43 protein-coding genes and 1 pseudogene (1 of these 44 running past the window's edge) are annotated in these 57,671 nt (G+C 59.7%); 8 read left to right on the top strand and 36 right to left on the bottom strand.

Annotation, left to right across the window (positions count from 1 at the left end):
* From RIN49_RS09120 to RIN49_RS09110, 3 genes are all read right to left on the bottom strand, one after another.
* A protein-coding gene (locus RIN49_RS09120; protein WP_309119861.1) for a phospholipase D-like domain-containing protein crosses the window boundary here: on the bottom strand, positions 1 to 608 show its 5' portion. The gene continues 403 nt to the left of window position 1, outside the view; the window shows 608 of its 1,011 coding nt (coding positions 1–608); the start codon lies at positions 606 to 608; the stop codon falls past the left edge of the window.
* A 175-nt stretch (positions 609 to 783) separates the two neighbouring features.
* The gene (locus RIN49_RS09115) at positions 784 to 1,581 is read right to left on the bottom strand and encodes a restriction endonuclease (protein WP_309119860.1); all 798 of its coding nucleotides are present in this window, start codon (positions 1,579 to 1,581) and stop codon (positions 784 to 786) included.
* 381 nt (positions 1,582 to 1,962) lie between these two features.
* Positions 1,963 to 3,204, bottom strand: a complete 1,242-nt coding sequence (locus tag RIN49_RS09110; protein ID WP_309119859.1) for an MFS transporter — start codon at positions 3,202 to 3,204, stop codon at positions 1,963 to 1,965.
* A 522-nt stretch (positions 3,205 to 3,726) separates the two neighbouring features.
* Between RIN49_RS09110 and RIN49_RS09105 the strand changes: the two genes are divergently transcribed.
* Together RIN49_RS09105 and RIN49_RS09100 are read left to right on the top strand one after the other, a co-directional pair.
* On the top strand, positions 3,727 to 3,852 hold the full coding sequence (locus tag RIN49_RS09105) for a hypothetical protein (protein ID WP_309119858.1): 126 nt from the start codon (positions 3,727 to 3,729) through the stop codon (positions 3,850 to 3,852).
* A 541-nt stretch (positions 3,853 to 4,393) separates the two neighbouring features.
* Positions 4,394 to 5,191 (top strand): Ig-like domain repeat protein, encoded by a 798-nt coding sequence (locus RIN49_RS09100; RefSeq protein ID WP_309119857.1) that lies wholly within the window; start codon positions 4,394 to 4,396, stop codon positions 5,189 to 5,191.
* 213 nt (positions 5,192 to 5,404) lie between these two features.
* Here RIN49_RS09100 and RIN49_RS09095 read toward each other — a convergent pair.
* Both RIN49_RS09095 and RIN49_RS09090 read right to left on the bottom strand, forming a co-directional pair.
* Positions 5,405 to 6,203: pseudogene (locus tag RIN49_RS09095) on the bottom strand (SDR family oxidoreductase).
* 348 nt (positions 6,204 to 6,551) lie between these two features.
* A complete protein-coding gene (locus RIN49_RS09090; protein WP_309119856.1) occupies positions 6,552 to 6,875 on the bottom strand; it encodes an ArsR/SmtB family transcription factor in 324 nt (107 codons plus the stop codon).
* A 100-nt stretch (positions 6,876 to 6,975) separates the two neighbouring features.
* On the opposite strand from RIN49_RS09090, the gene RIN49_RS09085 reads away from it, so the two are divergent.
* Positions 6,976 to 8,418: an MFS transporter gene (locus RIN49_RS09085; protein WP_309119855.1), complete on the top strand. Its 1,443-nt coding sequence runs from the start codon at positions 6,976 to 6,978 to the stop codon at positions 8,416 to 8,418.
* A gap of 190 nt (positions 8,419 to 8,608) precedes the next feature.
* Positions 8,609 to 9,850: an S-layer homology domain-containing protein gene (locus tag RIN49_RS09075; RefSeq protein ID WP_375295225.1), complete on the top strand. Its 1,242-nt coding sequence runs from the start codon at positions 8,609 to 8,611 to the stop codon at positions 9,848 to 9,850.
* A gap of 38 nt (positions 9,851 to 9,888) precedes the next feature.
* On the opposite strand, the gene RIN49_RS09070 is transcribed toward RIN49_RS09075, so the two are convergent.
* Positions 9,889 to 10,968 carry an Rpn family recombination-promoting nuclease/putative transposase gene (locus RIN49_RS09070; protein ID WP_309119853.1) on the bottom strand — a complete coding sequence of 360 codons (1,080 nt, stop codon included), beginning with the start codon at positions 10,966 to 10,968 and terminating at the stop codon, positions 9,889 to 9,891.
* 87 nt (positions 10,969 to 11,055) lie between these two features.
* Between RIN49_RS09070 and RIN49_RS09065 the strand changes: the two genes are divergently transcribed.
* On the top strand, positions 11,056 to 11,814 hold the full coding sequence (locus RIN49_RS09065) for an FG-GAP-like repeat-containing protein (protein WP_309119852.1): 759 nt from the start codon (positions 11,056 to 11,058) through the stop codon (positions 11,812 to 11,814).
* A 171-nt stretch (positions 11,815 to 11,985) separates the two neighbouring features.
* Positions 11,986 to 12,309 carry a hypothetical protein gene (locus RIN49_RS09060; RefSeq protein WP_309119851.1) on the top strand — a complete coding sequence of 108 codons (324 nt, stop codon included), beginning with the start codon at positions 11,986 to 11,988 and terminating at the stop codon, positions 12,307 to 12,309.
* 119 nt (positions 12,310 to 12,428) lie between these two features.
* On the opposite strand, the gene RIN49_RS09055 is transcribed toward RIN49_RS09060, so the two are convergent.
* From RIN49_RS09055 to RIN49_RS09015, 9 genes are all read right to left on the bottom strand, one after another.
* Positions 12,429 to 12,596 (bottom strand): hypothetical protein, encoded by a 168-nt coding sequence (locus tag RIN49_RS09055; protein ID WP_309119850.1) that lies wholly within the window; start codon positions 12,594 to 12,596, stop codon positions 12,429 to 12,431.
* Between the two features lie 241 nt (positions 12,597 to 12,837).
* Positions 12,838 to 12,996, bottom strand: coding sequence for a hypothetical protein (locus RIN49_RS09050; protein WP_309119849.1), 159 nt, complete (start codon positions 12,994 to 12,996; stop codon positions 12,838 to 12,840).
* Positions 12,997 to 13,160: 164 nt separating this feature from the next.
* Positions 13,161 to 15,407, bottom strand: a complete 2,247-nt coding sequence (locus RIN49_RS09045; protein ID WP_309119848.1) for a dynamin family protein — start codon at positions 15,405 to 15,407, stop codon at positions 13,161 to 13,163.
* On the bottom strand, positions 15,400 to 17,337 hold the full coding sequence (locus RIN49_RS09040; protein ID WP_309119847.1) for a dynamin family protein: 1,938 nt from the start codon (positions 17,335 to 17,337) through the stop codon (positions 15,400 to 15,402). Before RIN49_RS09040 ends, RIN49_RS09045 begins: the two co-directional genes overlap by 8 nt.
* A complete protein-coding gene (locus RIN49_RS09035; protein WP_309119846.1) occupies positions 17,321 to 18,979 on the bottom strand; it encodes a dynamin family protein in 1,659 nt (552 codons plus the stop codon). Before RIN49_RS09035 ends, RIN49_RS09040 begins: the two co-directional genes overlap by 17 nt.
* 12 nt (positions 18,980 to 18,991) lie before the next feature.
* Positions 18,992 to 20,221 carry a hypothetical protein gene (locus RIN49_RS09030; RefSeq protein WP_309119845.1) on the bottom strand — a complete coding sequence of 410 codons (1,230 nt, stop codon included), beginning with the start codon at positions 20,219 to 20,221 and terminating at the stop codon, positions 18,992 to 18,994.
* The gene (locus RIN49_RS09025; RefSeq protein WP_309119844.1) at positions 20,218 to 21,111 is read right to left on the bottom strand and encodes a hypothetical protein; all 894 of its coding nucleotides are present in this window, start codon (positions 21,109 to 21,111) and stop codon (positions 20,218 to 20,220) included. Before RIN49_RS09025 ends, RIN49_RS09030 begins: the two co-directional genes overlap by 4 nt.
* Before the next feature lie 31 nt (positions 21,112 to 21,142).
* Entirely contained in the window at positions 21,143 to 23,200 is a 2,058-nt protein-coding gene (locus tag RIN49_RS09020) for a BREX system ATP-binding domain-containing protein (protein ID WP_309119843.1), read from the bottom strand.
* Between the two features lie 304 nt (positions 23,201 to 23,504).
* Entirely contained in the window at positions 23,505 to 23,942 is a 438-nt protein-coding gene (locus tag RIN49_RS09015) for a YhfM domain-containing protein (RefSeq protein WP_309119842.1), read from the bottom strand.
* A 149-nt stretch (positions 23,943 to 24,091) separates the two neighbouring features.
* Between RIN49_RS09015 and RIN49_RS09010 the strand changes: the two genes are divergently transcribed.
* Positions 24,092 to 25,093: a right-handed parallel beta-helix repeat-containing protein gene (locus tag RIN49_RS09010; protein WP_309119841.1), complete on the top strand. Its 1,002-nt coding sequence runs from the start codon at positions 24,092 to 24,094 to the stop codon at positions 25,091 to 25,093.
* A gap of 68 nt (positions 25,094 to 25,161) precedes the next feature.
* Here the strand turns inward: RIN49_RS09010 and RIN49_RS09005 are convergent, their stop codons facing one another.
* The 17 genes from RIN49_RS09005 to RIN49_RS08925 form a co-directional block, all read right to left on the bottom strand.
* Positions 25,162 to 26,049 (bottom strand): ROK family protein, encoded by an 888-nt coding sequence (locus tag RIN49_RS09005; RefSeq protein ID WP_309120059.1) that lies wholly within the window; start codon positions 26,047 to 26,049, stop codon positions 25,162 to 25,164.
* A gap of 11 nt (positions 26,050 to 26,060) precedes the next feature.
* Positions 26,061 to 27,539 (bottom strand): glycoside hydrolase family 32 protein, encoded by a 1,479-nt coding sequence (locus tag RIN49_RS09000; RefSeq protein WP_309119840.1) that lies wholly within the window; start codon positions 27,537 to 27,539, stop codon positions 26,061 to 26,063.
* On the bottom strand, positions 27,536 to 28,987 hold the full coding sequence (locus RIN49_RS08995; protein WP_309119839.1) for a glycoside hydrolase family 32 protein: 1,452 nt from the start codon (positions 28,985 to 28,987) through the stop codon (positions 27,536 to 27,538). The genes RIN49_RS09000 and RIN49_RS08995 overlap by 4 nt, the downstream gene beginning before the upstream one ends.
* A 28-nt stretch (positions 28,988 to 29,015) precedes the next feature.
* Complete coding sequence (locus RIN49_RS08990) at positions 29,016 to 30,371, bottom strand: ABC transporter substrate-binding protein (protein WP_309119838.1); 1,356 nt, start codon at positions 30,369 to 30,371, stop codon at positions 29,016 to 29,018.
* A 128-nt stretch (positions 30,372 to 30,499) separates the two neighbouring features.
* A complete protein-coding gene (locus RIN49_RS08985; RefSeq protein ID WP_309120058.1) occupies positions 30,500 to 31,450 on the bottom strand; it encodes a carbohydrate ABC transporter permease in 951 nt (316 codons plus the stop codon).
* 27 nt (positions 31,451 to 31,477) lie between these two features.
* On the bottom strand, positions 31,478 to 32,473 hold the full coding sequence (locus RIN49_RS08980; RefSeq protein WP_309119837.1) for a carbohydrate ABC transporter permease: 996 nt from the start codon (positions 32,471 to 32,473) through the stop codon (positions 31,478 to 31,480).
* Positions 32,433 to 34,688, bottom strand: a complete 2,256-nt coding sequence (locus tag RIN49_RS08975) for a DUF5696 domain-containing protein (RefSeq protein WP_309119836.1) — start codon at positions 34,686 to 34,688, stop codon at positions 32,433 to 32,435. The genes RIN49_RS08980 and RIN49_RS08975 overlap by 41 nt, the downstream gene beginning before the upstream one ends.
* 42 nt (positions 34,689 to 34,730) lie before the next feature.
* Positions 34,731 to 35,405, bottom strand: coding sequence for a Yip1 family protein (locus tag RIN49_RS08970; RefSeq protein ID WP_309119835.1), 675 nt, complete (start codon positions 35,403 to 35,405; stop codon positions 34,731 to 34,733).
* Complete coding sequence (locus RIN49_RS08965) at positions 35,341 to 36,873, bottom strand: hypothetical protein (protein WP_309119834.1); 1,533 nt, start codon at positions 36,871 to 36,873, stop codon at positions 35,341 to 35,343. The genes RIN49_RS08970 and RIN49_RS08965 overlap by 65 nt, the downstream gene beginning before the upstream one ends.
* A 17-nt stretch (positions 36,874 to 36,890) precedes the next feature.
* Positions 36,891 to 37,760, bottom strand: coding sequence for a carbohydrate ABC transporter permease (locus tag RIN49_RS08960; RefSeq protein WP_309119833.1), 870 nt, complete (start codon positions 37,758 to 37,760; stop codon positions 36,891 to 36,893).
* Positions 37,761 to 37,786: 26 nt separating this feature from the next.
* The gene (locus RIN49_RS08955; RefSeq protein ID WP_309119832.1) at positions 37,787 to 38,683 is read right to left on the bottom strand and encodes a carbohydrate ABC transporter permease; all 897 of its coding nucleotides are present in this window, start codon (positions 38,681 to 38,683) and stop codon (positions 37,787 to 37,789) included.
* Positions 38,684 to 41,593 (bottom strand): extracellular solute-binding protein, encoded by a 2,910-nt coding sequence (locus RIN49_RS08950; protein WP_309119831.1) that lies wholly within the window; start codon positions 41,591 to 41,593, stop codon positions 38,684 to 38,686.
* Between the two features lie 99 nt (positions 41,594 to 41,692).
* Positions 41,693 to 43,567, bottom strand: coding sequence for a GH32 C-terminal domain-containing protein (locus tag RIN49_RS08945; RefSeq protein WP_309119830.1), 1,875 nt, complete (start codon positions 43,565 to 43,567; stop codon positions 41,693 to 41,695).
* Positions 43,568 to 43,732: 165 nt separating this feature from the next.
* Entirely contained in the window at positions 43,733 to 45,349 is a 1,617-nt protein-coding gene (locus tag RIN49_RS08940) for a response regulator transcription factor (protein ID WP_309119829.1), read from the bottom strand.
* Between the two features lie 4 nt (positions 45,350 to 45,353).
* On the bottom strand, positions 45,354 to 47,135 hold the full coding sequence (locus RIN49_RS08935) for a cache domain-containing sensor histidine kinase (protein ID WP_309119828.1): 1,782 nt from the start codon (positions 47,133 to 47,135) through the stop codon (positions 45,354 to 45,356).
* 18 nt (positions 47,136 to 47,153) lie between these two features.
* Positions 47,154 to 48,506, bottom strand: a complete 1,353-nt coding sequence (locus tag RIN49_RS08930) for an ABC transporter substrate-binding protein (protein WP_309119827.1) — start codon at positions 48,504 to 48,506, stop codon at positions 47,154 to 47,156.
* Between the two features lie 84 nt (positions 48,507 to 48,590).
* Positions 48,591 to 52,838 carry an RICIN domain-containing protein gene (locus RIN49_RS08925; protein ID WP_309119826.1) on the bottom strand — a complete coding sequence of 1,416 codons (4,248 nt, stop codon included), beginning with the start codon at positions 52,836 to 52,838 and terminating at the stop codon, positions 48,591 to 48,593.
* 162 nt (positions 52,839 to 53,000) lie between these two features.
* On the opposite strand from RIN49_RS08925, the gene RIN49_RS08920 reads away from it, so the two are divergent.
* Positions 53,001 to 53,258, top strand: coding sequence for a hypothetical protein (locus RIN49_RS08920; RefSeq protein WP_309119825.1), 258 nt, complete (start codon positions 53,001 to 53,003; stop codon positions 53,256 to 53,258).
* 243 nt (positions 53,259 to 53,501) lie between these two features.
* Here RIN49_RS08920 and RIN49_RS08915 read toward each other — a convergent pair whose 3' ends face one another.
* From RIN49_RS08915 to RIN49_RS08900, 4 genes are all read right to left on the bottom strand, one after another.
* On the bottom strand, positions 53,502 to 54,611 hold the full coding sequence (locus RIN49_RS08915) for a glycoside hydrolase family 76 protein (RefSeq protein ID WP_309120057.1): 1,110 nt from the start codon (positions 54,609 to 54,611) through the stop codon (positions 53,502 to 53,504).
* 31 nt (positions 54,612 to 54,642) lie between these two features.
* Entirely contained in the window at positions 54,643 to 55,647 is a 1,005-nt protein-coding gene (locus tag RIN49_RS08910) for a carbohydrate ABC transporter permease (RefSeq protein ID WP_309119824.1), read from the bottom strand.
* A 5-nt stretch (positions 55,648 to 55,652) separates the two neighbouring features.
* Positions 55,653 to 56,609: a carbohydrate ABC transporter permease gene (locus tag RIN49_RS08905; RefSeq protein ID WP_309119823.1), complete on the bottom strand. Its 957-nt coding sequence runs from the start codon at positions 56,607 to 56,609 to the stop codon at positions 55,653 to 55,655.
* 22 nt (positions 56,610 to 56,631) lie between these two features.
* A partial coding sequence (locus RIN49_RS08900) for a DUF5696 domain-containing protein (protein WP_309119822.1) occupies positions 56,632 to 57,671 on the bottom strand: 1,040 nt, incomplete at its 5' end.

Raw genomic sequence — 57,671 nt, 5'->3', positions numbered from 1 at the left:
TCTGTCGCGCCCATGTAGCTCGTCGTGATGACCCGTAGCACGCCGCCGCGCGCCGCGAACGCCCGCAGCTCCTCGAGCAGCAGGTGGAGCCCGCTGAACTTCACGAACGACACGAGGAAGTCGATCCGGTCGCTCGTGGCGATCTCCTTGCGCAGCTCGGCGATCATGTTCGGCTCATGCGCATCGCCGGTAAACAGCGTGCTCGCCGCAAGCGACGTCGCGGGACGCACTGCCGGCCGCTTCCGCGCGCGCTCCGCCACCCCGAGCAGCTGCTGCGCCTCCGCGCCGATCAGCGCCCCGCGCACCTGCGCCGTCAGCGCCGGATCGAGCCTCCCGCCGAACGCTTCGCCGTCCTCGAGCAACCTAGCGATATGGCGAATGACTTCATTACAAAACGCCACCCGATCCGCCACTCGCCGCTCTTCCTTACTATCTATGTATTCCAGCACCTGCGTCAGCAGGCGTCCCATGTACGCGCCGAGCACTTTCGCCGACTCCGCCCCGTTGAGCGGACGCAGCTGTGGCTCCCACGCCTCACTCAGCCCGCGCAGCTCCGCCGCGACCAGCTCGTTGACGACTTGCTCATAGATGCCTAGCGTTAGCGACATGCGGGGAGCCTCCTTTTTGCAACCTGATCTTTCCCTTACATGAACCCTTCTAGAGCATTACGAAACACATTTCCCATTACAAAGTAAATATAAGCCGCCCCGCCTATTAGCACGAACATGAGCAGCAACAATAAGTAGACAACCGCTTTCGCCGACTTCATTCGGTCTCACCCCATCATAACGTCTTCGTATGCCGGCACGCCGGGAAGGTCGAGCAGCCCCAGAACAGCGTGCCGTCCTTGCCTTTCCGCTTCACCATCGGCGCGCCGCACCGGCAAGCGACCGCCGAGCCGGCGGCGACTTCCCGCTTCGCCTGAGCCGCCGAACGAACGGGAGCCGGAGCCGCCGAGCGAGGTTTGGCGTTGCGCGGCGAACCGGGGGACCATTTTCCCCAGGCTCTTAGTTTCTGTTCGACGATGCCGCCGTGCCAGTACTCTACCTTGCGGTCGTCCGCTTCCTTCTTGGCCGGTCCCGTCAGATCGGACGTGGTGATCAGCAACGCCAGAATGCAGTCGTGATTCCGCTTCGCCCCGACGAGCTCGCGTACGGTCTGGACGGGCACCATGTTGCCGTCGGCGTAACATTTGGCTTGGACGGCCGTCTTCTCTCCGCGTCGATCGACGATGACCAAGTCGACGCCGCCGTCGTTGCCGCCGACGCCCACTTCATGCACGGTATACCCCTGATCGCGAAAATAGAGTGCGAGCAGCCGCTCGAACTCCGGGCCGGATAACCGATCGAGGCCGCTGCCGAGAATTTCTTCGTCCGACCGAACCGCAATCGATGCGCGCTTCGCCGCGGAGGCCGCCTTCCGAGGCGCCGCCGACTTGCTTCGCGGCTTCTTCTCCGCCCGGCACTTCCGGGTCCAGGCAGCGCCCGCGATCTCCCCGACGATCACGCCGCCGATCAACAAGCCTAAGAACACGCCGAAATGCATCTTAGGAAAAAAATAATACAACCCGAGCGCCGCCATAACTATGATCCCTCGCAAGAAATACGCCAATTGCCGCCCTTCGGCGCGATATGTGCGTGCCGTTGCTCTCTCTCCCCGCCATCTATCGTAACCGTATACGACTGTTAATCTAGTAAATTATTCCCACCCCTAGTGTACCCCCTAAAGCACTAGAATTCTAGTAGAAATTTGGCTCTACCGTAACATGTCGACGTGACAACCGTTCGTCAGCGAACCTGTGTTTCTCCCCCCGAATAAAGCAATCACCTCGGAAAAGGATCCCGGAGAGGCTCCTCCCCGCCAACCGCCGCAGCGTCAAAAAAGGAGGACCCGCCGAACCCCGGCAGATCCTCCATACAATTGTTCCATTCGTCCTTGGCGAACGATCTGAATCCGCAGCCCCTATCCCCGCAATTGATCATCCTTCGGAAGCCAAGCCGTCAGCACGCCGAATAGAGGAAGGAATCCGGAAATGACCATGACCAGCGTTATGCTTGTCATGTCGGCCAACCATCCGAGCGTCGCCGCGCCGAGCGCGCCCATCCCGAAGGCAAGGCCGAAGAACAGTCCGGCGACGAAGCCGACCTTGCCCGGCACGAGCTCCTGCGCATAGACGACGATAATGGAGAAGGCCGACGACAAAATAAACCCGGCGAAGACGGCAAGCACCCCCGTCCAAAATAAATTGGCGAAGGGCAGCAGGATCGAAAACGGAGCCGTCCCGAGCACGGACGCCCAAATAATGTTGCGTCGGCCGAAACGATCCGCCATCGGCCCGCCGACGAACGTCCCGACCGCCGAGGCGGCAAGGAAGGCGAATAGGAACCATTGCGCATTAGCGATGGACAAGCCGAATCCGTCGATCAAGTGGAACGTGAAGTAGCTCGACATGCTTGCAATGTACACGTTCTTGGACATGACGAGGAGGATCAGGATCGTCATCGCCCACGCGATGCGCCCCCGGGTGAGCGGGCGCGCCGCAAGCCGGCTCGGGCTCGCCGCCGCCTTGCGCTTCTTCTCCTCCTCGAGCTGCGTGACCTTCTTGCCGTACCACCGAGCCACATAGGTTTGGATCGCGATGCCGGCAACCGCAGCGAAGGCGAACCAGATGACGCCCAATTGCCCGACATGGACGAAGAGCACCGCCGTCATGATCGGCCCGAGCGAACTTCCGAAATTGCCCCCGACCTGGAAGATCGATTGGGCAAGCCCTCGTCGTTTCCCCGCTGCTAGATAGGCGACTCTTGACGATTCCGGGTGAAAGATGGCCGATCCGATGCCCATCATCGTCACCGCCAGCAAGATCAGGGCATACGTCGGCGCCAAGGCGAGCGTAATAATCCCTGCAAGGGTGAAGCATACGCCCACAGGCAAGATGATCGGCAGCGGACGCTTGTCGGCGAAGAGGCCGATCAACGGCTGCAGGAGCGAGGCGGTCAAGTTCATCGCCAGGGTGATCATGCCGATCTGCGCATAACTCAGGTTGAGCTCATCCCGTAGGATCGGGAAAATAGAAGACACCGTCGATTGCATCGTGTCGTTCAACAGATGTACGACACTGACGGCAAAAAGGATCGGAAACACCGTCGCTTTCGCGGCGTCTCCAAGGTTCGCAGTATGTTGTTGTTTCGGTTTGTCACTCATTCGTCTGGTTCTTCCTCTCCACGGTCATCTTGTTTCTCTACATGACACCTATTGCTTGATATGTATGAAATTCCCGCAACGAGGCATTCCACCGTAACGGGCCGATCTATCGCCATGGACTTGTTCCACTGCCTACATCCCACCGAACCGCCATGAAACCAATCCCCTCCCTCTCGAAAATGTTCCATTCCCCCAAGTCTACCGTTCCTTCATCATTCCTGCCACATCCAAGTTCGAAAGAGGATACCCGATGAACTCCGTTGACGATCGCCCGCGGGTTTGAGACAATTTTCCATATCCTGTATCGCCCTGGAGCTCTTGCCATGACGTTGCTGCCGATTGCGCTTCTACTGGTTGTGGTCTATCTGCTCGTCGCCAGAAAATCCCGCGTAAGCTTGTTCCGCCGCCTGCTCGTCCCGATGCTGTTCTCGCTGTTCGTCACGCTGCATCTCAAGCATCAATTATGTCGTCAGCCTCATCCCTCACCCGGAGGGCATCAGCCTCCCGAGCTCCTACTTACACTTGAACTTCGGCGACACGAACTGGTCGGCGGAGCGATTCCGCGGCGCGTCCCAGATCTCCAGCTGGGTCTCCTTCGCATGGCTGTGCGCGACGGCCGTCGCCGCCTTCGAACGGAAGCGAAGCTAGTATCATTGTTGTTAATCTAGTAATTAAGAAGATAGTTAGCATACTTAAATTTATATAGCTCCGCGAGCGCCGATGTAGTATTCTATCAACCTAGGTACTTGTTACCACCTCATACCGAACCTCAGGGGGAAGACATCACGATGTTTCGAACACACACGAAACGATTGACCGCGCTGCTCGCGGCGGCACCTTTTCCACACTAGTATCGGGAACCCCGGCAAGCGCAGACGCAAGCCCGAACCCGCTGGAGGGCATCGTCCTCACGAAGCATGATTACCTCGGCTCCGTAGGGTTTGCCAACATTAATTACGAGGACGGGATCTTCTACCTGACCGGAAGGTCCAACCGGGTATACTCCGACGATGGCGGATCGAGCTGGAAGCGACTGTACGGTAACAATACCCAGAGGGACACGGCCGGCGACGGCAACGGGAACTTCCTCTCCATGACAGGTTCGGGAGGTTATCTTCTTTGGGATACGACCACGCGGGCATTGGAATCGTATGATAAAGAGATCGATTACCCGGGATATGGGCCGTCCATGGCAAGCGTGACTTACTTCAACGGGTCTTATTATGCGGCAGGCTACGAGATGGCCACGATGCCGCAGCTCGGTAGAATCTTCAAACTGAACGACGACGGCGAATCCTGGCAACACATTGCGGTTCAAGGTCCTGCGCTGGAGAACAAGCGTTTCAATAAAATCAGAACGAACGGGACCACGATGGTCGCCGTCGGGGAGTACGGTCTGATCGCGACCTCGACGGACGGCGTTACGTGGACCCAAAGAGATTCCGGGTCGAGTCAGCACTTGGAGGACGTAACGGTCCCGGCCGACGGCAGCCCGATGATGGCTGTCGGGATGAACAATACGTTCACGATCTCCGACGACGGCGGGGAAACCTGGGAAGCTTATGGCTTCAGTTATGATATGGCCGATATTATCAGCGTTACCTATGCTCGCGGGTATTACGTCGTCTCCACCGAGTACGGACAGATTCTCTATTCGACCGATGCTCGGAATTGGACGGAATTCGATCATGGCTTCGGAAGAATCTCGATCCACGCCATTAATATCGACCTGCCAGGGCAGATGGTGCTTGCCGGGGGAGGCGGCTTGGTCTATTCCGTAAGTAAAGCTACGACCTCCACGGCATTAGCGAGCAGTGCGAATCCGGCCTCGGCAGGGCAAGAAGTTGTCTTTACCGCGACCGTGTCGAAACCGTCGAATTCCCCGGTTACGGCCTCGCCGACGGGGACGGTCACGTTTAAGAACGGCGAGTCGGTATTGGGCAGCGCTCCGCTCACGGTAGGACAAGCGACTGGTGAGAGAAAATAACGTTCTTTAACGCACTTATTGATCTAGTGCGTTTTTTTGTTGCGTTCAAACTGCCGGCATAAAATTAAAGTTGTTTAATGATTCAATAATCGCGATGTATCCACCGCTTTATCTTGAAAATAAAGTTGTTTACCGATGCCACTTGCTAACTACTCCCGCCGATCTCTCCACAAAGTCGTTACTTTTCCAATGGCCTCCGCAAAGTTGCCTTACTTAGAATCCGCCCCTAGAATGGATGATTTGTCCGGTAATCCATTGGGAATCATCGCTCGCCAAGAAAACAATTAAACGAGCTACATCTTCAGGTAGACCGATCCTGCCCATGGGAACTGTGGCAGCAGTGAACGTTTCACCTCTTCCGGCATCCAACCGGAATCAGTGGCTCCTGGATCAACCGCATTCACTGTAATGTGCAGTGGTGCCAGTTCTACCGCCAGACATTCTGTGAAAGTAGAGACGGCTCCTTTCGTAGCGGCATAAGCGAGATTCCCCGGCATCGGCCCTTTTCCTTGACCCGATGTGAGGTTGATGATTCGACCGTATTGTTCGGCTTCAAGATAGGGGTAGAACTTTACGGTCTGCTCAGCTTCCAGCATACGAGCAATTGATAACATAAACGTACCTTAATGTTCACGGCACAGTGCGCATCGATCAGCGAAGCGTTTATTTGTCGAAAATCTGCAGAGACGCTGTAAGCGGCGTTGTTGACGAGAATGGTCGGCAGTCCGACAGCCAGTCGGGCAGCTTCTAGCAGTCGGGAAGGGGACGCCGGATCTGTTAAATCCAGTTCCATATGTGCTGCCCGTATACCATAGGCGCGAAGCTCCCCGACAAAGAGGTCCGGCCAATTCTTATCCGCATCTCCCGGATTCTCGGTTTTATCGTAATCGTACAAATGCGTAAAAAATACGTTTGCGCCTTCTTGGGCTAACGCGCGGCACACGGCAGCCCCAATGCCGCCGGGGCGGCTTGCGCCTGTAACAATCACAGTTTTTCCATGTAATTTGTTCATTCGATTCCTCCGTTTTATGAGGGAGCGAGTTAACTGTATGAGTACTGGAGATGGTATTTTCTCCGGTCAACAACAAAAAAACGGATACATCAAGTATCCGCGACCGGTTTTTTCAAACAGTCTCTCGCGTCCCTTGAATGGTTGCAGATCGACACAGCAAACGAGGCATGTGACCAATTGTCACAATACCAAGACGGACGATCCGATATAGGTAACCATTACAAGGAAGTCCACATTGTTCCGCGAGGCCCCTTTCAAACATCTCCCGTATGGACTCTAATGAATACATCCAGCTTTGTCAAGGTACTCCGACTCCTCAGAACGCCTCAAAAGCCGACCAACAACAAACTAGAACAACCCGTATAACGATTCGACTAAACTTTTAATCCGTTCGGGATTCAAGAGATAATAAATCCGCTTTCCCTCCCTACATTCTTGAATGAATCCTTCTTCCTTTAGCTCCTTTAAATGATACGAAAGTTTTGACGACGAAATATCACCCAAACCGAGCTTAAGATCTTCCGGGCAGATGGCATTGGCAAAATTCGAACAGATTGGCGCCTGATAGATCTCACGCCTGCCCTCTTTGAGAAGCATCATTATTTTTAGCCGAATCGGATCGCTAAGCACTTTAGCTGCGTTGGCTAACGCCATTTCATCATTTGGTCTCATGTAAAAATTATATCACCACACCCTTGACATTTCAAATTTATTTGAAATATAATCGCCTCATAATATTTCAAAATATCTTGAAATGTGGGAGTGGTTCAGAATGTCTTCCGATCCGCAAGTCCGGATTCAAGCCGCAACACCGGAAGTACCAGGTGTCAAACAGCGAGCCCTAGGATGGATCCTGGCTCTGCTCGCCTTGGCCCAACTCATCTACTCGCTGGACATCAATATCGTTTTCGTCGCACTCCCGGAAATCGGCCATGCGCTCGGGTTTTCAAAGCAATCGTTGCAGTGGGTGGTAAGCGCGTATACGATTTTTTGCGGAGGCTTCCTGCTACTTGGGGGACGTGCAGCCGATTTGCTCGGACATAAGCGCATGTTTGTTTTCGCTCTGCTCCTCTACGCGCTTTCGTCTTTACTCGGCGGACTCGCTTGGAACTCGCTCGTCATTATCATCGCCCGCGCCATTCAAGGCGTTGGTGCCGCGTTTCTGTTCCCTGCTACATTGTCGCTCATCAACCGATTGTTTGAGGAGGGGCCGCGCAGGAATCGCGCGCTTGCCGTATGGGGGGGCGCCGGTGCCAGCGGACTGACAATCGGATCGCTGCTAGGCGGATTGCTGACTGATGCATTCGGCTGGGAAGCCGTCTTCTATGTCAATGTGCCGCTTGCGGGAATTGTTGCGCTGGCTGCCGTGTTTCTTATCCCTCGCGATGCGGCAAGGGAACGCAAGCGCCGCTTTGATGTACCTGGTGCCGTTACGGTGACCGCAGGCGCGACCCTCCTGGTTTATGTTCTTGTGCAGGGACCCGAATTCGGATGGACATCTTTGAGTATCATGGTTTGCGGCATCCTTTCCCTAATACTCCTAGCAGTCTTTGCCGTTATTCAGGCACGAAGCGCCGATCCTTTAATGCCGCTGCATCTCTTTCACAATCGCAGTCTGGTTGCAGGCGTCATCATCACGTTCATTTTTATGGGAACTTTCGGTGCTCTGCCGTATTTTCTCACGATCCTCTTTCAGAACGTGCACGGATACAGCGCTCTGATAACCGGACTCGCCTTTCTCATCCCTTCTTTGGCTATTGCCGCGGGTACTCAGATCGGCGAACGTCTAGCTACCCGTTTAGAAACACGAAGTACTCTGCTTATCGGCATGCTCATCGGCGCCACCGGTACGTTGCTGATTCCGATTGGCGCGCATGTCGACAGCAGTTACCTCAGCATCGTTCCGGGGCTCATTATTTCCGGCATTGGGCAAGGGATAACGTGGACCGGTATGTGGGTCGCCGCATCCAGCGGCGTACCCGAAGAGAATCAAGGCGTGGCATCCGGAATTGCTTCGACCACGCTAAACATCGGCAACGCCGTGGGCCTTGCCATTCTCATCGCTGTGGCTTATTCGGGCATTCAAGGACAGAAGGGTGACGTACTACTTGAAGCCATCGCCGCAGGTGAACGGACAGCGATTTATCTGACGGCCATTGGAATCCTTCTCGGCGCGGTAGTTGCCTTATTTTTACCGCGAAAACGAAACGTTTAAGGACCGCCGGATCGTAACAAACGTCAAGTGAGCCGTGAAGAAGCCGGAGTCGCTCCCGAGCACTTCGGCCATCTTCGGTCATGCCGTGGCTAGCTAACATTGATGCCCTCCACATTATTTCAATTAAAGAACTCTATTTTCAGTTAAAGAACTTTATTTTCTCTCGTCAGCGACTTATGCCGTCTCGGATTTGAGCATCGGCACGCATCCAATTACGGCGGTATACAGCGGCGATGGGGCGTTAGGTACAAGTACATCTGCGCCGGTATCCCAAGTCGTAACCGAAGCTGTACCTAAGAAGGCCACGACGACGACTGTCACAAGTACGCGAAACCCGTCTACGGTAGGTCAGTCCGTAACGATTCGCGCGACGGTGACGGGAACCTCCGGCACGCCGACGGGCACCTTGACCTTCATGGACGGCGGCACGGTACTGAATACCGTTCCGATGACGGTGGGCGCCGCAACCTACTCGACGACGCATTTCGCGGTAGGGACGCACCCCATCACCGTAACGTACAGCGGAGATGCCGAGTTTGAGGGCAGCACCTCCGCACCGCTCGCGCAGACGGTAGCTGTCGACGATTCCGGAGACTCCGACGACGGCTCGGGCGGAAGCAGCGGCGGAAGCGAACCGACGACGGGTACGCCGCCGACGACGCCTACGACGCCAACGGTGCCGAAGACGCCTGAACAGCCGAATGCGCAGCAACCTGTAAAAGCCGGAGAAATTCCGCAAGACCCGAACGATATCTTTAGAAGCCAAGTCGTTCGCGCGGACAGCAACGTCATTGCCGGCGTTCAAGCGAGAACGGCGGAAATCCTAGAGACCGGCGGACAATTCGCAGCCATCCAATACAATGATATCGGGGAACACTGGTCCATCTCGAACGTCGAGAAGCTGACCAAGCTCGGCGTCATTCACGGGTATCCGAACGGCGGCTTCGAGCCGGATGCGGTCATTACGCGAGCGGAGTTCGCGGCGATGATCGATAGAGGCTTCGTGGACATGGCGAAAAGGAACGTGGAGATCAACGAGGAAGATTTCGCGGCATACAGCGATATCGAGGGGCATTGGTCTTCCGATAACCTGAAGCAGCTGGTAGCCGTCGGCGTCATGACCGGTTACGAGGATGGCACGCTCCGTCCGGAAAAGACGATCACGCGCCAAGAGATGGCCCTCATGATCACTCGGGTACTGAATGCTTATATCTTGAACCGCGATACATCGGATGTAGCCTTCAGCGATTTGGACGGCGCGTATGGCGCGGAGGCGATTAAGAAGGCAGCGGCATTGGGCATTTTCACAGGGAAAACGGAACAACGCTTTGACCCGCATGCGGGCGCGACGCGCGCCGAATCCCTCCAGACGATCATCAACACGTATACGTTAAGCCCAGCCATCGAGGAAGCGCTGGACAGCTTGAACTGAACGACAGAAAACCACCCATCGGGTGGTTTTCTTCATTATTAAGTATTGGTTTCGCGGATGGCCCGAACCTGTTCAATGTCCATGCCGGTGAGTTCGGCGATCAGCGGAAGCTCGAAACCCTTTTCCAACATGTTCTTCGCCACATCGATCTTACCTTGTTCCATGCCTTTCTCCATGCCCTTCTCCATACCCTTCTCCAAGCCTTCCTCCAGCCCTTTCGCGACTCCGTCCGCAATGAGGCTGTTTCGTTCCATGAGCGAATGTTCCCGGGCTTCATACAACCGATACGTCTCTTCGTCGCCGCTTAAGCGGAGCAAGAGCTCTTCGGTTTTCTTCAGATCCGGGTCTCTCTCGATCAGCTCTTGCCGTTCATGCTCCGGCATGTGTTCCGTCAGATACAGCAGCCAGCGATGCAATGGATTGCTCATATCCTTCTCCATCCTCTCGAATTTAGGAAGTTCCAGAAAATGCACCTCGAACGCGTCGGTCAGCAACAAGGTCTTATCTCGATCATCATAGAGGTGAAAAGTGGTATGGAACGCCTCGCGCTCTTGAAACAACCTGAAGTCCAGCAGATTGATCGTCACCGTGCGCTTCAGCTTGCTGTAATCGTCCCCCTGCTTTACCGATCCGATGTACATCTTACTCATGTAGAAAAGGGAGCGCCGCGCCATATTCCGTTGGTCGGTAAGCTGCATCTCGATATCGTATAGCACTTGATCGTCGGATTCCGCAAAGATGTCTAGGCGTCCCGTCTTATCGTCGGCCATCTTTTTGTTCAGTTGCTTGTTTTCTTTCACTTGCACATCGCGGATGCGCTTCTCGCCTTCGAGGCCGAGGATCGCATTCAATAGGCTGATCAAGCTCTCTTTGGACTCCTCTTCCCCGAACAGCTTCTGGAAGATGAAATCATTCTTCGGATTCATCCTGCGTACCATAGCGGACGTTAGCTTCGTCATGCTTTCCTTCATTATAACACGCTCCTTCTCGAGTTTGGATGTCGGGCAGACCCCTTCGTTCGGAGCGAAAATGCAAAGAAGCACATCCTCCCGCGAACGGAAAGGATGTGCTTCATCCATTGATTCGACTATACCATGTCGTGCGAGCGATGACCACATCTTCTCGTTCGCCGGTTCAAGACGGCACCATTCGCCCACAGGCGCATACAATGGCCGTAACAATTATCTACTGGAGTGTGGCGAAACATGGACGCAACTTCCTACTATGGAGTTTATCCCTATTACGGGTTTTATCGTCAGCAAGTGGTCGCAAGCAGCGCGTACGGGGATGTGAACGGCGACGGCGTGCCGGATTACGTCTATTTGACGGCGGATGCGTCGGCGGAGCAAGGGAGCCCTTACCTCCAAAACGTGACCGTCAACATTCAAGACGGCGCGACCAAACGAGTATACACGATCAAGCTCGTCCCGAATGCCAACTCGGGCTACAATCCGACGGTGTTCCTCGGCGACTTCACCAAAGACGGCGTCAAGGACATCCTGGTCGCGATCGATTCCGGGGGCTCGGGGGCGTTCACGTTCGACTATGTCTTTTCGTTCGTGCACAATCAGGCGCGCAAGCTGTTCGACTTTAATACGTACAACGAACAGAACCGGTACACCGTTCAATATATGGACGGCTACAAGTTGAAGGTCTCGAGCTTAGCGACGAAGACCGACTACCTCATCGACATCAGCGGGCGGGGCGCCGACTACTTGTCGCAGCTGTACGACGCGAACGGCAAGCTGATCAAGCCGGTCCAGGGCAACGCGAACGGGGTGAGCGGCTTTTATCCGGTCGACATGGATCGGGACGGCCGGTATGAAATTCAGGCGTACCAACGCATCACCGGCCTGTACAACGCGGATTCGTTCGGCTACGTGATCAATACGCTGCAGTGGGACGGGAGCCGGTTCGCTATTTGGCAGCAATGGATGGCCATCTTCGGCAGCTCCGGAGGCTGATCGCACTAGCGAACCGAGTGCGCTATTAGTGAAGTGCGGCTTCATTAATAGCGCATTCGGTGCGCTATCCCCGCTTTACCACCCCATATCTTCCTAACGTAAATGGTTGACCGTCACCCAAGGGTTTGAGACAATCATTTCCAAAACCCCATTAACCCGTGGAGGTGGATCATGACGTTCTTGGTTATCGCGACTCTATTAGCCATCGCATATCTGCTCATCGCCCGATGGCTTCGGGCGGATCTGTTCCGCTCCCTGCTAGTCATCTCGCTGCTCTCCCTGTTCGTCACTCTGCACCTGGGTCTCAATTATGTCGGCAGCATGGCGGAGAGCACGGAAGGCATCGGATTAACGAGCTCGTACTTGCTCTGGATTTTCGGCGACTCGAATTGGTCGACCTACCGGTTCGGCAATGCGTTCCGCATGTCCAGTTGGATTTCGTTCCTGCTTCTCGCCGCCCTCGCCGTCATCGCCCTCATCCGAAAACGCGGCTAAACGCGCGACTGTGAACTACTCCTCGTTCTCAAAACCGTTGTAGCGGCACCATTCGATCGCCGTAACCTTAAAACCTGCGGAACGCTCCCTGCCTTGAATGGCTGCCGCCAACGGTTCCCCTACCTTCGATTTTCCCGGGAGTAGGTGAAATCCGCCATCATCTCGTATTCATCGAACTTTTCCCGGTCAGGAATCTCCTCGTAGAATTCACAATTCACATAAACAACGAACGCAATCCGAAGCTCGTCGCCCAGGACGGTCACGACCTGGCCCGTACGTCGATCCACGAAGCTGCAACCATCCTCGAATTGTATTCCCCTTCCATCGTCAATTCCTGCAACTTCACCTTCACGCGTATCCTCTCTCCTTCCCCGTCTCTCTACCTAGAACGCCCGTTACCTAATTGAAATCTACTAAATCACCCGCCTGAGCTAGGGAAATCACCTTAGAAAGACACCGCGCACACCCCGCCGACGGCTAATCCCCATAATATGAAAAAAGGACCTGCCTCCCGGCAAGCCCTCCACGTCACTCCCCTATAATCTCAAGCAAATCCGCAGTCGATTCCGCTGACACCTGGTAGATGCAGTGCGTCTCCTCCGCATCCATGATCGTCGCATGCTCAAACCGCGCATCCAGCCGCAGATAGTACGCCTCCGTCGAACCGTCGCGGGACGTCAGCCGCACGCCGTATTCCGCTCAGCCACATTAATGATGCCGGGCTGCTTCTCCGCCTCGCGAATCGCCTTCGCGATCCGCTCGATCGTCGCGGACGACGCCCGACTTTATCCGGCGACGTCTCGCCGAAACTTTTCCTGCTCACGCTTAGGGGAGCCTGACGGGGCAAGCAACTACCTTTGTAATTGACCGACGTCCGCCTTCAACCAGCCAATAAGCTGCTCATGCTTGCGAATATGCTCGTCGCGATCCTTGATGCCCTTCATCAGCTTTTCCCGTTTGGACTTGGACTCCGCGAGCACCTCGTCGATAAATTCCCGGCTGATGCTCTCGAGCGCCGTCTCGACTTCGTGGAGCTTGACGTTCATTTTCTCGGAAGTGTCCTTCAAGATTTCATCGGTTTGCGCGTAGAACAACTCCTTCAGTTTACCGACGTTCCCGCCCTCGACCTTCCCCATGCCGAAGGCGTCCGTGACCCGTTTCCGGTAGATGCCGCTGTCGAGGTCGAAGGTGGGCAAGGAGATTTTATTGATGGTTTTGTTCACGGGCGTAATGACATCCTCGAAGTCGAAGTTCTCGTCCGACAGGTCGTGAATCCCGAGGATCGCTTGCTTAAGAGCGACCTTGAGCCCTTCCATATTCATCATTTCGGCATAAGCGGCTTTCAACTCCCGCTCCAGCTCGATAGCGAGATCGGCCAGCTGGTCGATCGTCTGATGCACATTCGCGTAGGTATAGTTCTTAGTTTCGTAGATGTCCCGTTTCTTCAGCCACAAGAAGCCGTAACGTTCCGTGCGGACGAGCTCGCGTTTCGACTCCTTCTGTTCGTCGAAGCGGCGATAGTTTTGTACGGCATATTTGAAGTCCGTCTGCAGGCTGCTGAAGTGCTTCTTCATGTCGGTGACGAAGTTGTCGAACACCAAGTCGATCTTTTTCCGGGAACGCTCCATGACGGCGATAACCGTCTTATACGTTCGCTCGATATCCTCGCCAGAGGATTCCCGGATGGTCATCAGATCCTTTTCAATCTCCGAAATAATCGTCAGTAACAGCTTGGAAAATGCGCCTTCCTGCTGGGAAAGCAGGTTTTCGAATCGGCTTTGAAGGATCTGGTCTTTCTCCGCTCGTACCTTCGGCAACTGGACTTTGCGAATGGCCTCGATGTTGGAAAGCTCGAGCATCAACTCCGGCGTAAGTGTGTCCTTACGGAACGTGTCTCGCAGATTGTCGAACAGATGCTTCTCCTCGGTCGACAGCTCCCCCATGCGCTTGCCGATCTGATACGCCATAGACGAAGTAAATACAGGCGGGAGACTGTTCTTTAAGCTCTGGATCACGCTGTTATCCGGGTACATTCGGATGATGGGATGCACGGTGGCTTCGGCTTGTCGCTCCAGCTTATCCGTAATGTACTTCAACGCGTGAACGAGCGATGGATACCGATGACCCTCTCCGAGAAGAACGGTGTCCAGCTTGCTGCCGATCAGGACGACGTTGACGATTCCCTTATCCGGGATGTTCTGCGTGAACAACTCGACGTCTACCGAATCCATGAACTGAGACGAATAGCTGAGCAGGAAGACTACGTCGCACTTGCCGAGGTATTCTCTCGTCCGCTGTCCCCTCGAAAGAATCGGATCGTTCACGCCAGGCGTATCGACGATGTCCATGTCCCGAAGCATCTCTTCGGGAATGTGCAACACCGTGGACTTCACGATCGGCGTAAATTTTCCGTTCGCTCCGACATAATGCTGCAGCTTGCCGACCAGCCGCTCGGTATCCGCGAACCCCTCCAATTCCTCGGTGCGTCCCAAATAATCTTCGATCGGGAGCTTGCTCTCCTGCGCCATGGCGACCGATATATACGCCGCCTTCAGATCGTCGGGCGCCTTCACCATATTCATAAGGTCTTGCTCGGTCAGCGGGCGCTCCTTCGTCTTCTGGGACCCTCTCAGGAGGCGTCTCGACTTTTCAACCACTTTCTCCACGGACGACTTATCGTCTTTGCTCCGCCTCGCTCGGTTCAACAATTCCTGATAGCGCAGCGCCTTGTCATGCAGCACGCTCCACTCTTCCTTGGTGAAAAATTCGACCTCAGCTCTCGGCTTCTCTCCATAGGTCAGCACAGTTAACGCGGCCGTCATCGGCGTGGCCGCCTTCGGCAGCAGCTCGTGTCCGTCGAATAGCAAGGCGTTCAAGAAGGTCGACTTGCCCGCCTTTACTTGCCCGACGACGCCGATCTTCAGCTTGCGGTTGTCCTCCAAAATATAGGAAGCGTCTTGCTTGAACATCTTTAGGAAGTCGGTGATCGCATGCAGATGTTGCTCCCCGAGCGTCTCCCGATGCTCCTCGTATTTCTCGACGATCTCCCCGAAACGCCGGATGTATTCTTCGACGGTGTTCTCGCCCTTCTTAGTCATAACGGGAATCGGACTCCTTCAAATAGGTGAGTAGACATTGACGGTAAGAGGCATCGAGCGATGCCGCGATGCCGGTGCCGTATCGTACAAGTTCGGAACGCAGCAGCTCCTCGGCCGCGGGAAGAGCCGCTTCCGGAATCAAGGCGCCGCTGAGTCGCTCGGGAAGCGGGAAGCGCGCCTCCTCCGTCGGATGTGCCTGCAGGGTGTCGGCAAGCCCGTCCGATAACTCGCGCAAAGAAGCATACAGCCGGTCCCGGATCGCCGCGCGCGCGTTGTTCGCGGGAAGCTCCGCCGCCAGCTCGGACACGAAGCGATGCAGAAGCTTCCGAGCCGCCTGCTTCAGACCCTCCGCCATCGCTTCGCAGCGCCGCGTCCACATGCGGTGCAGCTCCCGATCGGCGAGCTCGATGTGCCGAAGATGGAGCAGCTCTTCGATCAGTGGGCGGTTATGCTCGAAGGCGTTCGCCGCCGACTTCGTGCGCGAGAACAACTCTTCCAGCCGGTTATAGATCGGCCCCTGAAATTGCGGCGCAGCCGGCAGCTCGGCAAGCTCGAACCGCAGCGCCAGCCGCTCCGCCTCCGCCGTCAGCTCGGCGAGCGGCTTCCGATCTAAGAGCTCGTGCAGCAGCTTCTCCCAGGCCGTCTGCAGCTCTTCGAGCACGTCTCCTCCCGGGTCCGACGGCGCAATGAGCAGCTTCTCGATTTGTACAATCTTGAGCCGATAAGGCTGCAGTACCGACTCATACCGCCTCAGCTTCTCGGCGCTGCCGTTGATGTGCTGCCGCTTCTCCTGAATTAACGCGCTCAGCAGCTTCTTCTCTTTCTCCGACGCGGCAAAGATCGCCTCCTCGTTCAGCTTCTTCAGCTGCGTACGATTCTGCTCCACCGCTTGCTCCGCATATTGCTTGTATCGCTCGACGATCGCCTCGAAGTCGCCCAGCCAATGGACCGGCTGCTTCTTCTCCTTGGCAAGCCTCTTCAAGAAGGTCGTCAACTTATCCGGCGCATAGTCGATTTGCTTCTTGCTGGAATAGGCGGCCACCCCGCTGAAGGGAATGGCGTTCTCCTTCAACGTATCCTTCACCGTTTTGAGCACCTGCTTGATCTGCTCCTCCGTCTTCGCGTCCGCCTTGTTCAGCACGAAGAAGATGTCCTTCGTCCACCCCAAGCTGCGGATAAACCGGAGATCGTCCTGAGGAATGACGCCGCGTTCAATATCGATGACCCAGATGATTTGATCCGCCTGCGTCAGCGCAAGCCGGGCGATTGTCTCGTCCCGCTCTTCGGTCCGCTTCTGAGCGTCGGACCTGGAATATCCCGGCGTATCGAGAATCGCGAAGGGGTAGCCCTTTCCTCTTCCCTCCACTTGAATAAGCATATGACGCAACAATGGCGACAGATTCAGCCGGTACTGCTCCGTGAAGGCATGCGTCACCGCCTGAATCGCCGCCTCGTCAAGCAACACGTTCCGGTTGAAAATGTTCCTCGCCTTATACATCGTTGGCTTCCCGCTTACGACATACGTGGCCGTCGAGGTGGTCGGCGTCGTGTCCACCGGTAGCACCTCAGTGCCGATGATCGAATTAATCAGGTGCGACTTGCCTGCGCTGAATCCTCCGCCGATCGCGACGACCTGTCTTCCCGCGAGTTCCGGAATGGCTGCAGCCTGCTTCAGCCTCGCCAGGAATCGCTGCACCTCCGCGTACAACGACGCATCGTTCGGCACCTGGAAGCCGCCGAAGTCCTCCGGATATTGACGCGTCAGCAAGTCCTCCAGCTGCGCAAGCGCTTGGTCCAGCTCCGTAGGTTTCTCCCCCCCGCGAACGAGGCGCGCCATCAGCAGAATGCCCAACTCCCGGTCGGCAATATAGCGGTTACGCGGGTCGAAATCGTCAAGCGCCAGCTCCCGAACTTTATCCCACAGCGACAAGCGAGTTCCGCTCCTTCCGGATGGCCGCGAGCACCTCGTTCACGGCGCCGATCGCTTGCTCCAAGCGGAACACATATTGATCCTCTTCCTCTTCCGCAAGGATCTTGTCCTGCTTCGCCTGCTCCAGCGACGCGATGATGTCCTGCTGACGCGCATGCAGCGACTCGCCCAGTTGTTGCCTGAACTGTGCGTTCACGTCCTCGAGCGCCCGCACGATGTTCGGGTGGAGCCTCTCGAGCACCTCCGGGATAACTTGAGTTTCGATCGTCTGTTGCAGGCGCTTCTCGGTATTCAGGAACAACTTAATAATGTCCGGGGCGAAGAACAGAAGCAACTCGAGCCAAGGCGCTACGACCGCCGTAAGGATCGCCATGCCCCCGATCAACGTCCGGAAAGCCGGGGAGGATAAAGTGTCGGTCACCTTTTCCAACAAGCTGGTTTCGGCTGTGCTCGGATCGATCGTATTTAAATCCAGCTCGTCGGCGATCTGGGCTTGTCTCGCGGAGATGTGCCGATAGCTTGAACTTAAGATGTCCGTCACGCGGCTCTCCACCGCATGAACCAGCACCGGACGCAGCGTCTGATTGAGCAGCCGCTTGAACGGCTCGGGGCCGCCCTTCGCCGCTCGCGCGAGCGTTTCTACGTTATCGAGCATGGCGTTGCGGATGTCCTCTTGAATTTCGGCGACGGTGGAGGAGCCGAACTGCTTGGATACGCGCCCGCTCTCGAGCTCGACCTCCTTCTCTAGCTGCGTCAAGCTCTTCTCCAGCCGTTTCATCTTCTCGTCGATCTCGCTATGATCCAACCGATAGTGCCGCAGCCGCAACTCAAGGTCATTCTTCACCTGCTCGGCCAGCTCGATCGCTTTCGGTTCCAGATGATCGACGAGAATGCTCGGTTGCTCGAGTGAAGCGAGCAACTTCGTAAAGTCGGCCAGGTCGCCCCGCTTCGAGGACACTTGCCCAACCTGCACCTCGAATCCGGTTACGTTCGACGCCGTCTCCGCCGCCTGCCGTGCGATCGCCCGAATGTCCTCCGGTAGCTTCTGGTCGGTCTTGGAGATGAGGACGGCGCAATCCATGTCGTAGATGTTTAATTCTTTGAGGAAATCCAGCACTGACTCCTTCAGCCCGTATTCCGCCTCGGTGAGGATCAGATAGAAGACGCCCTTGCGCACATAGGACAGGATCGCTTGATTATGCTCCTCGAGCGAGGAGTCCAGTCCCGGCATGTCCACGAGCACGATGTTGTCGAGCCTCTTCAAAGCGTCCGAGCGGAGAGTCACCTGTACATGCGAATAGGTTCGTGAGGAGATGGACTTCAGCTCGTCCAGCGAGTACCGCGCGGCGGTTCCGTCCTTCTTGTAGGCGACAACCTCCTCGGTCTCTCCATACCGCAGCTCCGCAGCGATGGAGGTTTCCGGCAGGAAGTCGGTGGGCAGCACGTCGCGGCCGAGATACGTGTTTAGCAATGTACTCTTGCCGGCATTGAACGTCCCGATGAGCGGGATCAAGATGCGGAACTCCTCGATCTCGCTTCGGGCGGCTCTGTTTTGTTCGATGATGTGCGGAGGAACTTGGTGTTCAATTCCGATCGCTTCCAATTGCTCCGCCAGCGCTAAGATTCGTTGTCTGTAGTCCATCGTGGTTGCTCCTTATCTGTTTGGGTTTGACTTGATTCGATAGATCGCTTCCTCTACGTACATCAAATGACGTTGGAACGCGGCATGGAGCGCTTCGTAATGATGCCCGGCGAGCGCGCCGAACAGGTGCTTCTCCCATTCCTTCACGGTTTGTTCGACGATCTTCTCCCCTGCGAGCATCATATGCTTCCGTAGCGTAACGCCGCCGAGCTCGGGGATCGGATGGAAATCCAGCTTCGTCAGGAAGAAAGCGTAATACGAGTTTACCGCCTCGTCGAGCTGCTTCTTTCGCTGCCTGACGGCCTGCTCCTTAGTCGCAGCCCCCGCGACGAAAGTGACGACGGCGGTGAACACCGCCAATGGCGGGAATACGTTCATCATGGCATAGGCGAGCGTGTGCCAGCCGGCGGCGAGCCAGGCGGTGCCGATAACCGCGGACGTCATGCCGACGAAGAGCGACTGCTCGGCGTGGCCCATTTGAAACGCGATGGGCCCGACCTCGGCGCTCGCATGCTCGGCGAGCCTCAGGCCCGAGATGCGCCGGACGTTCGGCACCTGCTGCAGCAGGTGCTTCTGCCAGGCGCTACGGTACTCCTCCCCCGCCTTCTCCATCATGCGGGTCAGGTCCGCGCCTACCTTCGCAGGCGACAAGTGCTTCTCGAGAATTCGCTCGACGACGGTTCGCTCGTCGAACGCGGACGGCCTCTCCAGCTTCCGGCCGGAGAGGCTTTCGGCAATCGACTGAATGCCGCCGATCGCCGCGCCGCCGACCTTGCGCGACATGTCGGCGATGCTGCTGTACCACTCCCACTCCCGCTCGAGCTCGGCGGCGAGGCGGCGCTTCTTCGTCTCGAAGTACTCGTCCATCTGCGCGAATAGGCGGCCGAAGAACAATTCCGGCGCATGCACCGCGAATTTCCACAGCTCGCTCGTCTTGCGGCTGAGCTCGGCGTTCAGCGCTCCGTACTTGTTCGCTTGCGCGCTCATGTGAATTTGCTCTTGCAGGAGCGCCGCCATCCGTTCGCCGTCGGTCGCGGCGCCGCCTTGCAACGCGGCGCGGCAAGGCTCGTTCGTCTTCAGCAGCGCCAACCTGATGCTTCGCGCCAGCTCCGGATCTGCCTTGCGCATCTCGTGCAGCGCCTCGCGGAACGCCGTCAGCTCGCAAATTTCGCGGTGGTACGCGTTCGACGCTGCCGCGCTTGCGTCGGGGAGCCGGCCGCTGTCGCCGCGACGCCCGCTCATCGCGCTGCACCGCCGTCGACAAGCCGCAGCGAGACGCTGCGCGCGAGATGCGACGCTGGCTCCAGCAAGCTGCGCATCCGCTCGTACGCCTTGTCCGGGCGGTCCAGCAGATGCTGCACGGCGACGGCGGCGCCGACGGCGGCAAGGCAGCCGAGCCATACTGGCCCGCCGACGAGGCTGCTCGCCATGAGCGCCGAGCCGGAGACGATGGCCCCCTTGCCCGCCTGGCGCATCGCCTGCGCCTTATCCTCGGCGCCGCGCAGCGACGCGAACAGCCCGCCTGCGGCCACGGGGAGCAGGAGCGGGCTCGCCGTGACGAGCGACGTGACGAGATAAGCCCCCGATAAGCGGGAGAGGCGGCCGTAGTCGGCGTTGTTGCCCATCATGAGGCTCGCCGCCAGCGCGACGGAGCCGCCGAGCAGCTCGGGGCCGTTCACCGTCAGCGCGTCGGCGAGGAACGGCTTGGACATGCCGAAAGGGGCCGCCGCCGCGGCGAGCCGGTCGAAGCTGTTCGAGTCGAGCGAGAAGAAGGGGTTCACCCCCGATACCGACGCCGCGTCCCGCAGCAAATGCTCGCCCGCCTGTGCCAGCTCGGTTACGAAGCTGTCGTCCGTACGTACGTCTCGTACCGCCCGATATGCGCCCCAGAGCGAGTGCTGCCCGTCCAGCAGGTGATGGTATTGCGAGCCGCCTATATGCGTCTCATTGTAAACCGCATCGATCGCCTTATCGTATTCGTCGAAATTATGGTTGTACTTCGCGGCCATCCACTGCGCGAGCGAGTGGCTTCCCGTCGCGAGCGCGGCGTCCGCGGGAAGGAGAACCTTCTCGGCCGGAGGTAGATTGAGCTGCAACCTGCGCAGTCTTTGTTGCTGTTGATATGAATTCATGGCCTGTATAGCGCCCCTTCTTCTTGCTGAGTTACTTCGACTCCGTTCCGGGCGGTCCGTATTTCATATCGAGCACGCCCAGGTACCACTTCACGAAGGCGCGAATGAGCGTGCTCCCTTCCAGCCCGTGCTTCCGCAACAGCTGGTTTACGTTAGCGGAGAGCCGTTCGTCATAAGGCTCGCTCATGTCGTAAGCTTTCGCGTACAGCTCGTACAGCCTTGACGCGAGCTCCATTCGCTGATGATCCGTCCAATGGTTCAGCCGATACGTCGTCCCGCCGGCCAGGGCGACCAGCCGCTCCAAGAACGCATCTCCCGTCGTATTCATGCCGACGGTGGAGAAATACACCGCGAGCGGCGCCGGCGGCACGGCTGTTCCGACGTCTCCGGCCGCTTGCCCCTTCGCGTATGGCTCCATATACCGCAGCAGCTCGCTCAACAGGCCGATCGTACGGTCGAACCGCTTGGGCTCGATGTGCGTCTCCACCTCGAACTCGTCCACCGCGAGCAGGATTCCACTATAACCCGCCAAACGGCTGAGCAGCGCCAGTCCCGCGAACGCCTCCATCCACTCCCTCGGCCGCACCTCTGGCTTGCCGCCAACGGGCGGCTTCAGCCGAAGGTGCGTCGCGCGAAGTCCCGAGGCGTCTGCAAGCTCGCGGGCGGCTTCGCCGGCAGCGTATTCCTCGCCGGAGGTCAGCGCCGAATCGACGAGGAAGCCATACTCCTCCAATTGGCCGCTGCGCTTCAGCAGTTGGACCGTCTCCAGGCTTGCTTTCACCCATGGCATTCCCTTCGACGGGAACGACAGCACATTATGCCCCCGGGCGATCGCCTTCTCGAACAGGGCGAGCACCGGTAGGTCCGGTGTCTCCTTCGGGAATTGCAAATTGCGGCACATCGTTTGGAATAGCAGACCAGGCTCCGACAAGCTCGCGCTCTGCCCATCCAATTCTACGCGCGCGTAGAGATAGTTCCGCTCCTCGGCGACGTAGCGAAGCAGCTCCATCGCGTGGCTCTTCCCGGTGCCGAACGGTCCGGTCACCAGGTGCGCCTTCGGCTCGCCCGCCTCCGGAAGGCTGCTTTCCATCCAACCGCGAAGCTCGGGATAACCGATCGTAAGTCGCTCGACATGCGATCGCGGGACTAGGCCGAACCGCAGGGACTCGAGCGACCGCTGCGCTTCGTAACGCTTTTCGTCCGGAGCTACCGGAGCCGGATGGTTCGTAGCCCCTCCTCCGCTAGAGGCGAGTTGCCGAAGCGGAGCGATCGGGAACCGCCACGCCGGCCGCTGCAGTCCGCCTTGTACGATCTGGAGCCGCTGCCCGACCGCCGGGTAGGCGTCCGCGCAGCGCTCGAGGAAGCCCGGCTGCACAAGTATGCACACGAGGCTCCGGTTCAGCACCCCCATCGTACAGCCGTCAACGAGCCTACGGATCAAGTTGGCCGCGATCCGCAGTTTCTCCGTCGGGCGCTGCCCCCGGCCCGCCAGATGCCGCTCCCCCTCGGTCCAGAGCAGCAGCGTGCCCGGGACGCCCAACAGCCCAAGCCCCGCGAGCACCGTTTGCAAGACGCGCTCCGCGTTTTTCTGCGTCAGCGTTCCCTTCACTCCCGTCAACCCGGCTTCCTTCAACGCGGCGGCGGACACCTTCTCCCCCAACAAATAACTCGAAACCGCGTCATGCCGCTCCCCCTGACACGCCCACCACATCGCATTGCGGAACCCGGCATGCGGCAACTTCGCCTGCAGCAGCGGATCAGTGTTCAGCCCGCCCGAGGCCGACAGCGCCGCAAGGATCGAGGGAAGCGACCGGACCCGCTTGCCGTCGAGCTCGATGTACATGCATTGAAGAAGGCGGTTCGTCAGCTGCTTCCAGTCATGAAGAGGCAGCTCGCTCGTCAGTTCCGTCTCCGCCAAGATCATTCCCTTGGACAGCGCCAGCCGCGACAGCGATGCTTGAAACTCGCTCCGTTGCGGCCCGGCTTCGCTCTCGACGAACCGGCACGTCGCCCCGCCCTTGAGCACGAAGCCGTCCAATAGCTCCCTCTCCAAAAATCGCAAATACTGCTCCATCTGCGTCTGTATCATGTCGGTAGACCCGTCCTATCCTATAAGACAATAACAGCCCCCATGAAAAGTCCATGGAGGCTTGCTTCTCATGCAGACTGTTTAAATAAACTAGGAAATAATACCTAGGTTTCTATCATACGACAATTTTTTATCGCTGTCGATAACGTTTGAGGTGCGCAAAAGAGGCGTTTCTATTTTGCTAGATTTCTACCGGAACCCACCCTGAGCAAGGGAAATCACCTTAGAAAGACGCCACGCACACCCATCGACGACTATCCCTCACAATATGGAAAAGGGCTCGCCTCCCGGCAAGCCCCCCACGCTACTCCCCTATAATCTCGAGCAAATCCGCAGTCGATTCCGCCGATATCCGATAGATATAATGCGTCTCCTCCGCATCCATGATCGTCGCATGCTCATACCGCGCATCCAGCCACAGATGGTACGCCGCCGTCGAGCCGTCGCGGGACGTCAGCCGTACGTCATACTTCGGCTCAGCCACATTCACGATGCCGGGCTGCTTCTCCGCCTCGCGAATCGCCTTCGCGATCCGCTCGATCGTCGCGGCCGACGATTCCCCTTCGTACGTAACGAACGGCTCCGGATAGAAGCTCCCGAAACCCCGCGACTCGCTGACCTCGACCTTCGCGACCGGGCTCCCGCTCCTCCCCGCTTCCGGCCCCGACGAACCGCCTCCGATCCCGCATCCCGCGATTGCCAACGCCAGCAGAGCGGCGAATGCCGCCAACACGTTTCTCATCCATAACCACCTCGACATAGGTAACGTGAATGCTCTCCCTTTTGTTGCATCGCTACACGCTACAATTCCATAGTTGTCCTATATCAACTCTATGAACCTCTACATTCACTAAAGTAGCAAGTAGACAGCATAACGAAGAGGTGGATAGGATGGCTGTAATTATCGTTCAAGCCGGCGAAAGCATTAACGCGGCGATTGCCTCCGCGAGCCCGGGCGACACGATCCGAGTGGCGAAAGGCGTATTTCATGAGAATGTTGTCGTTCCATCGGGAAAGGACCGTTTAAGAATCCTAGGAGCAGGCCAGGGCAAGACGATTCTGGATGGAGCGCCGGTCGCAGGAGTACAAGGATTTCAAGTATTCTCTGATTTCGTAACCATTGCCGGATTTTCGGTTATTAATTTCGATTCTAATGGGATATTGCTTTTCAACAATGACAACATCATTCGCGACGTGGAAGTACGAAACAACGGAAATAACGGAATCCTTATCGAATCCGGAGCCGAGCGCAATGTCCTGTACATGATCCGAGCGGAAAACAACGGGGACGGCGTTGAAGTCATTGGGGATCATAACTACATCGTCAGGAACGAGTTAACAGGAAACAACCGGAACGGTATGGATTTGAGCGGGAACAACAATTTGGTCTTGGAGAACAGGATCAGGGTAAACAGTTCGAACGGGATTCTCGTTTCCGGAGGCACCCTACAGATGATCGTCTACAACAAGATCGAAAATAATGGGGATGACGGGATCGACATTGAATCCGACGAGAACCTGATTTTAGGGAATATAGCGAATCGAAACGCAAGCGATGGAATCGACCTGTCCGGATTTATGCATAACTTGGTTTGGAATAACGAAGTAAAAAACAACAATGAGGACGGCATCGACGTCGACGGCGGAGATCGGAACCGCATCATCGGCAATCAGGTGAGCAAAAGCGAGGAAACCGGCATCGAGCTGGATAACGATTCGGACCAGAACCTTGTGGATCGGAACAAGGTGAAGGGCAGCGGCGGCCCGGGCATTCTGCTGACCTCCGACGCGAACGACAATGCGGTGCGCGAGAACAAGCTCGGCGGCAACAATCCGAACCTGCAAGCCGATCCGCCCGCCGATGCGAACAATGTGTTCGACGAAAACGGCTGAATGCCCGGAGAACGGAACAGGGTACCCGCGCGGGTACCCTTCTCTTATTCCGGAGTCCGTTTACGGTCCTAGATATTATTGTGTTGTTGCCAGGCCGTCATTCCCAAAACCAACGCGCCGGCTAACCCCGCATGCTCCCCAAGACCCGGAGGCACGATATACCCGTCGATGTCGTTCATAACCGCGGCAGCGCGGATGTAACCGTTCAAGCTCTTACGTACCTCCATCCGAATCAACGGGAATAGGTGGTCTTGTTTCATTACGCCCCCGCCTAGAATGACCTTCTTCGGCGATAGCGTAAGCATCGTTCCCGCGATCGATTGACCGAGATAGTATGCCTCTATCTCCCAAGCCGGATGATCCGCCGGCAGCTCGCTGCCGTTCACCCCCCATCGCGCTTGAAGAGCCGGACCGGCCGCCAATCCTTCCAAGCAGTCGCCGTGATACGGACAGATTCCCGCGAACTCATCCTTCGGATGACGGCGCGTCAAGACGTGGCCCGCTTCGGGATGCACGAGTCCGTGGACCAAGCGTCCTTCGACGTATACGCCGACGCCGATCCCCGTTCCGATCGTATAATACGCGCAGCTATTCAGTCCTTGCGCGGCTCCCCAGGTCGCTTCGCCCAACGCGGCGGCGTTCACGTCGGTATCGAAGCCGATCGGAACGTCGAGCGCCGACCGCAGCGTTCCTACGAAATCGTACCCGGACCAGCCCGGCTTCGGGGTCGTCGTGACGCAGCCGTATGTCGGGCTTTCGCGATCCAGATCGAGCGGACCGAACGAGCCGACCCCGATCGCGGCGACATCTCTTCCTCGGAAGAAGGCCGACGCCCGCTCCAGCGTCTCTTCGGGACGGCCCGTCGGGAACTGGACCCGTTCCTCGATTTCTCCCGCTTGGTTCCCTATGCCGCAGACAAACTTCGTGCCGCCCGCTTCGATCGCGCCGAACCGCAGCCCCGATGTCGTTACCAAATCGACTTCAACTCCCATGCTTCGAATGCGTTCATCGCCGCCGGACCGCCGATCGCGAACAGCTCCATGCCGAGGCTGTCCGGGTCGGGATAAATCCGGTTGGTCATCGTCTTGACGCCGTCGTTCGCGAACAGCTCCAGCGACGACCGGTCGAGGAATGCGTGCAGCTTCAGGCTTCCGTCCGGCGACGGCTCCATGACGACTTCGGCGACGCCGCCGTCGCCGCGCCCCGCCTTCGATCGATCGACGTATAGCGTCCGCGCCTCCGTTCGGTAGCCGATCTCGGTATACTGCTTTCCGTCGGCGGACATCCGCACGCGCAGACCGAACGCAGACGCTTCGGTGGAACGCAGATCGAACGAGACGACGAGCTCGAGCGCGTCGCCCCGCAGCGCGGGACGGTGCGTGCCGCCGGTTTCCCCGCCGATCGGTCGTCCTGCGATGGTATGCTTCGCGCCCCGCAGCGCCTGCAGCTCCGGCACCGGCGTCATGCGCAGCGTCCCGTCCCGCTTCAGCGTCAGCTCGCGCGGAATCGTCATGGCGCCGAGCCAACGGTCGGCGCGCTCCGTCATATCGCTGCCCCAGATGTTCATCCACGCGAGCAAGATACGCCTGCCTTGGCCGTCTACGAACGTCTGCGGCGCGTAGAAGTCGAAGCCGTAGTCGAGGCGCTCCGCGTAGGCGGGCGTCAGTGTTCCGGCCTCCTCGTCATAAGCTCCGGATAGATACATCGTCTTCACCGCGCCGAGATTCATCGGCGAGAAGAGGAGTACATGCCGTCCGTCGTCCCCTAGCGGAAACAAGTCCGGGCATTCCCACATATCGCCCATCGTCCCGTCGCTCTCCGCCGCGATCCCGACGTAATGCCAGGACGTCAGGTCTTCGGACCGATACAGCAGCGCCTTGCCTCTGCCGTCCTTGCCGTATCCGACGACCATGCGGTACTCGTCTCCTTGCTTCCAGACCTTCGGGTCCCGGAAACCGAAGCAGTCTTTGTCGGGCGCTCGACCGATGACCGGGTTGACCGGACTCTTATGAAAGGTAATGCCGTCCTCGCTGACCGCGATGCATTGAACCTCTACGGGATCGTTGCCGTCGACGTGAGCGGTATACACGAGCGCCAGCTTGCCGTCATGCTCGACCGCGCTGCCCGACCAGCAGCCGCCGGCGCTCCCGCTCGGATCGACGTCGTACGGCTCGGACGGCGCCAAAGCGATCGGCAGATGACGCCAATGGACCAAATCGGCGCTGACGGCGTGCCCCCAATGCATCGGTCCTTGCCGCGGCTCGAACGGGTAGTGTTGATAGAACGCATGATACTCGCCCTTATAGTAAATAAGTCCGTTCGGATCGTTCATCCAGCCGACGGGCGGCATGAGATGGTATCGCAGCCGGAACCTCTCGTTCGCGACGGCCGTCGCCGGGTCGGTCAACGCCGCGGTCGCGCGGTCGACCCGCTCTTGATGCGTCATGTGTCGAACCTCCATATCGTTTGTAAATCGTAAATCTTCAGCTCTCGGAAAAGGACGCCGCCCCCGATCGCGAACAGCTCCACTCCGTCGCTCTCGGGCGAAGGATAGACAAGCGACGTGAACGCTTGAATGCCGCCGTCGAAAAACAATTCGACGCTGGACGCGTCCACGAACGCGCGAAGGGTAAGCACTTGCGTTTCGCGGAATCGCGGCGCCCGGAAGCGCTTGGCGAATCGGGCCGGCCCCCCCGACCGGTTCCGGATGTCCGAGAAGCCCGAGCGCGTACGATCGAGGTAAAGCTCCCCCGTCCGAACGTCGAACCCCGCGACGGTGGCCTCCCGTTCGGACGTCCGAAGCCGGATGCCGAATTCGTTCGCGCGTTCCCATTCGACAGTCGCTTCCAGCTCGTAGGCAATGCCGCGGTACTCTAGCGTTAGCGTGGAATCGCGAACCTCGACGTCCCGCAGCCTCGTCTCGGACGCGCGAAGCCGCTGCAGCTCCGCGATCGGCTCCTGCGACAGGCGGACCGTCCCGCCCTCCGTTCGCAGCGCAAGCGATCTGGGGACGGACATCGCCCCCTTCCAAGGCGACGTCGGCGCGTCGAACGGATACATCCAATTGGACATCCAGCCGAGCCAGATTCGCCGGCCGTCCGACGCCGGCAAGTCGGAGTAGGACACCGCCGCGTAGAAATCCTGGCCGAAATCCGTCCAGCGCGCCTCCGCCTCGGGGAGCTCATTCTTAAAGCGGCGGCCGTCGAACGAGCCGATGAAGTATTGCGCGGTCGATCCGTCCGTCTCCTCGTTGTCGCCGATGCTGACGTGCAGCACCCAGCGGACGTCGTCCGTCCGCCCGTCGACCGGCAGCGGGAACAAATCCGGGCATTCCCAGACGGCCGCATGCGAGCCTTGGCCCTCCCCGAACTCGCTCTCGAACGTCCAATCGATCAGATTCGGCGAGCTGTAAAACAACGCGCGGCGATCGGCGGAAACGACCATGACCCAACGCTCCGTCTCCTCGTGCCAAATCACTTTGGGATCGCGGAAGTCCTTCAGCCCCGGGTTCGGAATGACGGGATTGCCGGCGTACTTCGTCCAGGTCCGCCCCCGGTCGGCGCTGTACGCGATGCTCTGGGACTGCAGGCCGTCCTTGTAATGCGTAAAGATCGCTACGAGCCCCGGCGCGCCCCCGAACAAGCCGCTCGCGTCGCGCCGATCCACGACCGCGCTCCCCGACCACGTGTCGCCGAGCTCGTCGCCGACGAGCGCCAAGGGCAGATGCTCCCAATGCAGCAGATCGCGGCTCACCGCATGGCCCCAGCGGCCCGTGTACTGGTAGCATTGATGATATTCGCCTTCGAAAAAGACCATCCCGTTCGGATCGCTCATCGGTCCCGAAGGCGCCGAGAGATGATAGCGCGGCCGATACGGCTCCCGATACAGCGTCATGGCAATCGCCTCCTCCAAAGACTGCTTCTTATTGCGTCAGCGTAATGTTGATGCCTTCCTCAAGCAGGTTCTTCGCATTCGTCGCGAACGTGCCGACCGGCGTGCCGTCCTTGATACCCGTCATCGCGGCGCCGTTCGCGTCCCAGTACTTCTCGACGCCGATCGGCGTGAACAGGATGTTGCCCGCCAGCTTGTTCATCAGGTCTACGCGTTCTTGGCTGAAATTGTTCGCGTTGTGTTCCAGCGCGTGAGACGCTTCGTTTTCCGACATCATCTGAATGAACGCCGCCGCGCCTTCCGGATTCTTGGAAGCCGTCGGAATGGACCAACCGGACAATCCGCCCGGACCCGCGTCCGTCGTCCCCTTCGGACCCGTCGGCACCGGCACGAAGTCGATCTCGTAGTCGCTCTTGAAGACGTTGAACCCGGCGAAGCCGTACTCGGCCGTCATCGCGAGCTTCCCGTTCTTGAACTCGCCGATGAAGTAGTCGCCCTCCTTCTCCGCGTCGATGAACTTATCCTTGAGGAGCGCGTCCTGCGCGAACTGCATCGCTTCCTTGACGTTCTCGGTCTCGTAATTCGTCGTTATGGAACCGTCTTCATTAAAGGACATAATCGTCTTGCCGTTCGACGCGACGTACAGCGGGTAGCCGGCGTCCCACCAACCGAAGCCGAATTGATCGTTCTTGCCGTCGCCGTCCGTATCCATCGTCAGCTCCATGGCGACCTGGCGGAACGTCTCCCAGTTCCAGCTGCCCTCCGCGTAGTATTCGGACGGCGTCTTCACCCCGTTGTTCTCGAACAACGTCTTGTTGTAATACATCACGATCGGAGCGGCCGACGTGCCGACGGCGTACGGCTTGCCGCCGAACGTGAACGTGTTCGTCACCGCGCCGTTCCAGAGCGAATCGCTCACGTCGACGTACGGATCGATCGGCTGCACGATTTTCTTCAGCGGGTACACCGGGAAGTTCTGGTCGTTCGCCTGCGCCACGTCGACTTGATCGCCCGCGTTGACCATCGAGATGAGGGTCGGCTTCTGGTCGCCCCACGGCACGGCGATGACCGTCACCTTGCCGCCGTACGTCGATTCGAATTGCGGAATCGTCTCGTATACCGCGTCGTACGCTTCCGGATTGTTCGCTTTATTCTCGTCGTACTGCTCCTTGGACGTATGGTACAGAATCGTGATGTTCCCGTCCGCCAGCTTTGTCTCTTCCGCGGCCGCTTCGCCCGTCGTCGCTTCCGCCGCCGGCGTTTCGTTCGTCGTCGCCGCCGGCTCGCTCGCCGCGGTTTCCGTTCCGCCGCCGCTGCAGCCCGCGAGGAGCGTCACGCTCATGACCGCCGCCAGCAGCATCGCCAAACCCGTTCGTCTTGTCTTCATGTCTAAGTTCCTCCTAAAAATATAAATGGTAAAATGACTCCCTTATGCCATTCGCGCGACATTGTCCCCATACCCGGTTGTAGCCCGGCTTGCATCGCCTCCTTTATCGGTTCCCCGCCGCAGCGTTCTTACTTAATCCCCACGTTCTCGATACTGTCCGTGAAAAATCGTTGGGTGACCAAATACAGCAGTACTAACGGTACGATCGCAAGCAGCGCTCCCGCCTGGATGCGCGTGACGACCGCCAGCGGATCGCTGATCGTCTGCACGTTCACGACCGACTCGAGATCGACTCGGAGCGACGACAGCGCGATGGCGAAATTTTTCTTTCCGTTGCCGAGCATCAGATTCGACAAGTAATATTCGTTCCAATGCCAGACGAAGGAGAACAGAAACACCGTAATCATCGCGTTCTTCGCGTTGGGCAGCATGATGAAGAAGAACGTCTTGAACGGACCGTACCCATCTACATAGGCCGCGTCCTCGAGCTCCCTCGGCATGGTCGAGAAGAACTGTCGGAAGATAAAGATGTACAGTCCCGAACGTAATCCCATGGCGAACAGCGACGGCAGGTAAAATGCGGAATAATTGCCGACCAAACTGATCGAATCCGGACCTCCCGTCATGGCCGAGAATAGGCCGAGCAGACCGAAGGCGTCGAAGTATTTCATGTCCGCGTACAGCGGGAGGATAATCGTCTGCACCGGCACCATCAGCGTCAGGATGACGAGCGCGAACAGCGTCTTCGCGAACGGGAAGCGGAACCTGGCGAAGCCGTAGGCGACGAAGGCGCAGGACATCACGTCGAGCAAGCCGCAGCCGATGCCGATGTACAGGCTGTTCGCGAGGGCGTCCCAGAAATCCATCACGCGCAGTGCGTCGACGAAATTCGAGAGGGTCAGGGTCTTGGGAATCCATATGACGCTGGGGTCCATCGCCTCCTCGGGCCGGCGCAGCGACATGCTCAGCATATACAGCAGCGGGTAAAGCAGCTGATACGCGAGCACGATCAATACGGCGGCGCGCAGGAACGCGACCGACGATCCGCGCAGTCTTTTGTTCCAATAGGTCGCGAGCATCGCAGACAAGTCGATTCGCTCCTTTCCTTACTCTTGTAAGTTGGCGCTTCGCCGTCTCAGCAGAAGGTAAAGCCCGCCGAGCAGCAAGCCGATGCCGAGGCAATACAGCCAAGCGAGCGCGCTGCTGTAGCCGAATCGGACCTGCGAGAACGCCGCGTTGTAGATCATGAGGATGACGCCGTTCCCGTAATCGGTGAACGTGTCGATAATCGTATACACCACATTGAGCAGCATGATCGGCGTCAGCATCGGCAGCGTGATTTTCCAAAACTGTTCCCATCCCCGCGCCCCCTCGACCGCCGACGCTTCGTACAAATCGCCGGAAATCGCGTGCAAGCCGGCCAGGAAGAGCAGCACCTGCACCCCGGAACGCCATGTCAGGTCGAAAATCCGGGCGATGACGTTGTTGAACACCTCGATGAGTCCCGCGCCGAAGCCCAGTTCGGTCAACACGCCGTCAATGCCCGCGCCGCTGAACAGATAGACGGTTTCGACGCCGCCCCTTAAGCCTTGGGAGAAGACGTCTTCTTTCAGAATCTGCATCAACACGCCCGAAGCGATGATGACCGGCAAGAACGAGATCGCCCGCATCAAGCCGCGCCCCCGGAATTCGTTCTTCAGCAGCACGGCCACGAATAAGCTGTACACCAGAATGAGCGGCACGCTGTAAATCATGTTGACGAAGGAATTGACGGCCTCGCGGACGAACGCCGGATCGCGGAAGATCGCGTAATGATAGTTCTCCCAGCCGACGAAGCGGCCTTGCAGGCCTTGCGGCGTCAATTCCGGGTTCTGGAACGAATACTGCAAGGAGGCGACGAGCGGGCTCGCGAAGAAGAACAGGAACCCGACGATCCAGGGAAGCACGAACAGCAGTCCGTACAGCTGCTTCTTCTTCTCGTAGGACATCAGCCGCAGCCTAGCGACGAGACCGATCGAGCGCGGGTTCGGGTTCGGACTCGGTCCTCGCTGCGTTCCCGGGTTAGCGGACCCGGTATCCGTAAGGATCGATTCGTTCGCCATCGACGCTCACCTCCTCTCCCGAATCATTGACGACCGTCGTTACGCCGTTCGCGAACGTCGTTCGATAGACGCCTTCCCGCAGTCTTTCGTGCTCGACGATCGGCTGTCCCAGCGCCGGAGCGAGCGCCTCGCTCAGTGCCTTCGCCTGCGCGGCGACGTCCTCGAACCAGAGGTCGAAGTCGCCGCTGTACAGATCGTCGACGTCGGTTCCGATCAATCGGCTGCCGTCCTTCGCGATGAAGCGATACGTCGGCATCGTTCCCGTCTCGATGAGCTTCAGCAGGTATCGCCTCGGATCCGCCTTAAGATTGATGGGTTCGCCGTAGGCCGGTATCAGCCCGCTGATCGCCATACTATAGAACGGAATCGATTCGTCCTCGACGTCGAACCCGCTCGCTTGCAACGGCACGTTCGCAACGCTCTCGGCGTAAGGGAACGCATACGCGTTCGCGTCGTCGAACGACAGCCCTTCGAGCTTCGCGGCGGCTTCCGCGAGACTCGCTTCCCAGATGCGGCCGGTTTCGTTCTTCGCCAGCATGTCGCGCCGGAAGTCGGAATACACCATCGAGTCGATGCTCTGCAGCGCCGCGCGCCGCAGCCCGCCGTCCTCGGCGGCGCCGGAGAACCGATCGACGGCCTCCCGCACCGATTCGGGCTTCATGAGGTACCACGGCTTTACCGACGGATCCTTCGTTCCGTTGCTGACTCGATAAGCATGCTGCAGGGCCGGCGCACGGCTGATGTTCTTGGCCGCATCGAAGAATTTGTGGAAGCCGTTGCCGTTCTCGTACAGCTGCACCGGGTCGACGACGGGATAGAAGGCTATACCCTTGTCGTGCATGGCCTCGACCAGCGCCTTGAAGCCTCTGGCGCCGCCCAGCTTCGATTCCGCTCGCAGCGCCGTCGGCACCTCGTCCCGCAGCCCCCCGGCCATCCATCCTTCGTAGCGCACCGCGAGGGACGTCAGCCCCGCGCCGCGCAGCCGGTCGACGATGTCTTCCGCCTCTTGGTAAGAGGTAAGCGCATCGACCGTTCGGTACGGAATGCCGAGGAACGTCTCCCGCTTCTTCACGCCGCCGACGAGCTCGACGAGGAGCGGCGCCGCTCCGGCCGCGTTCCCGGTCTCGCCGTCGCCGCCGACGGCCGTCGCGCGAGGCTTCACGCCCTGCTCTTCCTCGAGATATCGTCGGTACCGCGACGCCATGCCGGCGTAATCCGCGTCATCGCCGTTCAAGAAGTAGAATCGAACCTCGAACGGTACGTTGCCGGTCTCCGCGGCGGACGGACGGACGACCGATTTTTCATTGAGGCTTCCGGCCATCAAGACATCTGTCTGGAATTCCGTTAGATTCAAATAGCTGGACACGGTATTGTATTGATTGCTCTTGCGGCTGCTTTCGGCGAGGATGCCGGCTTGGTAAGCGCCTTGGTGAATCACCGCGAGGAACGCTTCGTCATTCCGTTTCATGCCGAACACCGGCAGCCGAACCGCCTCCGTCAAGCGGGAGCGCTCGGCCGACGCGATCGCCTGATCGCCGCCGTACACCCGCTCGTTATAGCTCCGATAGATACTCGTGTCATTATTGAAACGAATCAGCGCCCCGCTCCCGTCCGGCACGAACAAATAGCCTTCGTCGGTCAAGCCGCCCGCGCCGAAGAACGGAACGAGATAGATGTTCACCAACCGGTACTTGTCGCGTTGCTCGATCCGCGCCGCGTCGATCGTCGCGACGAAGGCGTCCCCCTCGACTCGGTAAGAGACGGGAATAGCGAAGCCCGCCTTCGGAAATTCGTAGAGCACTTCGACCCCGCCGTCGATTTGCTTCCAAGTGAACGCTCCCTCCTGCACGCTGCCGATATAGCTGTTCAGCTGGAACGGCTTGCCCAGCGGATCGATATAGTCGAGCAGCAACTGCGCGTGCAAATCCTGCTTCTTGACGCCCTTGGCGATCCCGTCGGTTTCCCGGTCGATCGGATTGCTCGACCAGACGGCGCCCGACGATACGTCCGTGACGACGACCTCGGCGGTGCGCGGATCGAAATCCAGCGTCAGCCGCGACGTCTCCGCCGCCCGCGCGCTCGTGACCGGCGGTACGGCTTGCGCGGCGACGGCGGCCGGATGTCCCCGGACGCCGCCGAGCCCGGCGACCGTCGCGGCCAGCAGCGCGGCAACCGTCGCGGCGGCCCATATATTGCGGCTTCTTTTATTCCTCACGGCTGTCCCCTCCTCTCGATGCCGATGCGATCATGCACGCCGTTACCATCGGAACAATGCCTCGTTATAGATCGTGTAGACGAACAAATACGTTTGCTGGAACAACGTATAGAACAGCATGCCGAGGAACACGATGATCCCCATGGCCATGGCGGTAAGCGCCATCGACTGCAGGTTGCGGACGAAGCCGTAATCGTGGATCGTCTGAAGGCCGATAAGCATCAGCGTCCCGCTCCACAGGCAGCCGACGACCGTAAGGTAGTCTAGGAATACGCCCTCCTCGCGCAGCAGCACGTTACTGAGCAGCGTCGTGACGATCGCCGACGCGACGTAAGGAACGATCGCGTAGGCGCTGACGACGACGATTTGCGCCGCCTTGCCTTCCCCGTCCATCCACGTGGCGACCGCCCAGTTGCCGACGACCCAGAGGGCGAACAGCCCGAACGTCTTGGCGCCGATCAACCATACGTTCAGATCGCTAAGGTCGTTATAGTTAAACGGGTACCCGGTGTTTTGGCGCTCCATGACGGCGGAGAAGAAGAAGACGATCAGGATGAAGGCGGAACCGACCGGCGAGCCCTTCCCCTCCTCCTTCACTCCGTAGAAGGCCGCGAAGGGATGGAGCAAGCACTGGAACAAATGAACGGCGTCCTTACGCGGATTTCGTCGGACCCGGTGTCGAACCCGGACCTGAGCTTGGTCCTTGACTTGCGCCATGCGCTCGCCCCCTTCCCTTGACCGATCTAGCGAATCGGATGATTTTGAAGCCGTAATAGCCGAAGACGAAAACGAGCAGCGCCGTCATGACGAACGGCAGGGACGCTCGGACGGCGTCGATGCGAAGGAAGGCGAACGTGTCGGAATAACCCGACCGATCGGTGCCTAGGCGGTAATAGCGCATCGCTTCCTCGTACCGCTCCTGCTTCTCGAGCGACTTGGCCATGCCGATGTAGGCCATCTCGTTATGCACGTTGCGCTTGCTCGCTTCCGCCCATACGTCCGCCGCCTCTTCGTACAAGCCCTCGTTGTAAAGCACGGTCGCCTCTCGTACCAACCGGCCGTACTCCGATCGAACGAAGCGCGTCACGTTCCGCTTGCCCGCGTCGAGCACGAGCACGGAATCGTTCCAGTACTCGACGGCCGACGGTTGGAGGAACGTACCGGCCTGCTGCCCGAGGGCGCCGAACACCGACGTCGGATTGCCCTCGCGGTCGTACTCGAACACGCGGCCTCTCGTACGGTCGAGTCCGGCGATGAAGCCGTCCGCGTCGATCGCGACGTCGATGAACGACGTATCCAGCTTCACCGTCTTCGACAGCGGAATTTCCTTATCGCCGAAGTCGTTTTCGCCGTCCCGTCCGGTCATCACGTTGTTTCCTAGCGGGTTCAGCTTCTTGATTTCCTGCCGGGAATTTGCCGAGACGATCGTCGTCGTGTACACGAAGCCGTCCGCTCCCATGTCGAGATTGGAATATTCGATCGGCAGCAGCTTGATCATGCCCTCCCGCTGCTCCTTCGTCAGCACGCTCTTCCAGAACGTCTCGAGCACGACGGCCGGCGTGACTTCGACCTTGTTGCTCCCGAAGTAACCGAGGAACGCGCCGTCGCGGTCGAATTGCATGAGCCCGAAGAACTGGCCCTCCGACAGCACGTACATGCGGCCTGCGGCGTCCGCCGCGACCTTCTTCGGCTTAAAGACGAAGTCCTCCGGAATGAGCGGATGCTTCGGCTGCTCCAAGACGAGCTCGACTCGGCCCGTCGCGTTCGCCCGCAGCACGCGGCCGTTCCCATGATCGGCGACGTATAAGGTCCCGTCCTCCGCGACGAAGATCCCGGTCGGTTCGGACAGCGCCGTCGGCCGCCCGTTCCATTCCAGCGATTCGATGACGCCGGACGCCCGAAGCGACGCATCCAGCTTCACGATTCGGTCGTTCCCGGTGTCCGCCACGTAGACGGCGCCTTCGCCGTCCGCGAACAAGTCCTGCGGCTCGTTGAAATGCCCGGCGCCCGCTTCGAGGCCGGTAACGACGCGCTCCGGCACGTAGCCGTTCGGCGACGCTTTCGATTCGTTCCATTCGTTGTAGACGTACGCCTGATACGGCGCGTCCGCCAGCGCGGCGGACGCGCCGCCGCCAGCGGGCCAGGGAAGCATGGCGGCGGCGACGAACGCGTGTCTGAATCTCATGTCATGCCTCTCCTCCCCTACTTGATGCCCGCGAACGTCATCGTCTCCACGACCTTGCGCTGAAGCGCGACGAAGACGAGTATCGGCGGAAGCATCAGGATGACCGAAGCGGCCGCCCCCGCGCCCATACGGGCGACGGGATCGCCCGCGACGATCTGCTCGAGCGCCATGCGGAACACCTTCGCCGACTCGCTGTAGACAAGCTCCTTGGGCGAGTAATTCCAAAGATTGATGAACTGGAAAATGACCACGGTCAACGTAGCGGGCATCGTATTCGGCCACACCACGCGGAAGAACGTCGTGAATTCGCTCGCGCCGTCGATGCGGGCCGCTTCCAGAATGGCGTCCGGCAGCTGCTCGATGAACTGCTTCATGAGGAACAGGCCCAGCGAGGCGCCGATCCACGGCAGCACCAGAGCGGCGTACGTATCGACGAGGCCCAGCTTCGACAGCAGCACGAACTGCGGGATGAACGTGACCTGCGGCACGAACATCAGCGCCATAACGATGACCGAGAACATCACGCGTTTGCCCGGGAACCGGTGCTTCGCGAGCGGGTACGCCGCCATCGAGGCGAAGAGGACGTGCAGCGCCGTGCCGACGACCGCCACGAACGTCGTGTTGAATACGTACCGGAACAGCGGCACCCACATGTTCGAGGCGAGCTGGAACAGGTCCAGATAATTCTCGAGCGTCGGCCGGACGACGACGAACCGCGGCGGGAATTGCAGCAGCTCGTCGATCGGCTTGAACGAGGTAATGACGGCGAAAATAAAGGGAAGCGCGGAGAAAAGTCCAAGGACGGCGACAAAGCCGAACACCGCGATATTTCCGGTCAACGAGCGCCTTGCATGGATACCGGCTTTCTTTCTAGTCAAGGAGAACATAGGCGCCCCCTCCTTCCCGTTAAATGCTAAATACCTACTTTGTGGAGCAGCTTCGTCACGATTCGGTTCGTCCCGACCATCATCGCGAACAGGACGACCGCGAGCGAAGAAGCGTATCCCATCTCGTAACGGATGCTGCCGTAGTCCATAATGTGCGTCACCATCGTCTCCCCGGCATATTCCGTGCTCGGGAAGCCGGCGAGCTGAATCGAGACGTCCGCGACGCTGAACGAGATGACGATCTGCATGACGGCGCCGAACACCAGCTGCGGGATCATGGAAGGCAAGGTGATATACCACAGCTCTTGAAACCGATTGTCGATCCCGTCCATCACGCCCGCCTCGTACAGGCTGCGATCCACCGTCTGCAGCCCCGCGACGAATGCCAGGAAGCTGATGCCCATGCTCATCCAGAGCTGGACGATAATCAGAATGACGAGCAGCTGGTTCTGATCGATCAGCCAAGCGACGGGCTCCTGCAGCAGCCCCCACTTCATCAGAAAGCCGTTCAAATACCCGTACGCGTCGGGACTGAAGATGAGGCGCCACATCGGATACACCGACACCCCGATAATCGTCGGGATGTAGAAGAGAACGGTGGCGATCGCCCGCAGCGTCCGCCCTAGATCGTTGATGATCCAAGCGACGACGAAGCTCAGCGCGTAGCTGATCGGCCCTGTGACGAACGCGAACAGCATCGTATTCTTCAGCGCGATGATGAAGATGTCGTCGTCGAGGAATAACCGGATATAGTTGTACCAGCCGATAAATCTCGGCGGTTCGATCAGGTTGTAATAAGTGAAGCCCATGACGACGGACAGGATGACCGGCAAAATCGTAAACAGTAGAAAGAAAATCATGTACGGCGTTAGCAGCAAGTAGCTTTCTCGATGACGCTTCAGCGCCGCGACAGCCGCCTTCATCTAATCACCCACCCCGAATTCGTACCGCTTGCGCTCGATTTCTTCGTTGATTTGCTTGTTCCAGTAAAACAGGCTTTCTCTCGGATGCTCCATCGAGAACACGACGTCCCGGAACGCATTGTCGATGTTTCGCGACGTGTAATAGCCGCCGGGGAGCTCCGGAATTTCCTCGACCTGTCGCCACTGCTCGAGCAGCGCGGCTTGCTCCGCCCGGCTCCAGTTGCTGGACTCGAACGCTTCCCGGTTCGCCGGGCTGCGCCGCCCCAGGACGCCCAGCTCGTTCTCCAGCTCCTTGACGAACCGGCTCTGTATCTCCGGTTGGTTCCACCATCGGAGGAACGTCCATGCTTCCGGTTTATCCGCCGCCTTTTGCAAAATAATCCCCGCCGTCCCCGTCGCGCCCGCCGTCCGATCGATGCCGCCGTCCGGTCGTTCGACGCCCGGCATCGGCGCCATCCGCCACGTGCCCGCGATTTCCGGAGCGGCCTTCGCGAGCCGGTTGTACAGCTTGTAGCTGGAGATGACGATCGGCATCTCGCCCGTGCGGAAGCGATTGAAATCGTCCTTGTACAACGGATAGTCGAACAGCATGTAGAAATCCGTCCATAGTTTGAACGCCTTGAAAGCCCCCGGCTCGTCGAAGCGCGTCGCGCTTAAGCTCTCGTTATACAGGCCGCCGCCGTGCTGCATGAGCAGCGACGGGAACAGGTTCAGCGAGCCGATGCCGCGGGCGAGCAGCTGGAACGCGTCCAAGTTCTCGTACGGCAGCCCGATCTGCATATTGCGGATTTGCAGCAACGGCGCGATCTCGAGCAGCTCCTCCCACGTCTGCGGCGGGTCGACGCCGAGCTCGGAAAGAATGTCTTCGCGGGTAAACATCATGAAGAATTCCTGCTCGTCGGGCACCGCGTACGTGTTCCCCTCGTACCGGTACGGCACGAACGCGGAGGGCATGTATTGCTCCTGCAGCGCTTCGAAGCCTTCCTTCTCGTCCAAGGGAACGAGCGCGCCGCGGATCGCGAGATTCATCGCGTCGCCTCGGCTCGTGAGCAGGTTCACGTCCGGCCCCTCGCCGGCCATGACCGCGACGACGAGCGAGTTCTCGACGAGGTTGAAGTCGACCTCGATGCCGGTCTCCGGCGTGAACGTTTCGTCGATCAGGCGCTTGGCCACGTATGCCTGATCCCGGCCCAGGCCGGTCCAGACCTCGATCGAGTTCCCGGCGCCCTCGTCGCCCAACGCATTGTAATTCTCGAAGAAGGAGCCGACGAACGCCCGCAGCTCGTGCGCGCCCCGCTCCAGTCCGTTCGCTTCGCCGCGCGGCTTCTTCCGGTCCGCCGCCGCGAGGTACAGGTAATCGATCTCCAGCGGCTGAGAGCTTACGCTCAGCATCCAATCCGCCAGACCGGTCATATTCGTCTTGTAGCTGTCCAGCCGCTTCGGAATCGTATCCGGGCGATCCAGGAAATCCTCCAGCTGCCGGGTAAGCAGCGTCAGCGCCCGGGTGCCCGGGTTGCCTCCGTCCGCCAGCGCGACCAGCCGATCCGCCTCTTCCTCCATCCGCCCTTTCAACGCTTCGAAGGAGGGCAGCAGCTCGGGAATCGCCTTCTCCAGCTCGTAATCGCGGTACGGGTCCGGGCGTACGCCGGTAATCATTACGATCTGCCGGTACAGCCCTTGAAGCTCGGCGACGATGCCGTTCGCCTGCCGCAGCGGCTCCGCCATGTCGCCGAGCGTCACCTCGAGTTTAATCTCGTGCTTCCCTCGGTCGAGATAGAACAGGTACGGCTCCCCCGTCTCTTCGCCGAGCTCCTTCACCGCCCATGGCAGCCTGTACGGGAACCGCACCCGCTCCAGCTCGGCGAACGGGATTTCCCCGTCGACGTAGATCGTTCGCGTGACGAAGGCGCCCTTGACCTCGTGCTGGCGATAACGAAGCCCCAGTTTGTACCAGCCGGTCTCCGGCACCTCGAGCTGCCAGCTGATCCACTGTCCCGGCGTATCCCAGTTGCTGCCGCCGATCGTGTTGAGCCGCAGCTTCACCGGATGGTACGGCGTCGTCAGCGGGCTGCTTCGATCCATCGTCGGGAAGATGCCGGCGGAGGATTTCAGGTACGCGTGCTCCCCTTGGACCATTACGAAGGCGTCGTCAGGCGCGCGCGCTTCGATAGCCTCTCCGTCCCCGCGCGCCTCTCCCGCTTCGCCCGCGGAGATGTTGCGTCGATATTCCTCGTAAGACGCTAGTGACTTCGCCGGCGACAGCGTCAGGGCTTCCACCGCGGCGGCCTCCCGCACGTTCTCGATCCGAATGCGGTGCTTCCCCGCCGCGAGCGACGCGACGTAAGCGCCGCCTCGGCTTCCCGGAAGCGCCGCCTTCGTCTCGAGCCACACCCGCTGCTCGATCTGCCGCGGTCTGAGATCGTTGCCGCGGCTCTGCTTCGGCTCGCCGCTTTCGTCGATCTCGTCGCGCCATACCCGGTTCATCCGGAACGGTTCGTTGTCGGCCGAGACCCCCTGACCGTCGATATATAGCTCGTATTCGATGTCTTGGCCGTTGCCTTCCAGCGGATAGTACGCGAAGGCCAGCTCGTAGCTTCCCGCCTCCATGACGTCCGCCTCCCATTCGATCGCGTCGCCTTCTTCCCAGCGCAGCACGTCGGTCCGTCCTTCCCATTCCGCCAGGCGCTCCGCCGTCGTCGCGCCGGTCGCGTCGTCCGCCCGGAGCGTGACGCTTCCCGCTCGCTCTGCCGACGTCGACGCCGGCGACGGCGCCGGCTCCGCGTACGTCGGAATGGCCGCCGCGACCCGCGGCCGCTCCTCGAACGCCAGCACCGTAATCGCGGTCGTCGCGACGGCGGTCAGAAGCGCGAGCGCCGCGGCCGTCATCCTCCATGTCGATTTCGTCTTCACGTTCAACCCCCGCGTTGCTTTAGTTAGTTAAGTTATAACAAATCGATGTCGCGATGGATTTCGATTCGCTCGGTTCGCGGCTTGCGATATGCTCGGATCTCACTCGCCTTCGACGAAGACGTTGATCGACCGCTCGACCGTTCCGTCCGCCGTCCTCGCGAGCAGCTCGGCGCTCCCCTCGAGCTTCCCCGTCGCGACGATCCCGCCGTCTTCGTTCGGCTGCACGTCGACGATCGCCGGATCGGTCGACGTCCACTCGATGCCCTGATCCGCCGCGTGCGGCAATACCGCCGAACGCAGCGGCACGGCTTCTTCTTCCTTCAGATGCAGGATGGTATGGCTGACCAGAATGCGTCGCGGCCGCTCGTCGTCCGGGTCCTCGTCCCGCCACACCGTGCGCATGGGATAGAACGCAGCCCGCTCGACGACGACGCCGGACGCGCTTGCGTCGGCGAACAGCTCCAGCCCGCGGCTCAGCGGGTCCGGGAAGATGATGGCGCTCATGACCGCCTCTCCGTCGTTCGCGAACACCTCCACCGTCGTGTCGTCCACGAACACCCGCAGCTTGAGCGTGCCTCCGCGAAGCGGCAGCGGCGCCGTCATTCGCTCGGCGAAATTCGCCTCGAAGCTTGCTTCCCCGGATCGCGTGCGATCGAGGAACAGCTCCTGCGCGGCGGCGTCGTAGCCGATAACCGTCTCCTGCTCCTCGCCGGTGCGCACCTTGAAGCCGAAGACGCCGCCGGATCCGGCTTCCGCCCGGAACGTCGCTTCCGTCTCGAAAGAAGCGCCTCGCAGCGCTTCGAACGGGTTCTCTCCGGCCTTCAGCTTCACGTTCTTCAGCGTCTTCCCTTCGCCGCGCAGCCGCTTCAGCTCCTCGATCGGCTCTTGCACGAGCCGCAGGCCTTCGCCGGGAACGTCCCGCAGCCGCAGCTCGCGCGGGATGCTCATGTTGCCCTTCCATACGCCGGTCGGCATCGCGAACGGGTACCGCCAGTTCGACATCCAGCCGAGCCAGATGCGGCGTCCGTCTTCCTCGGGGATATCGGAATACGAGATGGCCGCGTAGAAATCCTTGCCATGATCGGTCCAAAGCTTCACGGCCGGCAGGTTATCGTTCTTGAAGGTGTTGCCGTCAAAGGTACCGACGAAGTACTGCGCCTTGGAGCCCTTCGTCTGCGTGTTGTTGCCGAGGCTGACGGTCAGCACCCAGCGCTTCTCCGACGTTCCCTCGATCGGCAGCTCGAACAAATCCGGGCATTCCCAGACCGCGGCGTGCGAGCCGTGTCCGGGGCCGAATTCCCCGGTCCATTCCCATCGCTTCAAATCCGGCGAACGATAAAACCACACCTTCTTGTCGACCGACACGATCATGACCCACTTGCCGCTCGCCTCGTGCCAGAACACCTTAGGATCGCGAAAATCCTTTACGCCCGGGTTCGGAATGACGGGATTGCCCTCGTATTTCGTCCACGTCCTTCCTTTGTCCGCGCTATACGCGATGCTTTGAGATTGCAGGCCGTTCTTGAAATGCGTAAAAATCGCCACCAGTCCGGGCTTTCCGCCGAAGAAGCCGGTCGTATCGTGCCGATCGACGACGGCGCTGCCCGACCAGATGTCGCCGAGCTCGTCCTTCGGCAGCGCGAGCGGCCGATGCTCCCAGTGAAGCAAATCTTTGCTGATCGCGTGTCCCCACTGCCCGCTGCGCTGGTACATCTGGTGGTATTCGCCCTCGAAATACACCATGCCGTTCGGATCGCTCATGTTGGCGGTTTCCGGCGATAAGTGGTACTGCGGGCGATATTTCTCGGTATAGTAATCCGGGTCGGAGTCGTATTCGAACCCCTCGGGAAGCGTATAACTTGCCTCCGGCTCTTCGCGCCACGGCGACGCAGCCACGACGGCCGACAACGCCAGCGCGCCGCAGACGGTCGCGGCCGACCATCGGAACGCGCGCCGTTTCAGCAGCTGTTGCATGCGGGAATCCCTCTCCTTCTCGAAGTCTTGTGCCATTGTAACGGTCCCGCGGAACGTTTGATTTCGATTTGCTCGTGCCGGAAGTTTAAAAATGCTCGGATGGTTCCGTTCATCCGCTCCCCTCCATGAAAAAAGCCAGGATCTAAAATCGATCCTGGCTCGTATCTACCGGTTGCCTTCATGCTTCTCGCGATATTCCTTCGGACTCATGCCGTAGTACTTCTTGAAGGAGGTGCTGAAATAGCTCGCGCTGGAGTAGCCGGCGAGCATGGCGATATCCGTCAGCTTGAACTCGCCTTCCTTCAGAAGCTCGGCCGCCTTCCCCATGCGCAGCTTCGTCACGTAATCGCTGAACGTCATGCCGACGTGCTGCTTGAACAAGCCGGACAAATACGTCTCGTTCAGATGGAACATCGACGCGATCGAGGATAACGCAAGCTCGTAGCCGTAATTTTCCTCGACGTATCGGCGCACCGCCTCGATCAGCTTCTGTCCGCCGGTGTATCGCGTTTTCCGCACCTCTTCGGTCACCAACGACGTCAGCTCATCCAGCTGCTCCATCACCCGCTCGCGCGAGCTGTGCGTCCACACCGTCAGCTGGCAGCGGAGCAGATGCTGCTGCAGCGAGGCGTCGCCGAGCTCGAACTTCTTCGCTACGCTGTTGAACAGCTGCAAGATCCGGAACGCCGTGAACATGAAGGAGGCCATCGGCGTATCCCGGTCCGAGGCGAGCAGGGAGCGAATATGCTGCTTGAACGCGGTCAAGTCGAGTCCTTCGAGCATCGTCATCAGCTTGCGCTCCGTCTCCGTCGTGAAGGCATGCGTCAGCTCGGGGGCATGCGGCGAACCGCCCGGGGTCGTCTCTTCGATCGTGCTTAGGCTCCAGGACAGCATGCTCGAAGCGTACCCATGCTTCAGCTGCGCCAAATCCCGGAACGGCTCGCCGATGCCGACGACGCTGTCGAGGCGCAGATAACGCTTGATCTTCCGCTTCAGCTCCCGCGCGAAGCGATCCGCGTACGCCTCGTTCGCCCGCTGCTCGTCGAGCAGTACGAGCAGATGCAGCATCGCGGGGTGGCTGACGTCCTGAAACGGAAAGATGCGGCCCTCTTCCTCCGCGACCTCTCGAACGATCATCTGGAAGGAGAGCTGCAACAGGTCCTCCCGTTCCTGCCACTCCCCGAGCCGGCCCGCCGGGATGCGCATCTCGACGACCAGAAACTGCATCCGCCGCCCCTCGCCCGCGAGCGCGGAAAGCTGAAGCTGGTAGAGCCGTTCCTTCACCGTATCCGCGCTCATATTTTCGTGGTGGACGAGCTGCAGCAACGTCTGTTCCTGAAGAATCTTCAGCTGCTGCCGATTCCGGAGCTGATCGAGGTTGGCCCGATACTGCCGCCTTCGGTCGTCCTCCAGCTCGCTCGCCAAGCGGCTGAGCAGGTCCGTCAGTTCGCTGCGCCCGACCGGCTTCAGCAAGTAATCCTTCACCCCGAACCGAATCGCCGCCTTCATGTATTCGAAATCGGAATAGCCCGAAAGCACGACCGTCCGCATCAGCGGGTATCTTTCTTTACATGCCTTGATGAACGTGATGCCGTCCATCTGCGGCATGCGAACGTCGGTGATGATCAGATCGGGCAGCGCCCGCTCCTCAAGGATGCGCAGCGCTTCCTCGCCTCCCGAGGCTTCGTATTCGATGCGAAAACCGAGCGCTTCCCAATCGATCTTAGCTTTGATGCTGCCCCGCACCCCCGCCTCGTCGTCGACCAATAACACTTTATACATCCGTTCAGCTCCTTACTAAAGGCAATTGCAGCGCGATCGCCGTCCCTTCGCCGAGAGCGGATTCGATGCGAAGCGCGAAACGGTCCCCGTACATAAGCCGGCATCGCCCGATCACGTTCCGAAGGCCGATACTGCTCCCCCCGCTGTCGAGAATGCCGGCGGGATGTCCTTGCCGCGCGTCCGCCAGCAGGCTGTCGATCAGCTCCGGCGCCATGCCCGGTCCGTTGTCTCGAACGGTCAGCAGCAGGCGTTCGCCCTCCACGCGCGCGGACCAGGCGACGCGAGCGTTCTCCGCACGCTCGAGGCTGAATTTCACCGCGTTCTCGATAAGCGGCTGAAGAAGGAATTTCGGAATTCGAACGTCGTCCGCCTGCGCGTCCGCTTCGAAGTCGACGGTCAGCCGATCCTCGTACCTCAGCTTTAAGATGAATAAATAATCGCGCATATAGTCCAGCTCCTCTCGAACCTTTACGAGATCGCTGTTCAGGTTTAAGGAATAGCGCATCATCTTCCCGAGCGCTTCCGCGGCGTCCATTACGAGCTCCTCGCGCTTCATCGCCGCCAGCCCGCCGATAATTTCCAACGTATTATTGTAAAAATGCGGGTTGATCTGCAACAGCAGCGCTTTATATTCGGCGTTCTTCCGCCGCAGATTCGTCTCGAATTCCGTCTCGATCAGGTGGCGCAGGCGTTCCGTCATCGTTTCGAACGTTTGGGTCACGTACCCGATTTCGCTGTGTCCCGCCGTCGGAGCCGGCATCGTCTTCCGCGCTCGGGCGAAGTCGCCGCGTTCGACGTAACGCATCGCCTTCGCCATCGCGCTAAGCGGCTTCGTGACGCCGTGGGAGAGGAAGAACGCGGCGATGATGCCCAGGAGCAGCAGCACGCCGGAAAGCAGGAGCATCGTCCGGCTCGTGTCATCGATTTGCCGATACAGCTCCTTCTCCGGCACTTCGCCGACGATGATCCAATCCTGCAAGGGGAGCTTTCGATAAAACAGCAGATAGGTTTGCCCGTCCTGCCGAATCGGGAACACCCCGCTGACGGCCGACTCGTCGCTTTCCCGAACGGCGCGAAGCCCCGAAAGCAGCACGCCGCGGCGATCCTCCGTCTCTTGCCCCAGCACGCTCGTTCCGTCCCGGGTCAGCAGATACATCCTTCCCGTCACCCCGAAGTTGACGTTCTCGATCGCCTCGCGTAGCACGCGGGTCGGATAATTGATCTTGACGAAGCCGACCTCCCGCAGCGATTGCAGATGAACGAGCGGCAGCAGAAAGCTGTTCACGTCCCGGTCGGTCAAAATTTGATCCGCTTGATCCATGTCGCGATGCGCCTTCGTCCAGCGGACATTCCGCTGACGGAATTGTGAATGCCATTCGGTCAACAGGTAGCCCCTGTCTTGCGTCCAGAGCCCCCCGCCCTCCTCGGTATAAGCGCTGAGCGTGATGCCGTTGGAATTGTTGACGGCGAAGGAGGAGAAGTATTCCCGCAGCTTTCCCTTCGTTAATACGCGCTCCGCCGTCGTATTGTTCGCGCCGAGCTGCGTCGCCGCCCAGTCCTGCGTGATGCGGTTGCTCATGACCTGCGTCCCGATGTCCTCCACCTGCGTCAGCAGGGTGGTCGCATGCGACGCGAATTGCTCCATCGTCTGTGACGCCGACGTCTCGATCGAGTCGCGGATCGTCGCGGAGGACTCCCGATGCAGGACGTAAATTCCCATCGTGAACGGTACGATCAACAGGACGGAAAACATCAGCATCAACCTGCTTCGTAACGAATAGAACATCTCTCTCCCGCCCGCTCGTTATTTTTGCGAATCCAGAACGTTGTACGCTTCGTCTACCCGCCGAATCGCCTCGTTCACCGCGTCTTCGATTTCGCGTCCGCCGATCGTCACGTCTTCGAACACGCTGTTAACCGCCTCGGCCATCTGCGGGAATATCGGCGTGATCGGACGGGTTCGACCGTAACGCTGATTTTGCACGACGAAGATGTTCATCGGGTATTCGTTCAGTTCCTCGATCTCCTTCGCAACCGAATAACGGGCGGGAATATCCTTCGTAATGGTAACGTACGTCTTCTGGGACTCGTACCCCGTCAAGAAGTTGACGAATGTCCAAGCGGCGTCGGCGCGATCCGTTGCCGAAGAAATCGCGATCGCCCAACTGCCGTTGGCGACCGCTTGCTTTGCTTCCATGGGCAGCGGCGCCACGTCGTAGTCGACCCCGAGCTTAAAGTCCGGGAAATTGGCCGCGTAATGGGACAGCGACCACGAGCCTTCCACCGTCATCGCGAGATGCCCGTTCGCGAACGGGTCGGCCGGGTATTCGAACGCGGAAACCATTTCCTTATTATACAAATCCGCATAGAATCGAATCGCCCGGAGCGTCCCCGGCGAATCCAGATACCCTCGCATCGTCGTACCGTCGGGACTCATAATCTCCCCGCCGAATTGCCAGACGATCGGGTACTTGAAGTACGCCGTCGCTCCCGCGTTCTGAAAGCCTTGCGCGGGGTCGATTCCGTAGACGCCCTTCTCCCGATCGGTCAACGCTCGGGCCGCTTCCAGCACCTCCGTCCACGTCGCCGGCGACTCCGGATCGCCCGACGGGTAAGGGATCCCCTTGGCGTCGAATAAGCGTTTGTTATAAAAGAGCGCGATCGACGACTCCGTCATCGGCGCCATGTAAATTTCGTCTTTGTACGTATACGCCGCCATCGTGGACGCCGGAATATCGTCGAGCGCTCCGTCGTTCCGGAAATAACCGGTTAACGGCAGAAGCGCCCCGGCCTCTACGTAAGAGGCCATGTTGGGCGCGTCGATGCTCATAATATCCGGGGGCTCGCCCGAAGCGATCGCCGTCCGAAGCTTTGTATCGTAGTCGGAGTAGGGGTAGGGGGTCATCTCGATCGCGATGTTCGGATGCTTCTCCATGAAGCGGGCGACGAGCTGTTCGTACGCCGCGTTCTCCGCGTTGTTGCCGGAGTTGCGCCAGAAGGTCAGCGCGTCGCGTTCCGCGGGCGCGCGATCCCCTTCCTCGATCCCGGCGTCTTCCGTCTCCGCGCCCCGGTCCCCGCCGCAGCCGGCGAGCGCAACGGCTGCGGCTGCGAGAATGACCGTTAAGCATGTCTTCGGGTCTAGGTTTCTTCGTAGCATGGTACTGGTCTCCTCTCGTCGTGATGGGTTTCGTGTCGCCGCTGCCGCCGCCGTGCCGTTGCACCTGCCGTTGCCGCCTCCGTTCTACGGAGTACCCTTGAAGAACCTCCACTTCTGGGCGGCCGTTCCGTTGCCCCCGTTAAGCTGCACGTTCGTGCCGTCGGTTGTCCCGGCGTTCGCCGCGTCCAGCGCCTTCCCGCTTCTGGCGTCGAACAACGAGTAGGTGCCGTCGTCGTTCGGCACAATCGTCCACCGTTGATTCGCGTGACCGCCGTACGCCCAGACCTGTACGTTCGAGCCGTCCGCCTCGCCGGCCGCGTCCAGCGCTTTCCCGGCAGACCGCTCCGTCAGCGCGTAAGTGCCGTCCGACTCCGCGCTCAGCGTCCACTCCTGATTCGGATACCCCAGATACGTCCACAGCTGCACGTTCGAGCCGTTCGAGCTCCCGCTCGCGTCCAGCGCTTTGTCCGCGTTCGCATTCATAATCCGGTAAGCGGCGCCGTCCTCTAGCAGGGCCCGCCAGTACACGTTCTGGTAGCTTGCACGGCCGCCGAATGCGTTGAGGCCGAAATAGCCGGCGCCGAAAGTCGCGTCGTTGACGTCGATGACCGGCGCGGCGGCCCCGTTCACGTACACCTTCAGGTTCGTGCCCTCGGCGACGATTCGAATTCGATACGTCTTCGACGTCTGGAGAAACATAGGCACCTCAGCGAGCACCTGTCCGTTCGAGAAGGAACCGTTGATTTTGTAGAAAAGCCGCAGCTTTCGTAAATTCGGGTCGATATTTACATAATAACCGCTGGCGCCCGTCGCGTCCGCACGGAAAATAATGGATCCCGCCCCGCCCGCCGGATCCATCCGGACGTCGGCCTCGTACGTGAAATGATCGGCCGTTATATCGGACATATAGTTGCTGTCCTTATCGAACGAGCCCGTCATGCCGTCGGCGGTTTCGCGCCATACGCCCCCCGGCGTCGCGCGCCATCCCGTCAGGTTCGTGCGGAACGGCGCGCCCACCGCGACGACGGTCGAGCCGACGACCGCGCCGGACGCCGTCGTCGCCCGCACCGCAGCGAGGCCCCGGCCGACGGCCGTTATGTTCGCGCTGTTCGCGTCGACCGCAGCCACGGCGGCCACGGACGGGTTGCTAGAGGTCCAGATCAGGCTGCGATCGGTCGCGGTCCGCGGCAAGACGTTCGCGAACAGCCGATGCGTCTCTCCCGCGCTCAGTTCGAGCCGGCTTCGGTCCATGACGACCTTCTCCGGCGAAGATCCCGCCGGCGGTTCGTTCCGCCACGTATTCCCGAGCGGATACACCTGCAGCGATACGATGCGCACGTCGCCGCCCATCGCGTAGAAGCTCATGCCGTCGCGCGCCGCGTCCGGAAAAATCAGCTCCGAGAAGACGACTTTCCCGCCGCCTCCGAACAGCTCGATCGACGACTCGTCGACGAAAACTCGCATGCGGATGCGGCCGTTTTCCGGCTCCAGCGGGGCTTGCCGCCAACCGGTGAAGCGCTCCGTAAAGTCGTCGCTGCCGCTTTCGGTGCGGTTTACGAAGAGAATCCCTTCGCCCGGCTTGTAGCCGACGAAGGTGCGCTGCTCGCCTCCCTCGCGGAGCCGGAAGCCGAACTCCGAAGCTCCGCCGGCCGCGGGAATTTCGAATTCGCCGACGATCTCGTACGCGGTCCCGCTCCAGTCGGCGAGCACGTCGGGCGAGGTCGGCGTCACCGTCAAATCGTTCCACGAGCCGCCTGCGCCGCGCAACGCCTCCAGTTCCGCGATCGGCCTCTGAATCAGCCGAATTCCCTGGCCCGGAACCGTCTCCAACGTCAGCGATCTAGGGACGGACATCTGGCCCTTCCACGGCGCCGTCGGCGCGCTGAACGGATAATCCCAGTTCGACATCCAACCGAGCGAGATGCGCCGCCCGTCGGCGGCCGGAATATCGGAGAACGACATCGCCGCGTACATATCCTTGCCCCAATCGACCCGAAGCGTTGCGGACGGCGGATGGTCGCTCGCGAACGTCGTGCCGTCGAAGTCGCCGACGAAATATTCCATCGCCGATCCGTCCGTCTGCGTCACGGCGCCCGTGCTGATCATAAGCACCCATCGCCGGTCCGCGTCGTTGCCGTCCACAGGCAGCTGGAACAGGTCCGGACACTCCCATACGCCGCCGTGCACATAGTCGCCGTATCCGAATGCGCTCGCATACGACCAATGAAGCAGATTCGTCGACGTGTAGAACCGGATATGGTCGCCGCCGGAGACGACCATCACCCATTGGCTCCGGTCCGCATCCCACACGACCTTCGGATCGCGGAAATCCCAGTCGCCTTGCGGACCGCCCGGGTTTTCGACGACAGGATTCCCGTCGTACAGCTCCCACGTCCTTCCCCGGTCGCGACTGTACGCCAGTCCGATCTTCTGATTGCCGTTCGGTCGATCCGGATGATAGGACGTATAATAAGCAACGAGTCCAGAGCCGCCGTCGAACAAACCGGACGCGTCGCTCGCGTCGACCACGGCCGCTCCCGACCAAGCCTGCCCCATATCATGCCAAGGGATGGCGATCGGGAGATGCTTCCAATGCAGCAGATCGGCGCTGACCGCGTGCTGCCACCGTCCGTCGCCTTGATGAAACAGATGGTATTCGCCTTCATAGTAGACAAGCCCGTTCGGGTCCGCGACCGGCGTTCGCGCTTGCGTGAAATGATACTGCGGCCGATAAAGCTCCGCGTAATATTCGTCAAGCTTCGTAACGAAGACGTTCTGGAAATAAGCCGCGCCGTTATAGGCGTTCAACCCGACCTTCCCCGCCGCGTAACTCGCATTCGCGACGTCGATGACCGGCGCCGCCTCTCCGTCGAAGAACACCCGAATGCGCGGTCCGTCGACGACCGCCTCCAGCCGATACCGCACCCCCGCTTCGATGCTCCGGCTCGCGGAGGCGATCGTCGTGCCGCTGCCCGCAAGGAAGAGCCGGACGACGTCGGCGTTCGGATCGATGTTGACGACGTAGCCCGCGGTGCCGGTATCGTTCGCCCGGAAGACGAGCGCCGCCGTCCCGAACGGCGTCCCCGAATCCACCGTCAAGTCGCCTTCCATGACGAAGCTTTCGTACGTGCCTTCGGCGAGCCGATACGTATCCGACGCGTCGACGCTCGACGCCTTGACGCCGTCGATATGCGGCGTCCACGACCCGCCGACGGCGTTCCATCCGTGCAGATTCGTATTCAGATCGCTGATCCGGACGTGCTGGAACGTCGCGCTCCCGTTATAGACCGACAGCCCGACGCGACCGCCGCCGTGGCTCGCATCCGTCGCCGTCAGGATCGGATCGTAACCGTTCGTCGGCGGCAAGAAGCTCGACTGCCAATGCACGCGCAGCTCGTCGCCGGACGCGCGAACGCGCACGCGGTACAGCGTCCCGGTCTCGACCGGGACGTCGGCCGTCGCTAGCGTCGCGTCGCCGTCGATGCGATAGAGCCGAATACGGTCCAGATTCGGATCCGCTTGCAACGCATAGCCGGCGCTGCCGGCGACGTTCGTTCGGAAGAGGAGGGTCCCGACCGCATAGGGGTCGTGCAGCATCATCTCCGCCTCGTAGGTAAAATCGTCGGCCGCGACGTCCGCGGTCGCCAAGCTGTTCTGACCGCTCGACGCGGTCGCCCGCCATCCGTCCGACGCGATCGACCAGGTTCCTCCCGACGTCGTCCATCCGGAGAGGTTGGTCGATACCTCGTGCGATCGCACCCGTTGGAACGACGCCGAACCGTTATACACATGGAATCCGCTTCGTCCGTGCGCGTAAGTCGAATCCGACGCGACGATCGCCTCCGCGCCGTCGAGCGCGACCCGGATCGACGATCCGTCCGCCTCGACGCTCAACCGATACGTCGCGCCCGCGTCCAACGGAGCTTGATAAGCCGAACCGATGTCGTTCCCGGTGGCCGCGTCGAACAGGCGCAACCGATCGAGATTCGGGTCCAAGCTGACGAGGTAGCCCTCGCCGCCGTCCTCGGCGGCGCGAAACGCCAGCGAAGCGACGCCGTACGGCGTGGCGGCGTCTACCGTCACGTCGGCTGCCAGGATAAATTTCGAGCCCGTCAAGGAAGTCGTCATGGCCATTGCGTTCGCGTTCGGATCGCTCGTTCCCGTCAGCCCTTCGCCCGCCGTCTCCGTCCATGCCCCCGAGATCGGCAAATATCCCGGCGCGTTCGTATCGACGAACGCCGCGCTCGCCGTTCCTCCGCCTATCGCGCTCGACAGACCGACAAGGACCGCCAGCGCGCAGGATCGGACGGTAGGCCGCCTGTTTCGTATCACCCGCGATCTCCCCCTAACATACCGGTGTTGTTCCGGTTCGCATCATGAAGGCGTTTGCAAAAAGGCCCTTTCTTTCTCGCTTCCGTCTCCCGCCTATTTTCTTTCATTGTAGCGAGGGGAAGCCGCGAATCCATTCAATATGCTCTGGAGTTTTGATTCGATTTGCTCATGTCCGCGGACCATCCCGCCGCCGACGTCCAACTGCTCGGCGCTGAGCGACGCGACCTGCTCGGAGGCCGCCGACGCTTCCTCCGCGACCGCGCCGACGTTCGCCATCGCCGCGGCCATCTCGACTGCGATCGGTCGAGCCCCCGGATCGCTTCCGACGCCAGCGCCAGCGTCTCGGCGAAATGCCGCATCTCCTCCTTTACCGCGAGGAAGATGCCGATCGCCTCCTTCCCGGCGTCGGACTGCGACTGAACTTGCCGCTGGTTGTTCGACAAAGGAGAGGTAAACCATATTCAAAGCTGCCGGGCCAGATTTTTAACTGAGGACCCGCCACCTTCCCGGCAACGTGATGCGCAGCATCCCACTGAACCCAACCTGAGTAAAGGGAATCACCTTGGAAAGACACTCGGACCACGATTGCAAGAGCGATAGCCAGCAAAACAAAGGGACCCGCCGCATAGCAGCAGGTCCCTTCAACTCTTTTTCCGCTCCCCTTTACCGCCCCTCCAACCGTTCGAGCTTCGCCGCCGCCTCCAACAGGAACACCCCGCTCAGCTGCACGGTCAGGTCGAGCGGCTCCTCATGCGGTCGATCCCACGCGGTGCCGAACAAGCCGACGTCCTGCGTACTGCCCTTCGCGAGCAGCGCGTCCGCGTTGTGGTAGATCGCGTCCCGGATTCGTTCGCTGCCGCCGGCTTCGTACAAGTTCGCGAGATAGCGGAGCAGGATGCCCTTGAACAGGCCGCCGTCGCCGGTCCCCTCGCTCTTCATGACGCCCGTGGCATCGTCCGAATGATGCTTCAGCGCGGCCGCGGCCGTCTTCTCCGCATCCGCCAAGTACGCTTCGTCGCCCGTAATCTTATAAAGCTCCACCGCCGCGCCGAGGAACGTCCCGTTGTTATACGTGAAGATCCAATCGCGATTGACGTTCAGCCGCCCGTCGTCCTCCAGCACGAGGCCGTCGTAGACGAGGCCGCTCGCCGGATCGACTAAATGCGTCTTCTCCCACTCGTAAATCTTCTTCGCCCAAGCGAGATCCGCCTCGTCGCCGAAGCGATCGTACAAGCGAGCCGCGAGAATCGCCGCGGGGCCGTTCGAGCAGGCGTTGCGGTTGTGACGCTGATCCTTCTTCCACGCCATGCCGCCCAGCTCGTCTTCCCACCACGCCGTCTTAATGTCGCCCCACAGCTTCAGGACGTATCCCTTCATCGTCTCGTCGCCCGTCGCGTCGTACAGCCGCAGCGCCGACAACGCCAGCCACTCCATGTCGTCGTAAAATTCGTTGTACAGCGACCCGTTGCGCTTGATGATGCTCTTGACGATCAAGGCCGCTTTCTCCGCATACGCCTCGTCGCCGGTGCGCTCGTAGGCGTCCACCATCGCGTCGACGGCATGCGCCTTCCACCAATAGTTGAGATGCCCTTCCCGCTCCTCCGCGTACGGATAGGCGTTGTTCATCCCCGAAGCGCCGTCGTTCCAGTAATGCTCCAGCAGGGCGTCCGCCGCCCATTGCGCGGCCGGTCCGTACCGGTCGTCCTCACCCGGTTTCGAGCCGCAGCCCGCGAGGAACGCCCCGCCGAGCAGGACGATGCTCATCATTTTCATAAGCTTCACTGTACCGTTCCCTTCCTAGAGATTACCCGACGATGCCGCTATGCTCGATGCCTTCGACCAAATACTTCTGCGCGAACAAATACATCACGATCAAGGGCGCGAGCACGAGCAGCGACATCGTGTTCGTCAGCGTCGAGGTGAGCGGCTGGCCCGACTTCAACCCGACGGTCGCCCCTTCCAGCATCAGCCCCTCGAAGCCGACGAGCAGCGAGTTCGACAACAGCTTGATCTGGCTGAAAAACATGGAGGAGTAGAAGCTGTCCGTCCACTGCCACGAGAAGGAGAACAACAGCACCGTAATCATCATGGAAGCGGAGAGCGGCAGAAGAATCGTCCCGAACGTGCGGAACAGCCCCGAGCCGTCCACGTACGCGGCCTCTTCCAGCTCCTTCGGAATGCCTTTGAAATATTGCCGCATGATTAAGATATAAAGCCCGTTCTTAAACCCGAAGCCGGTCAGCGACAGAATCGCGAGCGGCCAGATCGAGTCGATCAGGCGCACCGTGCCGCCCGAGATGGCGGACAGAATCCCGTACAGGTCGAAGAAGCTGAACTTCAAGTACAGCGAAATCATATACGTCTGCGGCGGGATGAGGATCGTGAACACGACGAGCGCGAAGACGAGCCCCCGTCCCTTGAAGCGGAAGCGCGCGAGCCCGTATCCGACGAACGTGCAGACGAGCATCTGCAGGACGCCGCATAGGACGGCGATGCCGAACGTATTTTTCAACCCTGCGAAGTAGTTCGTATACTTGATCGCGAGCCGATAATTGAACAGCGTCGGCTCCCGGGGGATGAATCGCACCGTGCCGTCGATCAAGTCCTGTTGGCTCATGAAGCTGTTGGTCAGCTTGAACAGCAGCGGGTACAGGATCAGGAACGCGAGCCCGATCAGCAGCAAATACCGCACGATCGACCACGCGAGTCCGAGCCAGAACGCGGCGCTCGAAGCTTTGCCGCGCCACCGCCGGACCCACGCCGCCGGAACGACGGACGACGCCGTCTTGTTGGTCTGTATGACGCTCATCGCCATCACTCCTTGGATTGATAAAAGACGAATCGACTCGCAACGAGGCCGATGAGGGCGAGGAACACGCCCGCGACCAGGAAATACACCCACGCCATCGCCGACGCCGTACCGTATTCGCCGATCCGCATGGATGCCGTAATGCCGTTCATGATCGCGTTCGTGCTGCCGGTGAACGAATCGATGACCGAATAGATGATGTTGACCAGGATGAGCGGGCTGAGCAGCGGGAACGTAATTTTCCAGAAGCACTCCCACCCCGAGCAGCCCTCGATCTTGGCCGCCTCGTAGATCGAGGACGAGATCGCCTGTAAGCCCGCCAGGAAAATCAAAATCTGAACGCCCGAGTGGTTCACGACGTTGTAGATGTTTTCCGCGGCGCCGACCGTCAGGTTGACGAGCGCGGGGCTGAAGTCGAACATCTGGTACATGTACCGCCGGAGCTCCAAGCCGCTGAACAGTCCGCCCGACATCGACTGCATCGACGCGATGCCGTTGTCGATGCCTTGAACGCCTTGATATGCGTTCAGGACGGAGTTGCGCATATCCGCCTTGTCGATGATGCCGGTGGCGAGGATGACCGGAACGAAGAAGATCGCCCGGAACACCCCGCGGCCGCGCATCTTCTGATTGAGCAGTACGGCGATGAACAAGCTGTACATGACGAGAATCGGAATGTCGAACAGCATGTTGCGCACGGCGTCGAACAGCTGTCGATTGAAGTTCGGATCGACCCGAAGAATATGGAAATAGTTGTCCAGCCGGACGAATTCGGCCGTGTACCCGCCGAGCGGCTCCACTTTGACGTCCATGAAGCTGAATCGGAAGGAATCGATGAAGATCCCGAGAAACAGCAGAAGAAATCCGACGACGAACGGGCTGACGAACACCCACCCCATGAGGTCCCGCTTCTCCGTTACCGTTCGTCTCCGCAGTCTTTGGATTCTTTGCAATCGTAGCATGTCGTGTATCCCTCCTCTCCGCTTACGGCGTCATAACCGCGTAATCGACCGGCCCGATCGTCGCGCCGTCGACCGACACCGCTTCGTCCCGGTAGTTGACGACGATCCGCTTGCCGCCCGCGAACGTCGTCCGATACACGTCTTCGTCCAGCCGCTCGTGATCGACGATCGCTTCGTCCTGCACGTCGCGCAGCGCCCCGTCGACTTCCGCATAGATCGACGCCGCGTCTTCCTTCCACTCGTCGAAGGAGGACGCGTAGCGTTCGTTGAACAAATTCGCGTGCTTCAGCTCGCGGTTATCCCCTGCGTTCAGCTTGAAGTAGACGCCGCCGCCGGTTTCCAGCGTCTTCAGCACGGCGCGGCGTACGTCGTTCGTCAGGTTGAGCGGCTCTCCGGCGTACCCAATGTACCCGTGCAGCGCGATCTGCAGGAACGGCACGGTTTGGTCGGCCACGGCGAACGAGCTGTCCTCCGTCGGCAGGCGCAGGATATGGTCCGCATACGGGAACGTGTACGCGTTGCCGAAGTCGGTTAGGATCGCGCCGTACTCCGACGACGCCTTCGCGAGGACGCTCGTCTGGTAGCCTTGGGCCTCTTGACGGTTCGTGGCGCGGTTCGTTTTGAAATTCGAGTGCAGTCCTTCCCCGAGGGTCGACAAGGACATCGCGTCGAGCCCTAAGGAGCGATAAGCTTTGGAAAACGATTCGTAATACCCGGGCAGCTTCCTCGGATCGAGAATCCATTCGTTGTTCTCGTATTCGAGCTCGGCGGGACTCAAAAAAGCGTTATAGCCGATCTTCTGGAACAGCGTCCGGATCGAATCTTGCTTCGGCGTAAACCCGTCGAACCAACGGTTGTCGGATACGTACAAGAAGTCGACGTCCGGAAATAGCTGCGCGCCCGCGCCGCTCGCCTGCTCCGACAGCCGGCGCAGTCCCGCCGCGCCGCCTAACGCCTTCTCCGTCTTCATGTCCGCGGGCGCCGTATGGAAGAAGCCGCCGTTGTACCAGGCGGTGTAGCGCAGCTTGACGCTGCCGACGCCGCGCGCGGCCAGCTCCTCCA

Origin of the sequence: Paenibacillus sp., from assembly GCF_031177825.1 — a bacterium.
In the GTDB taxonomy this organism is placed as follows: domain Bacteria; phylum Bacillota; class Bacilli; order Paenibacillales; family YIM-B00363; genus Paenibacillus_AE.
The sequence above is the reverse complement of the archived record's forward strand: the minus strand, read 5'-3'. Positions and strand labels throughout refer to the sequence as shown.

Coding starts and splice junctions, on each gene's coding strand:
- RIN49_RS09115 (WP_309119860.1), bottom strand. CDS start 1,581: ATGGCGGCGCTCGGGTTGTATTATTTTTTTCCTAAGATGCATTTCGGC.
- RIN49_RS09110 (WP_309119859.1), bottom strand. CDS start 3,204: ATGAGTGACAAACCGAAACAACAACATACTGCGAACCTTGGAGACGCC.
- RIN49_RS09100 (WP_309119857.1), top strand. CDS start 4,394: ATGGCAAGCGTGACTTACTTCAACGGGTCTTATTATGCGGCAGGCTAC.
- RIN49_RS09090 (WP_309119856.1), bottom strand. CDS start 6,875: ATGAGACCAAATGATGAAATGGCGTTAGCCAACGCAGCTAAAGTGCTT.
- RIN49_RS09085 (WP_309119855.1), top strand. CDS start 6,976: ATGTCTTCCGATCCGCAAGTCCGGATTCAAGCCGCAACACCGGAAGTA.
- RIN49_RS09070 (WP_309119853.1), bottom strand. CDS start 10,968: ATGTGGTCATCGCTCGCACGACATGGTATAGTCGAATCAATGGATGAA.
- RIN49_RS09065 (WP_309119852.1), top strand. CDS start 11,056: ATGGACGCAACTTCCTACTATGGAGTTTATCCCTATTACGGGTTTTAT.
- RIN49_RS09060 (WP_309119851.1), top strand. CDS start 11,986: ATGACGTTCTTGGTTATCGCGACTCTATTAGCCATCGCATATCTGCTC.
- RIN49_RS09045 (WP_309119848.1), bottom strand. CDS start 15,407: ATGACTAAGAAGGGCGAGAACACCGTCGAAGAATACATCCGGCGTTTC.
- RIN49_RS09035 (WP_309119846.1), bottom strand. CDS start 18,979: ATGGACTACAGACAACGAATCTTAGCGCTGGCGGAGCAATTGGAAGCG.
- RIN49_RS09030 (WP_309119845.1), bottom strand. CDS start 20,221: ATGAGCGGGCGTCGCGGCGACAGCGGCCGGCTCCCCGACGCAAGCGCG.
- RIN49_RS09025 (WP_309119844.1), bottom strand. CDS start 21,111: ATGAATTCATATCAACAGCAACAAAGACTGCGCAGGTTGCAGCTCAAT.
- RIN49_RS09020 (WP_309119843.1), bottom strand. CDS start 23,200: ATGATACAGACGCAGATGGAGCAGTATTTGCGATTTTTGGAGAGGGAG.
- RIN49_RS09015 (WP_309119842.1), bottom strand. CDS start 23,942: ATGAGAAACGTGTTGGCGGCATTCGCCGCTCTGCTGGCGTTGGCAATC.
- RIN49_RS09010 (WP_309119841.1), top strand. CDS start 24,092: ATGGCTGTAATTATCGTTCAAGCCGGCGAAAGCATTAACGCGGCGATT.
- RIN49_RS09000 (WP_309119840.1), bottom strand. CDS start 27,539: ATGACGCATCAAGAGCGGGTCGACCGCGCGACCGCGGCGTTGACCGAC.
- RIN49_RS08995 (WP_309119839.1), bottom strand. CDS start 28,987: ATGACGCTGTATCGGGAGCCGTATCGGCCGCGCTATCATCTCTCGGCG.
- RIN49_RS08990 (WP_309119838.1), bottom strand. CDS start 30,371: ATGAAGACAAGACGAACGGGTTTGGCGATGCTGCTGGCGGCGGTCATG.
- RIN49_RS08985 (WP_309120058.1), bottom strand. CDS start 31,450: ATGCTCGCGACCTATTGGAACAAAAGACTGCGCGGATCGTCGGTCGCG.
- RIN49_RS08980 (WP_309119837.1), bottom strand. CDS start 32,473: ATGGCGAACGAATCGATCCTTACGGATACCGGGTCCGCTAACCCGGGA.
- RIN49_RS08970 (WP_309119835.1), bottom strand. CDS start 35,405: ATGGCGCAAGTCAAGGACCAAGCTCAGGTCCGGGTTCGACACCGGGTC.
- RIN49_RS08965 (WP_309119834.1), bottom strand. CDS start 36,873: ATGAGATTCAGACACGCGTTCGTCGCCGCCGCCATGCTTCCCTGGCCC.
- RIN49_RS08960 (WP_309119833.1), bottom strand. CDS start 37,760: ATGTTCTCCTTGACTAGAAAGAAAGCCGGTATCCATGCAAGGCGCTCG.
- RIN49_RS08955 (WP_309119832.1), bottom strand. CDS start 38,683: ATGAAGGCGGCTGTCGCGGCGCTGAAGCGTCATCGAGAAAGCTACTTG.
- RIN49_RS08945 (WP_309119830.1), bottom strand. CDS start 43,567: ATGCAACAGCTGCTGAAACGGCGCGCGTTCCGATGGTCGGCCGCGACC.
- RIN49_RS08940 (WP_309119829.1), bottom strand. CDS start 45,349: ATGTATAAAGTGTTATTGGTCGACGACGAGGCGGGGGTGCGGGGCAGC.
- RIN49_RS08935 (WP_309119828.1), bottom strand. CDS start 47,135: ATGTTCTATTCGTTACGAAGCAGGTTGATGCTGATGTTTTCCGTCCTG.
- RIN49_RS08930 (WP_309119827.1), bottom strand. CDS start 48,506: ATGCTACGAAGAAACCTAGACCCGAAGACATGCTTAACGGTCATTCTC.
- RIN49_RS08915 (WP_309120057.1), bottom strand. CDS start 54,611: ATGAAAATGATGAGCATCGTCCTGCTCGGCGGGGCGTTCCTCGCGGGC.
- RIN49_RS08910 (WP_309119824.1), bottom strand. CDS start 55,647: ATGAGCGTCATACAGACCAACAAGACGGCGTCGTCCGTCGTTCCGGCG.
- RIN49_RS08905 (WP_309119823.1), bottom strand. CDS start 56,609: ATGCTACGATTGCAAAGAATCCAAAGACTGCGGAGACGAACGGTAACG.